This window comes from Thalassospira profundimaris, from assembly GCF_003326795.1.
Taxonomy (GTDB): Bacteria; Pseudomonadota; Alphaproteobacteria; order Rhodospirillales; family Thalassospiraceae; genus Thalassospira; species Thalassospira profundimaris_C.
The window spans coordinates 1-57,671 of record NZ_JPWI01000004.1 but is presented as its reverse complement, the minus strand read 5'-3'; the positions used below and the strand labels follow the sequence as shown (position 1 = coordinate 57,671).

Annotated in this window: 54 protein-coding genes and 4 tRNA genes (1 of these 58 running past the window's edge); 22 read left to right on the top strand and 36 right to left on the bottom strand. The window is 53.8% G+C overall.

The genetic code is table 11. The features are described from left to right. The 4 genes from TH30_RS08120 to TH30_RS08105 all read left to right on the top strand — a co-directional run. On the top strand, positions 1-16 hold the final stretch of the coding sequence (locus TH30_RS08120) for a methyl-accepting chemotaxis protein (RefSeq protein ID WP_114097766.1). It extends 1,697 nt beyond the left edge of the window; only the last 16 of its 1,713 coding nucleotides appear in the window; its start codon lies off the left edge, out of view; the stop codon is at positions 14-16. A gap of 401 nt (positions 17-417) precedes the next feature. Then, positions 418-1,212, top strand: a complete 795-nt coding sequence (locus tag TH30_RS08115; RefSeq protein WP_114097588.1) for a motility protein A — start codon at positions 418-420, stop codon at positions 1,210-1,212. Between the two features lie 11 nt (positions 1,213-1,223). Then, positions 1,224-1,916, top strand: coding sequence for an OmpA/MotB family protein (locus TH30_RS08110; RefSeq protein ID WP_114097587.1), 693 nt, complete (start codon positions 1,224-1,226; stop codon positions 1,914-1,916). A 213-nt stretch (positions 1,917-2,129) separates the two neighbouring features. After that, entirely contained in the window at positions 2,130-3,665 is a 1,536-nt protein-coding gene (locus TH30_RS08105) for an arylsulfatase (protein ID WP_114097586.1), read from the top strand. Positions 3,666-3,739: 74 nt separating this feature from the next. Here TH30_RS08105 and TH30_RS08100 read toward each other — a convergent pair whose 3' ends face one another. The 3 genes from TH30_RS08100 to TH30_RS08090 form a co-directional block, all read right to left on the bottom strand. Next, on the bottom strand, positions 3,740-4,564 hold the full coding sequence (locus TH30_RS08100; RefSeq protein ID WP_114097585.1) for an MBL fold metallo-hydrolase: 825 nt from the start codon (positions 4,562-4,564) through the stop codon (positions 3,740-3,742). A 109-nt stretch (positions 4,565-4,673) separates the two neighbouring features. After that, the gene (locus TH30_RS08095; RefSeq protein ID WP_114097584.1) at positions 4,674-5,399 is read right to left on the bottom strand and encodes an SAM hydrolase/SAM-dependent halogenase family protein; all 726 of its coding nucleotides are present in this window, start codon (positions 5,397-5,399) and stop codon (positions 4,674-4,676) included. A gap of 112 nt (positions 5,400-5,511) precedes the next feature. Beyond that, a complete protein-coding gene (locus TH30_RS08090; RefSeq protein WP_114097583.1) occupies positions 5,512-6,912 on the bottom strand; it encodes an SPOR domain-containing protein in 1,401 nt (466 codons plus the stop codon). 343 nt (positions 6,913-7,255) lie between these two features. Between TH30_RS08090 and TH30_RS08085 the strand changes: the two genes are divergently transcribed. The 3 genes from TH30_RS08085 to TH30_RS08075 all read left to right on the top strand — a co-directional run bounded on the left by TH30_RS08085 (position 7,256) and on the right by TH30_RS08075 (position 10,624). After that, entirely contained in the window at positions 7,256-8,518 is a 1,263-nt protein-coding gene (locus TH30_RS08085) for an EAL domain-containing protein (RefSeq protein ID WP_114097582.1), read from the top strand. 162 nt (positions 8,519-8,680) lie between these two features. Then, on the top strand, positions 8,681-10,048 hold the full coding sequence (locus TH30_RS08080; protein WP_114097581.1) for a DNA polymerase IV: 1,368 nt from the start codon (positions 8,681-8,683) through the stop codon (positions 10,046-10,048). Positions 10,049-10,057: 9 nt separating this feature from the next. After that, entirely contained in the window at positions 10,058-10,624 is a 567-nt protein-coding gene (locus TH30_RS08075; RefSeq protein ID WP_114097580.1) for a hypothetical protein, read from the top strand. An 83-nt stretch (positions 10,625-10,707) separates the two neighbouring features. Here TH30_RS08075 and TH30_RS08070 read toward each other — a convergent pair. The 7 genes from TH30_RS08070 to TH30_RS08040 all read right to left on the bottom strand — a co-directional run bounded on the left by TH30_RS08070 (position 10,708) and on the right by TH30_RS08040 (position 15,130). After that, positions 10,708-10,783 (bottom strand) — tRNA-Glu (locus TH30_RS08070). Positions 10,784-10,822: 39 nt separating this feature from the next. Further along, positions 10,823-10,898: transfer RNA gene (locus TH30_RS08065), tRNA-Glu, on the bottom strand. Between the two features lie 32 nt (positions 10,899-10,930). Next, a tRNA-Glu gene (locus tag TH30_RS08060) sits at positions 10,931-11,006 on the bottom strand. Between the two features lie 32 nt (positions 11,007-11,038). Next, a tRNA-Glu gene (locus TH30_RS08055) sits at positions 11,039-11,114 on the bottom strand. Between the two features lie 236 nt (positions 11,115-11,350). Next, positions 11,351-12,601 carry an MFS transporter gene (locus TH30_RS08050; RefSeq protein ID WP_114097765.1) on the bottom strand — a complete coding sequence of 417 codons (1,251 nt, stop codon included), beginning with the start codon at positions 12,599-12,601 and terminating at the stop codon, positions 11,351-11,353. A gap of 119 nt (positions 12,602-12,720) precedes the next feature. Then, positions 12,721-14,481, bottom strand: a complete 1,761-nt coding sequence (recJ, locus tag TH30_RS08045; RefSeq protein WP_114097764.1) for a single-stranded-DNA-specific exonuclease RecJ — start codon at positions 14,479-14,481, stop codon at positions 12,721-12,723. Between the two features lie 112 nt (positions 14,482-14,593). Further along, positions 14,594-15,130: a peroxiredoxin gene (locus TH30_RS08040; RefSeq protein ID WP_114097579.1), complete on the bottom strand. Its 537-nt coding sequence runs from the start codon at positions 15,128-15,130 to the stop codon at positions 14,594-14,596. Positions 15,131-15,333: 203 nt separating this feature from the next. Here TH30_RS08040 and TH30_RS08035 point away from each other — a divergent pair, with 203 nt between their 5' ends. Together TH30_RS08035 and TH30_RS08030 are read left to right on the top strand one after the other, a co-directional pair. Continuing rightward, positions 15,334-15,651, top strand: coding sequence for a hypothetical protein (locus TH30_RS08035; protein ID WP_258548652.1), 318 nt, complete (start codon positions 15,334-15,336; stop codon positions 15,649-15,651). Between the two features lie 120 nt (positions 15,652-15,771). Continuing rightward, entirely contained in the window at positions 15,772-16,998 is a 1,227-nt protein-coding gene (locus TH30_RS08030) for a hypothetical protein (RefSeq protein WP_114097578.1), read from the top strand. A gap of 187 nt (positions 16,999-17,185) precedes the next feature. Here TH30_RS08030 and TH30_RS08020 read toward each other — a convergent pair whose 3' ends face one another. From TH30_RS08020 to TH30_RS08000, 5 genes are all read right to left on the bottom strand, one after another. Next, positions 17,186-18,478, bottom strand: a complete 1,293-nt coding sequence (locus TH30_RS08020; protein ID WP_114097762.1) for an Hsp70 family protein — start codon at positions 18,476-18,478, stop codon at positions 17,186-17,188. Positions 18,479-18,623: 145 nt separating this feature from the next. Beyond that, a complete protein-coding gene (gene glpX, locus TH30_RS08015) occupies positions 18,624-19,583 on the bottom strand; it encodes a class II fructose-bisphosphatase (RefSeq protein WP_114097576.1) in 960 nt (319 codons plus the stop codon). A gap of 145 nt (positions 19,584-19,728) precedes the next feature. Beyond that, positions 19,729-21,033 carry a homoserine dehydrogenase gene (locus tag TH30_RS08010; protein ID WP_114097575.1) on the bottom strand — a complete coding sequence of 435 codons (1,305 nt, stop codon included), beginning with the start codon at positions 21,031-21,033 and terminating at the stop codon, positions 19,729-19,731. Positions 21,034-21,156: 123 nt separating this feature from the next. Beyond that, positions 21,157-22,398 (bottom strand): LL-diaminopimelate aminotransferase, encoded by a 1,242-nt coding sequence (locus tag TH30_RS08005; protein WP_114097574.1) that lies wholly within the window; start codon positions 22,396-22,398, stop codon positions 21,157-21,159. 376 nt (positions 22,399-22,774) lie between these two features. Continuing rightward, positions 22,775-24,073, bottom strand: coding sequence for an OmpA family protein (locus TH30_RS08000; RefSeq protein ID WP_258548651.1), 1,299 nt, complete (start codon positions 24,071-24,073; stop codon positions 22,775-22,777). A 327-nt stretch (positions 24,074-24,400) separates the two neighbouring features. Here TH30_RS08000 and TH30_RS07995 point away from each other — a divergent pair, with 327 nt between their 5' ends. Further along, positions 24,401-26,203 carry a PHA/PHB synthase family protein gene (locus tag TH30_RS07995; protein ID WP_114097572.1) on the top strand — a complete coding sequence of 601 codons (1,803 nt, stop codon included), beginning with the start codon at positions 24,401-24,403 and terminating at the stop codon, positions 26,201-26,203. Positions 26,204-26,243: 40 nt separating this feature from the next. Here TH30_RS07995 and TH30_RS07990 read toward each other — a convergent pair whose 3' ends face one another. Next, the gene (locus tag TH30_RS07990) at positions 26,244-26,903 is read right to left on the bottom strand and encodes a hypothetical protein (protein ID WP_114097571.1); all 660 of its coding nucleotides are present in this window, start codon (positions 26,901-26,903) and stop codon (positions 26,244-26,246) included. Positions 26,904-27,156: 253 nt separating this feature from the next. Between TH30_RS07990 and TH30_RS07985 the strand changes: the two genes are divergently transcribed. Further along, positions 27,157-28,029, top strand: a complete 873-nt coding sequence (locus TH30_RS07985) for an NAD(P)-dependent oxidoreductase (protein ID WP_114097570.1) — start codon at positions 27,157-27,159, stop codon at positions 28,027-28,029. On the opposite strand, the gene TH30_RS07980 is transcribed toward TH30_RS07985, so the two are convergent. The 4 genes from TH30_RS07980 to TH30_RS07965 all read right to left on the bottom strand — a co-directional run bounded on the left by TH30_RS07980 (position 28,026) and on the right by TH30_RS07965 (position 32,039). After that, positions 28,026-29,285: a cytochrome-c peroxidase gene (locus TH30_RS07980; RefSeq protein WP_258548650.1), complete on the bottom strand. Its 1,260-nt coding sequence runs from the start codon at positions 29,283-29,285 to the stop codon at positions 28,026-28,028. The two genes, TH30_RS07985 and TH30_RS07980, sit on opposite strands and share 4 nt — an antisense overlap. 174 nt (positions 29,286-29,459) lie before the next feature. Next, positions 29,460-30,359 (bottom strand): DMT family transporter, encoded by a 900-nt coding sequence (locus TH30_RS07975; protein WP_114097569.1) that lies wholly within the window; start codon positions 30,357-30,359, stop codon positions 29,460-29,462. 152 nt (positions 30,360-30,511) lie between these two features. After that, positions 30,512-31,300 carry a substrate-binding periplasmic protein gene (locus TH30_RS07970; RefSeq protein WP_181850183.1) on the bottom strand — a complete coding sequence of 263 codons (789 nt, stop codon included), beginning with the start codon at positions 31,298-31,300 and terminating at the stop codon, positions 30,512-30,514. A gap of 211 nt (positions 31,301-31,511) precedes the next feature. Further along, on the bottom strand, positions 31,512-32,039 hold the full coding sequence (locus TH30_RS07965) for a gamma carbonic anhydrase family protein (RefSeq protein ID WP_114097567.1): 528 nt from the start codon (positions 32,037-32,039) through the stop codon (positions 31,512-31,514). A 151-nt stretch (positions 32,040-32,190) separates the two neighbouring features. Between TH30_RS07965 and TH30_RS07960 the strand changes: the two genes are divergently transcribed. Then, positions 32,191-33,066, top strand: coding sequence for a substrate-binding periplasmic protein (locus TH30_RS07960; protein WP_181850182.1), 876 nt, complete (start codon positions 32,191-32,193; stop codon positions 33,064-33,066). 12 nt (positions 33,067-33,078) lie between these two features. Here the strand turns inward: TH30_RS07960 and TH30_RS07955 are convergent, their stop codons facing one another. After that, positions 33,079-33,951, bottom strand: coding sequence for a DMT family transporter (locus TH30_RS07955; RefSeq protein WP_114097565.1), 873 nt, complete (start codon positions 33,949-33,951; stop codon positions 33,079-33,081). Between the two features lie 109 nt (positions 33,952-34,060). On the opposite strand from TH30_RS07955, the gene TH30_RS07950 reads away from it, so the two are divergent. Continuing rightward, positions 34,061-35,476, top strand: a complete 1,416-nt coding sequence (locus TH30_RS07950; protein ID WP_472973930.1) for an aminotransferase-like domain-containing protein — start codon at positions 34,061-34,063, stop codon at positions 35,474-35,476. A gap of 69 nt (positions 35,477-35,545) precedes the next feature. On the opposite strand, the gene argC is transcribed toward TH30_RS07950, so the two are convergent. The 9 genes from argC to TH30_RS07905 all read right to left on the bottom strand — a co-directional run bounded on the left by argC (position 35,546) and on the right by TH30_RS07905 (position 43,367). Further along, entirely contained in the window at positions 35,546-36,592 is a 1,047-nt protein-coding gene (gene argC / locus TH30_RS07945; RefSeq protein ID WP_114097564.1) for an N-acetyl-gamma-glutamyl-phosphate reductase, read from the bottom strand. 185 nt (positions 36,593-36,777) lie between these two features. Then, on the bottom strand, positions 36,778-38,100 hold the full coding sequence (locus tag TH30_RS07940; protein WP_114097563.1) for a hypothetical protein: 1,323 nt from the start codon (positions 38,098-38,100) through the stop codon (positions 36,778-36,780). Between the two features lie 157 nt (positions 38,101-38,257). After that, complete coding sequence (locus tag TH30_RS07935; protein ID WP_114097562.1) at positions 38,258-39,034, bottom strand: hypothetical protein; 777 nt, start codon at positions 39,032-39,034, stop codon at positions 38,258-38,260. Positions 39,035-39,289: 255 nt separating this feature from the next. Continuing rightward, the gene (locus TH30_RS07930; protein WP_114097561.1) at positions 39,290-40,189 is read right to left on the bottom strand and encodes a GNAT family N-acetyltransferase; all 900 of its coding nucleotides are present in this window, start codon (positions 40,187-40,189) and stop codon (positions 39,290-39,292) included. Positions 40,190-40,320: 131 nt separating this feature from the next. After that, positions 40,321-40,806 (bottom strand): 30S ribosomal protein S9, encoded by a 486-nt coding sequence (gene rpsI / locus TH30_RS07925; RefSeq protein WP_114097560.1) that lies wholly within the window; start codon positions 40,804-40,806, stop codon positions 40,321-40,323. Continuing rightward, positions 40,806-41,273 (bottom strand): 50S ribosomal protein L13, encoded by a 468-nt coding sequence (gene rplM, locus TH30_RS07920; RefSeq protein WP_114097559.1) that lies wholly within the window; start codon positions 41,271-41,273, stop codon positions 40,806-40,808. The genes rpsI and rplM overlap by 1 nt, the downstream gene beginning before the upstream one ends. A gap of 155 nt (positions 41,274-41,428) precedes the next feature. Further along, on the bottom strand, positions 41,429-41,869 hold the full coding sequence (locus TH30_RS07915; RefSeq protein WP_114097558.1) for a PaaI family thioesterase: 441 nt from the start codon (positions 41,867-41,869) through the stop codon (positions 41,429-41,431). Between the two features lie 180 nt (positions 41,870-42,049). Beyond that, entirely contained in the window at positions 42,050-42,337 is a 288-nt protein-coding gene (locus TH30_RS07910; RefSeq protein WP_114097557.1) for a hypothetical protein, read from the bottom strand. 253 nt (positions 42,338-42,590) lie between these two features. Continuing rightward, on the bottom strand, positions 42,591-43,367 hold the full coding sequence (locus TH30_RS07905; protein WP_114097556.1) for a hypothetical protein: 777 nt from the start codon (positions 43,365-43,367) through the stop codon (positions 42,591-42,593). 301 nt (positions 43,368-43,668) lie between these two features. On the opposite strand from TH30_RS07905, the gene TH30_RS07900 reads away from it, so the two are divergent. Then, on the top strand, positions 43,669-44,463 hold the full coding sequence (locus TH30_RS07900; protein ID WP_114097555.1) for an enoyl-CoA hydratase: 795 nt from the start codon (positions 43,669-43,671) through the stop codon (positions 44,461-44,463). Between the two features lie 96 nt (positions 44,464-44,559). Next, on the top strand, positions 44,560-45,195 hold the full coding sequence (locus tag TH30_RS07895; protein WP_114097554.1) for a LysE family translocator: 636 nt from the start codon (positions 44,560-44,562) through the stop codon (positions 45,193-45,195). Here TH30_RS07895 and TH30_RS07890 read toward each other — a convergent pair. Continuing rightward, a complete protein-coding gene (locus tag TH30_RS07890; protein ID WP_114097553.1) occupies positions 45,167-46,048 on the bottom strand; it encodes a protein-methionine-sulfoxide reductase heme-binding subunit MsrQ in 882 nt (293 codons plus the stop codon). The two genes, TH30_RS07895 and TH30_RS07890, sit on opposite strands and share 29 nt — an antisense overlap. Positions 46,049-46,244: 196 nt before the next feature. Between TH30_RS07890 and TH30_RS07885 the strand changes: the two genes are divergently transcribed. Then, positions 46,245-46,667, top strand: coding sequence for a CoA-binding protein (locus TH30_RS07885; protein ID WP_114097759.1), 423 nt, complete (start codon positions 46,245-46,247; stop codon positions 46,665-46,667). 95 nt (positions 46,668-46,762) lie between these two features. Here the strand turns inward: TH30_RS07885 and TH30_RS07880 are convergent, their stop codons facing one another. Continuing rightward, entirely contained in the window at positions 46,763-47,407 is a 645-nt protein-coding gene (locus TH30_RS07880; protein WP_114097552.1) for a hypothetical protein, read from the bottom strand. Between the two features lie 173 nt (positions 47,408-47,580). Continuing rightward, complete coding sequence (locus TH30_RS07875) at positions 47,581-48,480, bottom strand: OmpA family protein (RefSeq protein ID WP_114097551.1); 900 nt, start codon at positions 48,478-48,480, stop codon at positions 47,581-47,583. 226 nt (positions 48,481-48,706) lie between these two features. Here TH30_RS07875 and TH30_RS07870 point away from each other — a divergent pair, with 226 nt between their 5' ends. The 3 genes from TH30_RS07870 to TH30_RS07860 all read left to right on the top strand — a co-directional run bounded on the left by TH30_RS07870 (position 48,707) and on the right by TH30_RS07860 (position 50,927). Further along, positions 48,707-49,675, top strand: coding sequence for a mechanosensitive ion channel family protein (locus TH30_RS07870; protein WP_114097550.1), 969 nt, complete (start codon positions 48,707-48,709; stop codon positions 49,673-49,675). A gap of 195 nt (positions 49,676-49,870) precedes the next feature. Further along, on the top strand, positions 49,871-50,452 hold the full coding sequence (locus TH30_RS07865; protein WP_114097549.1) for a DJ-1/PfpI family protein: 582 nt from the start codon (positions 49,871-49,873) through the stop codon (positions 50,450-50,452). 160 nt (positions 50,453-50,612) lie between these two features. After that, positions 50,613-50,927 carry a ribbon-helix-helix domain-containing protein gene (locus TH30_RS07860; RefSeq protein WP_114097548.1) on the top strand — a complete coding sequence of 105 codons (315 nt, stop codon included), beginning with the start codon at positions 50,613-50,615 and terminating at the stop codon, positions 50,925-50,927. Between the two features lie 37 nt (positions 50,928-50,964). On the opposite strand, the gene TH30_RS07855 is transcribed toward TH30_RS07860, so the two are convergent. The 3 genes from TH30_RS07855 to pyk all read right to left on the bottom strand — a co-directional run bounded on the left by TH30_RS07855 (position 50,965) and on the right by pyk (position 55,286). Then, positions 50,965-51,927, bottom strand: a complete 963-nt coding sequence (locus TH30_RS07855) for a hypothetical protein (RefSeq protein WP_114097547.1) — start codon at positions 51,925-51,927, stop codon at positions 50,965-50,967. A gap of 5 nt (positions 51,928-51,932) precedes the next feature. Continuing rightward, positions 51,933-53,447 carry a DUF2336 domain-containing protein gene (locus tag TH30_RS07850; protein ID WP_114097546.1) on the bottom strand — a complete coding sequence of 505 codons (1,515 nt, stop codon included), beginning with the start codon at positions 53,445-53,447 and terminating at the stop codon, positions 51,933-51,935. 420 nt (positions 53,448-53,867) lie between these two features. Then, a complete protein-coding gene (gene pyk, locus TH30_RS07845; RefSeq protein ID WP_114097545.1) occupies positions 53,868-55,286 on the bottom strand; it encodes a pyruvate kinase in 1,419 nt (472 codons plus the stop codon). Between the two features lie 276 nt (positions 55,287-55,562). On the opposite strand from pyk, the gene TH30_RS07840 reads away from it, so the two are divergent. From TH30_RS07840 to TH30_RS07830, 3 genes are all read left to right on the top strand, one after another. Then, the gene (locus TH30_RS07840) at positions 55,563-56,036 is read left to right on the top strand and encodes a deoxycytidylate deaminase (protein ID WP_114097758.1); all 474 of its coding nucleotides are present in this window, start codon (positions 55,563-55,565) and stop codon (positions 56,034-56,036) included. Positions 56,037-56,316: 280 nt separating this feature from the next. Next, positions 56,317-56,811, top strand: coding sequence for a response regulator (locus TH30_RS07835; protein WP_068519226.1), 495 nt, complete (start codon positions 56,317-56,319; stop codon positions 56,809-56,811). Then, complete coding sequence (locus TH30_RS07830) at positions 56,808-57,362, top strand: transcriptional regulator (RefSeq protein ID WP_114097544.1); 555 nt, start codon at positions 56,808-56,810, stop codon at positions 57,360-57,362. Before TH30_RS07835 ends, TH30_RS07830 begins: the two co-directional genes overlap by 4 nt. Positions 57,363-57,671 lie beyond the last annotated feature (309 nt).

Below are 57,671 nucleotides of genomic sequence, written 5' to 3'. Positions count from 1 at the left end.
TATCCGAACGACGTGATTTGCAGTTTCCATTTGAAACAGCTACCCAAAAAAGCCTGCTACTGCTTGTAGCAGGCTTTTTTCATTTGAATGCCCGCCTTGCTTGTTTCGGGACAGACAAATTGCCAACTTCATTTTATGGGTAATACCCCTCAGGGAGACTATTTACCCGAACGAGCCAGGTAGTAGACAAGCGTTATCGACAAGATCAGCGTTCCCTGCATTCAGATGAAATCCGGACATCAGCCTGCATCAACCACCGGTATAACCCCTGCTTTTTTGCTTTACCGGGCGTAGCATTAACCAGACTTCAAGCTTTTGGGGTCCTATTCTTACGTAAAAACTAATAGATTAATTATAAAGCTGGGTGATTTCATGTAAAAAGCCCGACCATGACGACACCGGGGGATTGTGGGAACAATGTCGTTTACGACGATATTAGGCATTATGGTTGGTTTGGGATTGTTTGTCGGGTCGATCTTTATTTCGACCGATAACTATCTTGTATTCTTGAGCCTTTCGAGCGCACTGATGGTGGTTGGCGGCACGCTTGCCGCGACCTTTATTGCCTATGAGGCGCGCTATGTACTGCTTGCATTAAAACTGATTTTCAAGATTTTCCGTGCCCCGCAAATGGGCCGTGGACAATTGACTGGCGAAGTCGGCCGCGTCGTCAAATGGGGCTATCTGCTGCAGAAAAAGGGCATCAATGCCCTGGAACAGGAAGCAGAGCGTGTGGGCAAGGACGAGCCGTTTCTTGGCTGGGCGATGGAAGTGATCATTACCGGTTATAATGGTGATGAAGTGGCCGAAATGCTTCACAACGCCATCGATAATGCCTTTAACCGCAACCTTGTGCCGGTTTCGATCCTCAAAAGCATGGCGGCTGCGGCCCCGGCATTCGGGATGATCGGAACGCTGGTTGGTCTGGTGATCATGCTCGACAAAATGGCAGATGATCCGACGTCGCTCGGGGCCGGTCTTGCGATTGCACTGATCACGACCCTTTATGGTATTGTTGCGGCCCGGTTCTTTTTCATGCCTGCTGCAAGCAAGATCCAGCAACGTGAAGAAATCATGCGGTTTCGCAATTACCTGATAGCCGAAGGCCTGATCATGCTGGCCGATCGCAAGGGACCCCGCGCCATTCAGGACCGGATGAATTCATTCCTCGATCCTGCGATCCACTTCAATATCGACAAATCTGCGAAGTAGGGAACACCATCATGGCACGGCGCGGACGGGAAATCCCCAAGGTCGAAGAAGAAGAAGTCAACGAAGACTGGCTTGCCACATACGCCGATGCCATCACGCTTCTGATGGCCTTCTTTGTCATGCTGGTCAGCTTTTCCAAGGTTGAGTTGCCGGTCTTTGAAAAGGTGCAAGCCGGTATTGCTGAGCAAATCGGCAAACGCGATATTGTCCGCCCGACACAGGTTCTGGAAACCGATCTCAAAGACGTCGTCTTCAACATGGCGATGGACAGTGCGGTCAATGTTTCGACGGATGATGAAGGCATTCTGATGGAAATGGGCAGCGGCTCGTTCTTCCAGCCGGGTTCAGCCAACCTGACCAAGGATGCTGTCCTGTTTCTCAAGGATGTTGCCGACCTGCTTAAGGAACCGCGCTATCTGGGTTTCCAGATTGAAGTGACCGGGCATACCGATGATACCCCGATCAGTTCCCCGCGTTTTCCGTCAAACTGGGAATTGGCGGCGGGACGTTCAATTGCAGTGGTTCGGTTCTTTTCTGCCCTTGGCGTTGATCCCGATCAGAAACGGATGCGCGCCATTTCCTATGGCGACACCAAACCCAAACTTCCAAACCGCGATGATTCCGGCAACCCTATCGCAGAAAATCGTGAGGCAAACCGCCGCATCGAGATCCGTGTTTTCCCGAAATACTCACGCGTCTTCTGATACCAAACTTCGGGTTTATAATAATTAAACTTGCCCATCCGGTGGTCGAACAATACACTTTTGAGGTGTATCAGTTTCATCGCGGGATCCGTGCTCGGGCAAAATCACTCCCTACCTAATAAGCTCGTCACATCGCCACAGCATACGTTCTAGGCTGTAACCAGGCAGTTGTGAGGCCGCGAATGCGCAACCAACGAATGGACAGGTGATCTCATGAGCAAACGCCTAGTACTCTGGACAGCCCTAGCGCTGATCGCACCGTTATGCGCTCAGGCCCAGGATGCGCCAAAATCAGAAAAGCCGAACATTCTGGTCATCTGGGGCGATGATGTCGGCATGTGGAATATCAGCGCCTATCACCGTGGCATGATGGGTGGCAGCACCCCCAATATCGACCGGATAGCCAATGATGGCATGTTGTTCATGGATCACTATGCCCAGGCTTCCTGTACCGCGGGACGTGCAGCCTTTCTTACAGGTCAGTACCCGATGCGCGTTGGCCTAAGTACCGTTGGCATCCCCGGCTCTGACATCGGTTTGCAATCCGAAGACCCGACCCTTGCCGAAATGTTGCGTGCGCAGGGCTATCGAAACGGGCAGTTTGGGAAAAACCATCTTGGCGACCGTGACGAACATCTGCCAACCAACCACGGCTTCGACGAGTTCTATGGCATTCTTTATCATCTGAATGCTGGTGAATATGTCGAACAATATGATTACCCGACAGGCACCAAAGTTGCCGAACAGATTGCCCAGCGCGGTATCATCCATTCTCTTCATCAGGAAGACGGATCCCAGACCATTGAAGATTTGGGAAATTTCGGAAGCGAACGGCAACGTACGCTTGATCAGGAAGTTCTTGAAGAATCCAAGCGGTTCATTCGCGACGCAGTTGCCGAAGACAAGCCGTTTTTCGTTTGGCACAACACCACCCGGATGCATTACCGCACCAATCTAAGCAAGGATTATGATGGCGTCACCGGATATGGCCTTTATGCAGATGGCATGAAGGAATTGGATGACGATGTCGGAGAACTCCTTGATCTTCTTGATGAACTTGGCATTGCGGACAACACGATGGTGATGTTCTCGACCGATAATGGTGCGGCATCAAACAGCTGGCCGGATGGCGGCAACCAGCCATTCCGCGGTGAAAAAGGTGTTGGCGGTTACGAAGGTGGCTTCCGCGTGCCGATGGCGGTCAAATGGCCAGGTACAATTCCGGCCGGTACCACCACTGGCGAATTCATGACAATGGAAGACTGGGTGCCGACGATCATGTCGCAACTTGGCGACAAGGATCTGAAGGAAAAGCTTCTCGACGGATACAAGATTGGCGATCAGAAATACCGTGTTCATCTTGACGGTTACGACCAGACTGACCTGATCACCCAAGCCGGCCCAACCAAGCGCAAGGAATTTTTCTATTTCACCGAAACCAAATTCCACGGTCTGCGCTATGGCGACTGGAAGTTCCTGTTTACAGATCAGGACAAATGGTTCAACGGCGTTGCCAACAATCTGACAAGCCCGCTGATCACCAACCTGAAACTTGATCCGTTCGAGAGATTCCACGAAGCACGCGGCTTTGATGAATGGCAGGAAAACCGGTCATGGACCCTTGCCCCGGCAATCGGAGTGGTCAACCAGTTCTTTGCATCATTCAAAGATTACCCGCCACGACAGGCAAGCTTCTCGGTCGATGTTGACCAGATTGTCAACGACATGCAGCAAGGCAGTAAACGTTAAGCCGTCGACACAAAAACACCGCGCTTTATGCGCGGTGTTTTTTTTCATCCTGTTCATTCCCGTCACAATGTCGCCTATTCGATCCGCAACACCATCTCGTCACGGGCGGCGAATGCGCCTGACCACATTGCTTTTGCCTGCTGCTCAATGACAGTCATATCGGCATCATTGTGGTCCGGGTCATGGTGGAATAGCGCCAGACGCTTGGCATTTGCCGCTCGACACAACCGTATTCCTTCCTGCCAGGTCGAATGCCCCCACCCGACCTTTTGCGGGAATTCCTCGTCGGTATAGGTACTGTCATAAATCACAAGATCGGCATCCCGAATGAAATCCAGAATGATCTCGTCGGGTTTTCCCGGTTCATGTTCGGTATCGGTTACGAAGCACACAGCCTGCCCGCCATATTCGACACGAAAGGCTGTCGCCCCGTTGGGATGACGCAGCGGGGCGGTTTTAATCACGATCCCCTCGCCCGGATGCAAGTCATCACCAACGGCGAAATCCTCGAATGTCAATTTAGACTGCATGGCAGAAAGCGGCACCGGGAAAGTCGGATTTGCCATCTGGGCCGAGAAAACGCGTTCAACGCCGCCCTGATCGGTCAGATGCCCGGCCATCACCCTGAAGGACGCCTTCGGGTTATAGGCCGGCACAAAAAACGGGAACCCGTTAATGTGGTCCCAATGGGTATGGGTCAGATAGATCGTGGCTTCGGTCACCTTGCGGCGGATCAGATCCTTGCCAAGGTTGCGAATGCCGGTTCCGGCATCGAAGATCAGAACCTTTCCCGCGATCCGCATTTCAAGGCAGCTCGTATTGCCGCCATACACCACATGATCGGGTGACGGACAGGCAATGCTTCCACGAACTCCCCAGAACTTAACCTCAATCGACATTCAATAGACCCCGTCCATCCGTTGACAGTTCGATACGGATCACTTCTGTAACATCCTTGAAAGATAGCATTTTATTCCCACAAACCAATCAAGGATTGTGGAAACATGACTATTGCACGCTGACCGGCATCCCGATCTGTGCTTCAAAAACCTGATCGGCCCGTCCGCAATTGACTGCGATTTCACAAAGACCGATCGAATTACAGTAATGAAATGGTTCCCCCAAGGGCACATCGGAAAATGTACGCGCGGCCGTAACCATGCGATCACCAATGCGCAGTTTAATCTCACTATTTTGCGCCGGAAGACCGGTCATCAGATTGCCGTATGTGTCGATATAAATGACCTCGGCCAGCGCATCGGGCCAGTCTTGTGCGTCGTCATATCGCTGATCTGATGGCAAGACATGGCTGGCAAAATCCTGCCCGGTTGCAACCATTGCCGCCACCGGGCCAAAAATATCCCTGCCATGAAAACTTGCTGAAAGTGTTTCCGGTTCCCAGTCGATGCATCGCACTGTGACGTCTTCCGCCCGGCGAATGATCATTTCAAACAAACCGTTATCCGGTCCGACATAGGTCACCCCGTCTGCCGTGACCACAAGCCCCTTGCGCGTACTGCCAACCCCAGGATCAACAACCGCCAGAACCACATCACCGGGTTTGAATTCTCGACCAAGTGCGGCAAGAAGATAACTTGATGCCCTGGGATTTCGATCCGGCGCATCAAGCATCAGATCACATATGGCAATATCAGGTGCGTTGCGCATTACAACCGAGCGCATGGTTCCGCTATAGGGACCGATCACACCAAAATCACTAAAGACAAAGATCATCTTTCTGGAAATTTCCCTGTCAGAATGACACCGAAAACGATAACGCCGGTGGTCATTCTTCATCCCCACCGGCGTTATTCTGATCTTTATATAGGGCTTAAAACCCTGACTGCTACTTGACCTCGCAGAACTGGCCGCGACGCTTCAAATCCGCACAAAGCGATTTTGCCGCACTGTCGCTTAGCCCCGTTGCCATCAGTCGATAATAGGTACCCTTGCCCGGAATGTTGGCCCTGGTCACACCATGCTGCAGGGGGGCGAGCTGTCCATAGCGGCTCGCAAGTATCTGCCAGCCGCGCTCTGCCTGCCCTTCATTCCGGTAGGATGCCAGATGAACCGATTTACTGCCGCTTGCCATCGCCGGTTGTGCAGCATCCGACACCATTTCTTCACCTGCCTGCACCGGACGGCTTTCGCCGGTTGCGACCTTGCGGACCGGTTCCCCGGCATTGAGCGTCATTGCCGTTCCCTTGGCCGGTTCGACAATCGCGGCTTCAATCGCATCGCGTTCACGCTTGAATTCATCTGGCGTCACCAGCTTCATGCCTTGCAAATCTTCAAGACGCGCAATCTGACGGGCAGCATCCATAAGGCCCTGTGGCGCCGGTGGTGGCACCGCGCGCTGGCGCGGCTGTGCGGGCAGCAATGCATCAAGAATTGCAGTCCGTTCGGCCACATGTTCCTGCACCGTGATCGCCCCGATCTGCAAGGCACGGTTCAACTGATTAAGGCGTTGCTCGACCTGTGAACCATCTGGCGGCGGGTTATTCAGGAACGCCGAGGGTGCAGGCTGGCTCATTGGCAGAAGCGCGCCAAGGTTGGCGGAGCGGCGTGCCGAATATTCTTCCGGCGTGATCAACCCGGTAGATTGCAGGTCTCGCAGGATTGAAAAGCGTTTCGCAACTGCCTCGTCCCCGCCAGACAAAGCCGCCCCTGCGGGAATATCCATGGCCTTGGTTGGTGCACCGGTCATTGCAGACTGGGTATTGGTCATCATGGGGGTAGCGATTGCAGAACCACTTCCGGTTCCGAGCCCTGATGGACCGGTTGCAATCTGATCATTAATGCTAAGTGATCCCGGAAGACCGCGTTGCAAACGGTTCAGGTTGAATTCAGCAGCATCACGTAGCGGACGGGGCTGGGTTCCAGATGCCGTCGACATCAGAACCGTGCCCGGCGGGTTCATGGCAATCAGCGTATCATATCCATCGCGGGCACGATCAGGCCGATTGGTATTTTGATACAGGACCGAGCGCCAAAGCATCGCATGGCCATCTTGCGGATTTTTACGCAATGCTTCGTTAAAAAGCTTCTCGGCTGAGGCATAGTCCCCTGTTGCAAGCTGCTGCAAGCCAAGTGCTGTGTAATTGTCATCGGCAAATGACGTTGCCTCGTCCCAGAAGTCCTGATCCAGCAGCGGCGCACAGGCCGACACCCATGAAACCATACCGATCACAGCAATCCCCTTGCTGATTTTCAGCCAGTTTCCGGTCCGCTTTGCGGATACCTGCATGGCGCCAATCCCCTATTATCTAAAACCTGTTCCCGGAAATCATGCTGCATGGCTTTGCATTCAACCAGTAAATAGCAGCACCCCTTTCCCTATATCGCATTGATTTTGCATCCTGCTTGCCAAGAATTCGTTAAAGCCGCAATCAGGCATAAATTACAGGAATTAAATCATGCAGGGCGGGCAAGGTCCCCTTGTCCCTTCCATATGTATAGTTCATATAAAGGGTATTGGTTTAGAACCATTAACCAGTGCTTCAGAACATTATGATTTGATCAGACTTCGGTCTTCGGTGTATGGAACGAGGCCGTAACGATAAAAACAGATTCTCTTTCAGGGGTCCCGCGTGATTGAACCGCAGCAATATGGCCAACAGGCCCTACAGGAATACCTGTTGCTGGATTATGTCCAACGGCTTGAAACCCGCAAATACGGGCACCGTGCTGTGCATATTCATCTATCGCGCATGAAACCGTTCCATCGCCGCGACTATCACATTCGTGTGGCGACCAATACCTTTGAAAGCTATGTGAAGCTGTATGTCGGGCGTATCTTTGTTCTGACCAACAATGATCTGATCTTTGTCTGGAAAGACAAATCGATCGCCGATGTCGAACCGGCTGTTGATACCCTGCGCTATCTGTTCCGCGATGATCCCCTGTCACAGGATGACAGCGAGGAAACCGGTTTTTGCACATGGTACAACCTCAATACCGAGTTTCAGGAATTCCTTCTTCTGTGCCAGCACCTTGACGAGCGTGCCAAGAAGCTGCAGCAAAGCAGCAACATGCGCACCGCCCTTCAACGTGAAAAGGATCAGGCGCTTAGCCCGATCAACGCTGAAAATCTGGCCCAGCTTGAAGAAACCATCCATACAGCCGATTTGTCCGAGCATATCCGCCAGCAACCGGTTTGCGTCTTTGCCCATGGCGGATCCAAGGAACTGCATCCGGTCTTTGACGAATTCTTTGTATCGATTACCGATTTGCGCAATGCGCTGATGCCCAATATCGATCTGGCGTCGAACCGCTGGCTGTTCCAGCACATGACCGAAGTTCTGGACAAACGCATGCTCAATTACCTGTGCAAGCGGACGTTCAAGACCCATGCCAGCTCGTTCTCGATCAACCTTAATCTTGGAACCCTGACCTCCAAGGATTTTGACAAGTTCGATGAAACCGTGCGCAGCAAATGGCCGGGCAATGTGATTATCGAGCTTAATCAGGTTGATCTTTTTTCGAACCTTGAAACCTATCTCAGTGTGCGCGATGACTTCCACAAGCGCGGCTATCGCATTCTGATCGATAACCTGACGGTGGAATCGCTTTCATTTGTTGATCGCAACAGGCTGAAGGCCGACTTCATCAAAGTCGCTTGGCGCGAAGAAATGACCGATAATGTCATTCGCAAGAAATATTCCGAGATGGACAACCTTGTGAAAAATTCCGGTCGTGAACGCGTTATTCTGTGCCGGTGCGATACGCCGACCGCGATCAAATTCGGCCAATCGCTTGGCATTACCCTGTTCCAGGGACGCTATATCGACAACATGATTGCCCGTCAGCGCCGCGCAAAGCGTGCCCAGAAGGCTGCGCAAAAGCAAAAGTGATCTGACGCCACGCGTGATCAACTCCTAACAGGCCGGGGATTTCCCCGGCTTTTTCTGTTCAGAACCACCTCCTGACAAAGACTGACAGGAACCTTTGATCATCAAGTGGATTTGCACATTTCACCCCTTGGCACCAAAGGAACAAAAGAAGTACAAATAGATATGTTGTACGCGCTTTGCCCAGACTGCCATCACAAATGGCGACTGCATCTTGACAAGACACTGCCCAAAAGCGGTGCGGGTTCCTATGTGCCCTGCCCGGCCTGTGGCGGCAAACGCGCGATTGCCCATGCCGAACTGCCCGAACTTTGCATCGGACATCTTGATTGCGACGCGTTTTATGCATCCATTGAAAAGCGCGACCGGCCGGAATTGATTGATGCCCCTGTCATCATCGGCGGCGGCCATCGCGGGGTTGTCTCGACCTGCTGCTATGTCGCGCGCAAATATGGCGTCCGTTCAGCCATGCCTGCCTTCAAGGCGCGGGAATTGTGCCCGGACGGTGTTTTTCTGAAACCTGACATGGCCAAGTATCAGCGCGAAGGATATCGCATTCGCGACATGATGCGGGTACTTACCCCGGATATCGAACCACTATCGATTGACGAGGCCTTTATGGACCTTTCCGGTGCACAGGAAACCCATGGCAAATCAGCCGCCGAATGTCTGGTAGAGCTGCAATCAACCATCCGCAAGGAAGTCGGTATCACCGTTTCCATCGGTCTTTCCTATAACAAGTTTTTGGCCAAGATCGCCTCAGACCTGAACAAGCCGTTCGGATTTTCCATGATCGGCGCGGCCGAGGCCGTTGATTTTCTCGCCGACAAGCCTGTGCGCATGATGTGGGGCGTTGGCCCGGCCATGGAGCGCAAACTGCATGACGATGGCATCACCACCATCGGACAGCTTCAGGAGCTTGATATCCATGCCCTGCAGGGGCGCTATGGCAGCATCGGCAAGCGGTTCTACTATTTCTCACGCGGGCAGGATAATCGCCGGGTTGAACAAAGCAGCGAACGCAAAAGCCTGTCATCGGAAACCACATTCAATGACGATATCGCGGGTCTCGATGAACTAACCGCCATCGCCACCCGTCTGACCGCACGTGTTGCCAGCGACCTGGCGCGCAAGGAAATCGCCGGACATACCGTGGTCCTGAAATTGAAATCATCGGATTTCAAACTCCGCACCCGCAATATGCGCCTGACCTATCCGTCGCTGCGTGAAGACGTAATCCTCGAAGCCGCACTGACATTGCTGAAAAAGGAAATCGACGGCACAAAATACCGGCTTCTCGGCGTCGGGGTCACCGACCTGTTTGCCGCTGATCAGGCCGACCCGGTCGATCTGTTTGCCGATACAGCATCCGAAAACGATTTGACCGATGATGACGCCAATCCGGGCACACCTGCCCCGCGCGCACCCATCGAACTGCCGCGCCCGACGGCAGAACAGCTGCGTGAAAGCCTCACACGGCGGTATCGTCAGCACAAAAAGAAAATCGTGCGACAGCAGCGCTTCAGATTTTAGGATAGCTACATGGACATATTGCATATCGCTCGCCAACAACTGCTGACAGCAATTCAATTGTTTTTCGACAATAGCGATCCGGTCTCGGTACACACCCTTGCAGGAGCAGCAAGTGAGATACTTTCCGATCTATGCGAACAAGCTGGAGAGCAGCCTTTTCACAGTGCCGTTATTGCTTCGAACCCACGCATTGATCAGAATCGGTACTTTAAAGCACGAAATCTATACAGAAATGCCTTTAAACATGTTGGTCGCACCAAGGATGAAAAAACTCGGAATGATGTAGCAAGGAATCAGTTTTCAGATATGCAGAACGATTTGTTACTTTTCACGTGCGTTGAGGATTATTTGCGGCTCGTCAAAAGGTCACCAGCGGAATTCCAAGCAATGCATCTGTGGTTCATAGCAGCGTACCCTGACCGCCTGAAGACACCAAAGCTAGAAGCGTCTTCCCTTAACCTATTAAATAACCTGCATGAAATCGAAAGAGAGAAACAAAAAGAGATTGGGCACATTTTGATCAAAGAGTTCAAGAACAACCCGAATCTAATGAATGATCCGCGAACCGAATACTGAAGGGTAATCTGGCAATAAAAAATGCCCGCCAACCTTAGTTGCGAGCATTTATCAGTAAGTATACCATCTTTCGCAAAGAAAGATGGCGTCCCCTAGGGGATTCGAACCCCTGTTGCCGCCGTGAAAGGGCAGTGTCCTAGGCCTCTAGACGAAGGGGACACAAGCACGATGTGCCAATGTCAAATGACTTTCGGTTGGTGGCGTCCCCTAGGGGATTCGAACCCCTGTTGCCGCCGTGAAAGGGCAGTGTCCTAGGCCTCTAGACGAAGGGGACATGGCACCAATCGAAGTCATCATGTTAACGAGTGGCGTCCCCTAGGGGATTCGAACCCCTGTTGCCGCCGTGAAAGGGCAGTGTCCTAGGCCTCTAGACGAAGGGGACATGGCACCAATCGAAGTCATCATGTTAACGAGTGGCGTCCCCTAGGGGATTCGAACCCCTGTTGCCGCCGTGAAAGGGCAGTGTCCTAGGCCTCTAGACGAAGGGGACGCAGCGCGTTAACGAGGCCGGTTTTTAGCGATTGGGTCGGGTCAGGTCAAGCGGCTTTTTCGCCCTTATGACGTTTTTTTTAATCCCCCACCGAAAATAGGGCGATATCCCGCCCAATCCCGAAAAAACCAGGCCTTGATGTTTAACCTGATGGTTCATTTTTTCCATCCACCTGCCAGATGAGAATGAATTCATCCCCCGTCAAGGTCGATATGGATGGAAAAAATATTTCCAGATCAGTCCTTTTTGCGTTTTGCACCGAACCAGAAGGTAATCCCCGCAACGCCAAGACCGATTCCCAAAAACACAAACATTGACTGATATGCTTCCGGTGCACCGGCCTCAAACTGTCCGATGATCAGACCGGCAACGCCCTGCAACACAAAAAGCCCGGCAAAGGTCGCCAGATTGACAGTGGTAAGCGCACGGCCAATCTGATGTTCCGGGACAGCCTGCCGGGAAGCAGCATAGCTCAGCGTTGCACTGGACCCGATAAAGCCGTGAATCAGCATCAGAACAGCCGCCACGCCAACGCCCCAGGGCCCGAGAAAGGCCTGAAGCAAACAGGCCCCTGCCCCGACCAGAACGGCAAAGACAATCAGTCCCTGGGTCTTGGCCGGAAATTTGCGTGAAAGCTGTCCATAGGCTGGCGGCCCAAGGATCATGCCGATTGTCATGATCAGCAACACATTGCCAACTTCGACCGGGCCAAGTGCGAAGACATCATGCAAATACGGCCCGCCCCACAATCCGCGTACTGTCAGGATCGCCGGATAGCTAAAGAATGCGACACCCGACAACAGCCAGACCTGACGATTCTTCCAGACAGACACCATGCCCTTAAGGGCATCAAGGACCGTTTCGCCCTTGCGATCAACAACCGCATGACCGGGAGGCGTATCGCGCACGAACAAAAGATCAAGCACCACCGAAACCAAACTGATCGCGGCCAGACCAAAATAAACTGTTCGCCAGCCATGAGTTTCGACAAGGGCTGCCAGTGGCGTTGCCGAGGCCAGAACACCCAGCAGACTAAAGGAGACAATAAGTCCCGATGCGGCTGCGAATTTTTCGGGTGCAGTCCAGCGCGCGGCAAGAACAAGCGCGGCCATGAAAGCAGCTGAACAGCCAAGCCCGATCACCGCCTGCCCGATCATCAGACCGATGACGCTATGAGCATTGGCAAAGATGATCACGCCCGCCACAGTACCAAGCATCAGGATGCCATTGGTAAGGCGCGGCCCATAGCGGTCAAGCATCACGCCAACCGGTATCTGCATCAGGGCAAAGGCAAAGTGGAAGCTGCCGGAAACCAGCCCAAGCTGTTCCGGGGTGACGGCAAGTTCAACACGCAAGGGTTCGGCCAAAAGAGCCTGGGCCGAACGGAAAAACTGGCTGAGCGAGAAAGCCAGAAGGATCGGCGCGAGCACCAGAATGAAATGACTGGTCCGCGCAATGGGGGGCGAGTGTTTTGTGTGTTCTGTCATGATGTTATCTGGGATAATCCCATCATCACGGAACGGCAAGCCTTTGCGTTACATGGCAGCTGCCAGAATTTTTGACACCGCTCTGGAACCGGTGCCCGCCATCCAAAACCGCTGATAGATCAAACAGGCAATGCAACGTCGTCAATAATCAGTTGCACACCCTCATTGCCCTGCCAGGTATCACGACGCAGATGTCCGAGAATATGCAACGGACGCCCGCCATGCTTGATCAGGGTCTGCCCCATATCGTTATCAAGGCATCTGAAAGCAATTGCCTTAAGCCGTCCCTTGCCATTGGCCCCGGTCAGGATACAACGTACATGGTCGGCGCCGACCACATCGGCCTTGATCGCACGACAATCAACAAACACGAACCGCGGCTCGGCATTGCCGGCCCCGAACGGGCCAAGCTTTTCAAGCGCATTGATCAGCTCAATCGTTGCCCCATGGGCGTGAAGCGCGCCATCCACCGCGATGGTCGGGCGAATATCATTTTCTTCGATGATTTTGGCAAACCGTTCTTCAAGAAAGGCCTCAAACGCATCGCGCTTTTCGGGATCAAGCGTAAAGCCCGCCGCCATGCCATGGCCACCGCCATTGATCAAAAGCCCGGCCTGACGCGCTGCAATGATCGCAGCACCAAGATCGATACCGCGCACAGAACGGCCCGACCCCTTATAAACGCCATCCACAAGCCCCATCACAAGCGACGGCACGTGATAGCGATCCTTAAGCCTGCTGGCGACGATGCCGATCACACCAGGATGCCAGTCATCCCCGCCGACCAGCACCATTGACGCGACCTTTGACTGTCCTTCGACCGCGCTGATCGCCTGATCAAGGACGATATCCTCGATTGCCTTGCGTTCGCGGTTATATTCATCAAGCTTGCGCGCGATATCTTGCGCCTGGGCGGGGTTATCCCCTGAAAGCAGGGTGGTCCCCAGAAAACTCTCACCAACGCGCCCACCGGCATTCACACGCGGCCCCAGCACATATCCAAGGTGATAGGCACTTGGCGTTTCATTCACCCCCGCCACATCGGCAAGGGATGTCATGCCGACATTTGAACGATGCTTCATGACCTTAAGCCCCTGCGTGACAAAGGCGCGGTTTAGTCCGCGCAACGGCACCACGTCACACACGGTCCCAAGCGCCACCAGATCAAGCCAGTTGCGCAAATCCGGGGCGCGAATACCGGCCTTTTCAAGCCAGCCGCGATTGCGCAATTCACGCAGCATCGCCACACACAGCAAAAACGCCACGCCAGCGGCACATAAATGCCCAAGGCCGCTTTCATCATCAAGTCGATTGGGGTTAACCACCGCAATGGCGGGCGGCAATTCAGGCTCGGCAGCATGGTGATCGACAACAATGATCTCGATCCCGGCATCTTTGGCCTCCTGCAACGGGGCATAGGCCGTCACCCCGCAATCCACGGTCAGGATCAGGTTGGCACCATTGCGTTGCAAGGCCAGAAGTGCGGGGGCATTCGGGCCGTACCCCTCGGTCATGCGATCAGGAATATGGACCGGAACATCCGCGCCCAGCGCAGCAAAGAAACGCTTTAACAGTGCCGTACTGGTTGCGCCATCAACATCATAGTCGCCGAAAACGGCGATTTTCTCGCCCTTTTCAATCGCATCGGCAATGCGCGATGCGGCCTTGTCCATATCCTGCAAGGATGACGGATCAGGCATCAGATCGCGCAAGGTCGGCGACAGGAAACTTTCGGCATCATCAAGACCTATGCCCCGATTTGCCATCACCCTGCCAACGATTTCCGGCACGCCAAAGCGTTGCGAAATCGTGGTTGCCAATCGTTCATCGCTTGCGCGTTCGCGCCACCATTTGCCGGTGACGGAACGTTCGATACCCATGAATGTCGTTTCTTGTGCGTGATCTTTCATGCCCTATGAAATAGCGCAATCTCGGGCACGCTTAAACCGGATAATTTGAAGTTCGGCAAACTTCGTCACCGGCCATGCGATTTCACCCGCGCGGGTTGTCTCCACACCATTTAAGGACATTCTCGGCATCGGCTGCCGGATCATCGACGGGATAGAAAACCTTGGTGATTTTGCCATCATCAATGACCATAGTCAGCCGCTTGAACAGGCGCATGCCATCGGCTTCGAAATCAGGCATTGCCATGGCTTCCTTGAAGCGGTGATCGGCATCGGACAACAGCGTAAATGGCAGATGAAGGCGTTCAGCGGCCTCTTTCTGATAGTCTGTGGTCTGGCTTGAAAGCCCGTAAAGGTTTTCCACCCCGACCGCCCGCAATTCGGCCGCATGATCGCGGAACGAACAGGATTGCGGCGTGCAGCCCTTGGCACCGGGGATTTCATCCCATCCTTCGGGCGACGGAACACCCGGTTCGGCTGTGCGCGGATAGGCATAAACGACGGAGCGCCCCGCAAGACTAGAGATATCAACCATCTGGTCATTGGTCGCGCCAAGCGGCAAGGCTGGCAGGTTTTGGCCGGTCAGCCGTTCGATCACATGTGCGTCACTTTCGCTATTCATTTGCGTTCCTCCCTGAACACCATTTCTCCGATCCTGTTTCAACAGGTCGGGCTTATTGAGATTCAAGATAGGTGTGATTTCTCAAACCGAAAAGAAGATGCGTTTGCGCATTGTGGAAAAGTTCACAATGTCACGATGACTTGCAGACAACTCAAAGCTGTGCAGACTGAGACAACAATCAACAAAACAAACGGATACGAGCAATGAACCAGAAAAAAGGCCTGCGGATCGGATTGACCGTCCTTTCCGTGCTTGGTGCTGTGATGTCGATGCCTTTGGTGATGTTCTCACCCATGATGTTCGACGCCCCGGGGTCAGAGGAAAACATCCTTACCCAGTTCCTGTTTTTCAGCGTCCTCGCCTTCCCGGTGCTTTGCCTTGCCGGTGGCATTCTGCCATGGGTGTTTCGCCGTCATCAGCTTGGCATCTGGCTTTATGCCCTGAGCGGCCTTGCCATCGGGCTACTGGTCAGCGCCTTTGTGTTGCTTGATGTCATGTGCAGCGGGGATTTTTCCTGCTGATCAGCGCCCCTATGCGATGAAAATCGCGAATCTTTAGCTACGACGCGCAACCAACTAAAAATTGATAATTAGAAGGCAAGAATATACATTTTAGATAAATCAGTCAGTAAGAGGTGCACCATGTTGTCGCTAAGAATTGTATTCTATAGTGTCGTATTTTTCCTCACCTCTGCCCCTCTCGCGTTTGCACAAGATAGTATTCAAACTAACAGTGCTGATACCACTGACTCTTCCCAATTAAGCCCTGATGGCTTCACGATATCGTCTGAGTTATTTAACCTTTCCGGGCTTGCTAACGAAATAGAGGATAGCGGTCCCGCGATCTTCTTTGCCCCAAAGAACACAATGTGGGAAAACATCCCAAACGAGGCATTTGCTGAATTAACCTCGCCAAATAACCAACCATATTTGAGAGAAATATTTTCCTGCCAAGTAGTACGCACAGAGGACCTATCAAACGCGTTTAATGTGTTGTCTTATCGAAAGGATGGAACCTTAGCACTCAAAACTCTGGGAGGCTGTTTGGTAATAGCAAACTGGAACAACGGCTCTTTGAACTTGACCAGTGAGGCTGGTGCAAACATAGGGATGATTTCTACTAGTGTAAGCATCCCTACAGGTTTTCTTTTTCGAACCACTCCTGCTAGCGAGTGGTCGTCCGTACTTGCATCAAGCTCATCTCCCGGCGTTCTGGTTACAGCCTCCTCACAACCGGTCTTGCCCCCCGGTCTCTCTCCCAATGAAACCTTCACAGCCTCCCGAATTTTTGCTGGCCCGACACAATATCCACCCACAGACTATGCTGCTTACGGAATCATTGCCTTTCCAATAAAAGCTTCATCGAGTAACGAGCGGCAACGACACGAAATTATCTGCAAAGCTTATGTCTCAAGCCTAACTGTCTCGTTCCAACTACCTATACCTAAAGAAAAACAGATGGTAACCGTTTGGCCAGTTAGTGAGGATGCAGTTGCATCGCAGCTAACAACGGGAACTGCGGACTCTGTCTGCCCGACTGCCGTTGAACGATACAATCTGCAAGCTGGTCAAAATGCCATAAAGGCAGCAAATCTGGAAGGTGCCGACCTTAGTAGTGTTGGGCCCTTTTTAATTGCTTGGGCTCCGACCCACGGGAAGCAATCGAAGATTATTGTCCTTGACTTGAAGAATGTCGTAAATGCCGCCCAAGCAGATCAAGTTATGCGAAAATGGGTCTCGGATGTAGAACAACCGCCGGAACTATGGCGCACAGGTTGGGATTTTGAAACAATCCGACTAGCTCTGCAACAATGGATAGACAAGACAGGTATTAAGGTAACATTACTTTTCAACGATGGAGAGCAGTAGTGTTAAAAGAAGTTTTCAAGATATCGAGTATTGGTGCAGTTTTGGGTATTCTATCTGGACTAATAGCTATCGCGATTATTGAACCAACCACCTCACAAGGAAATATCCTCATTATCGTAATATTCTTACTGACTGGGGCTATTATTGGAGCAGCAATACGCGCCCTCGCGAGCAAGAAATCTCAACACTAAACAATGCCCTCATCCGCGGCAATAAGCGCAAGACCATGGGCGACTGACAGGAACGGCTGGCCGATTTCGATGCGGTCTTTGCCAAAGCCGTCTTCAAAGATTTTCCGAACGGCCGGGACATAGGAAGTCCCGCCGGTCATGAAGACTTTTGACACATCGCGGGCATCAAGACCGGATTGCTCAAGGCAGTTTTTCGCCGCCTGTTCAATATCGGCAAGGTCGGGTGCAATCGCGGTTTCGAAATCGGCACGGGTCAGTTTTTCTTCGATCTCGACCCCGCCATGGGAGAATTGCAGGATCGTGCTATCGCGATCTGACAGTTCTGCCTTGGCCTTGGACACCGTCTGATAAAGGTGGAAGCCCATTTCATCCTCGATGATGGCTACCAGATCCTCGATATCATCGGGGCGGGTCGCCGAACGGATCAGGCTTTTGATTTCGTTGATGGTTTTGGGCTGATTCATCATGGCAAGTTCATGCCAGCGCGAAAAGGCCGTGTAATATTGACGCGGCACCGGCAACGTCGCGCCCATCGACTTATATTCCGAGCCAAAGCCAAGGCGCGGCCAGACGGCCTTTTGAATGATGCGATAGTCAAACCGGTCGCCTGCAATGCCAAGACCGGTATGGGCCAAGGGTTGCACGCCGCGAATGCCAAGACCGGGCGTAAAGCGGATCAGCGAAAAGTCACTGGTCCCCCCGCCAAAGTCGGCCACCAGAACGGTTTCAGGTTTATCAAGCTCGCGCCCGTAATAATAGGAAGCTGCGAGCGGTTCAAACACCATGGCTTCAACATCGAACCCGGCCTGTTCATAAGCCCCGCGCAGGCGCATTTCGGCAAAGTCATTATCGGGGTTGCTCCCCGCAAAGGCGACAGGACGCCCGGAAATCACCCGCTGCCCCAACCAGCCAAGGCTGTGCTGCGCGAAGTGATGGATTTGCGTCAGGAACGTGCCAATCAGGTCTTCGATCGAATAGGTCGTTCCGAAAATTTCGGTTCCCTCAAAATCCTTGGCCGCAAGGTAGGATTTCATCGACTGGATCAGACGGCAGTCGTGGCTTTCCTTAAGATATTCGGCAATCGCGAACGGGCCGGAACAGCTTCTGGAATGGGTCGGCGCGCCGGGCGCTGTCAGCTCCTGTTCCTCCCAGAAATAGAGGATCGTGCGATAGGTATCAAAGCTGTTAGCACCGACTTCAAACTTTGCCGACTGGACATTGCCTGCACTATCTGCGACCGCAAGAACAGAATTGGTCGTACCGAAATCAAGGGCAATAATTTCAGACATCAGGCAGGCTCCGATCATTGGCTATCTTGAAGGGGGCGCCGGGTGTACCCCAGTCCGCCCTGCCCTGCAAGTCATTAAACGAAAAAAGGGAGTGCCCGGACTTATATCGCGGCACTCCCTTTTTGAAGATCAGATATCCGGTTGCTTATTTGTACCAGATTTTCCGGCTGAAATCGTGAACGGCGCGGACATAGCGCACAGTACCGGACTGCGAACGCATCACGATGCTTTCAGTTTCAGCACCATTGGCGAAGCGGCGCACACCGCGCAGCATCGCACCATCAGTCACGCCGGTTGCGGCAAACATGACATTGCCCTTGGCAAGTTCACCCAGCTTGTATTTGCGGGTCAGGTCTTCAATGCCCCATTTCTTCGCACGCGCGATTTCATCGTCGTTGCGGAAAACAAGACGACCCTGGAACTGGCCACCAATGCAACGAAGGGCTGCTGCGGCAAGAACGCCTTCCGGTGCGCCGCCAGTCCCCATGTAAAGATCAATGCCCGAGGTTTTCTGCGAGGTCGCGATCACACCGGCAACGTCACCATCACCAATCAGCATGATGCGTGCACCAGCTTCGCGGGTTTTGGCGATGATTTCCTGATGGCGCGGGCGATCAAGAATGCACACAACCAGATCGGCAACATCGCAACCCTTCGCCAGTGCAAGGCTTTTGAGGTTTTCTTGCGGGGTCGCGTCAAGATCGACAACGTCCTCGGGAAGACCGCCACCAACGGCGATTTTGTCCATATAGGTATCAGGCGCATTCAGGAAGCCGCCCTTTTCTGCCATCGCGACAACGGCCAAAGAGTTCGGGCCACCGGTTGCGCAGATGGTCGTACCTTCAAGCGGATCAAGCGCAATGTCGATTTCCGGGCCATTGCCCGAACCGACTTCTTCGCCAATGAACAGCATCGGGGCTTCGTCGCGTTCGCCTTCGCCGATCACGACCGTGCCTTTGATATCCATGCTGTTAAGCGCGTTACGCATCGCGTCAACGGCGGCCTGGTCGGCTGCCTTTTCGTCGCCACGTCCCATCAGGCCCGAGCACGCAAGTGCTGCTGCCTCGGTCACGCGAACCGTTTCAAGCGCTAGATTTCGATCCATATTATCTTCCTCGTAGTGTGATGCAGGGTCTGGGGGCCCCGTCTCGTTGTTGTTTTCTATTTCTTGATTTTGTTATTTTTGCGTCGAAACTTTACAACAGCGCCCCGCATCTTGACAGGTACGAGGCGCTTTGAGCTTTAAAGTTTTAAGATGCGAAACTTTCGATCCGCATCAGAACCGGCGGCTGCGAATTGCTTTCGAAGGCTGCGATATCATGAACAGCGCCGGACATCGCCGCTTCGGTCGTTTCGTGGGCGACGATCACAACCGGCACAACACCGCCTTCGGTTTCGGCCCGGCCATGCTGGATCATCGATGCCATCGACACTCCATGCTTGGCAAGGGTCGCGGTGACTTCGGCCATGACACCCGGACGATCCCATACCATCAGGCGCAGGTAATAGGCGCCGGTATGCTTTTCGAGTGACGCACGCACATTCTTCTTAAGACGTTCGGCAGGAACACCGAATACAGGGGCATTGCGGCCCGCAGCAATATCAACGATATCGGCCACCACCGCCGATGCAGTCGGACGTTCCCCCGCCCCGCGGCCCTGAAGAACCACCGGACCAACATAGTCACCTTCAAGGGCAACGGCGTTAAACACGCCCTCGACCTTGGAAATCTGGGTTGAACGGCTGACCATGACCGGGGAAACGCGCTGTTCAATGCCTTCGGCAGTCTGTTTGGCAATACCAAGCAGCTTGATGCGATAGCCAAGTTCTTCGGCAAGCTGGATATCAAGGGCCGACACACTGCGAATGCCTTCGACAGCAACCGCGTCAAAATCAACTTCGACCCCGAATGCCAGGCTGGCGAGAATCGCAAGTTTGTGCGCGGCATCAATGCCATCAACGTCAAAGGTCGGATCGGCCTCGGCATAGCCAAGTTTCTGTGCCTCGGCCAGAACATCGGCAAAGTCGCGCCCCTGTTCACGCATGGTGGTCAGGATATAGTTGCACGTGCCGTTCAGAATCCCGGTAACGCGAGAAATCGCATTCCCTGCCAGACCTTCACGCAGCGCCTTGATCACCGGAATACCACCGGCAACTGCTGCTTCATAGGCGATGGTGACATTGTTGGCATCGGCAATCTGGGCCAGTTCAACGCCCTTGAGTGCGATCAACGCCTTGTTGGCGGTCACGACATGCTTGCCGTTTTCAAGGGCGGTCTTGCAGACATCATAGGCGATGCCTTCGGAGCCACCGATCAGTTCGACCAGAATGTCGATTTCCTTGTCCGCAGCAAGATCGCGGGCGTCGTCGTACCAGGTCAGGCCTTCTGTCGAAAAACCACGATCACGAGTTCGATCACGCGCCGATACCGCTGTAACGACGATCTGACGACCCGAACGGTCGGCCAGAATGTCGCGATGTTCACTCAGCAGCTTAACGGTTCCGGCACCGACCGTACCCAGGCCTGCCACACCGATTTTTACGACGTCTTTCACGATAACTCCTTAAGCACGTGGTTCGTTTCGCAAGCGCGCAGATAACCGAAACCGGTTATCGCGTCCTGATAAAATAACGCCCGGGACATGTCCCGGGCGAAACACAGAATGCTTTATCGGATATCAGAAAGATTTCTTCAACAGTTCACGTGCAGATTCTGCATCAGGACATTTGGCAAAGAACTGTTTGATGTTGCGGTTGGCCTGACGGATGCGGTGTTTGTTCTCGACCAGTGCAATGCGCACATGACGATCACCATATTCACCAAAGCCAAGACCCGGTGCCACAGCCACCCCTGCTTCCTGCAAAAGAAGCTTTGAGAAATCAAGCGATCCCAGCTCTACGAACGGTTCGGGGATCGGTGCCCATGCAAACATGGTTGCTGCCGGGCTCGGAATGTTCCAACCCGCACTTTGCGCACCTTCGATAAAGATATCACGACGTTCACGATACAGATTACGGAACCCTTCAACGCAATCCTGCGGGCCATTAAGTGCCGCCGTTGCCGCGACCTGAACCGGGGTAAAGGCACCGTAATCAAGATAGGATTTGATACGGGTCAGCGCATTGATCAGCTTTTTGTTGCCGGTGGCAAAACCGATACGCCAGCCTGCCATCGAGTAGGTTTTCGACAGCGAATAGAATTCAACAGCAATATCCTTTGCCCCCTTGCATTGCAGGATCGAGGGCGGCGGGTTGCCATCAAAATAAATCTCGGCATAGGCGATATCAGACAGGACATAGATTTCATGCTTGCGGCAGAAATCAACCACCTCCTGATAGAAGGCCAGATCAACCACCAGTGCAGTCGGGTTTGCCGGGAAGTTCAGAACGACCGCGCTTGGTTTCGGGACCGAATGTTTCACCGCGCGATGGAGCTGCTCCATAAAGCTTTCGGTGTTAAACGTTCCCTGATCATCATGCCCGATCGGAATATGGCGCAAAGCCGCACCGGCAATGATAAAACCGAAGGCATGGATCGGATAGGACGGGTTTGGCACCAAAAAGATATCACCCGGGCTGGTGATCGCCGCAGCAAGATTCGCAAGACCTTCCTTGGAACCAATGGTGACAACGGTTTCGGTTTCCGGATCGATATCAACACCAAAACGACGATCATAATAGGCCGCAAGCGCCTTGCGCAGGCCGGGGATCCCGCGCGACATCGAATAACCATGGGTGCGCGGGTTCTGAACAGTCTCGACCAGTTTGTCGACAATGTGTTGCGGCGTGGCCGGATCCGGATTGCCCATGCCGAAATCGATAATGTCCTCACCCGCTCGCCGCGCCGCCGCCTTCATCGCATTTACTTCTGCGAATACATAGGGCGGGAGACGTTTTATGCGGTGGAAGTCTTGGGACATTATCCTACATCCTCATCAAATTGCCGAATTTCGAATTTTATGCGAAAAGCACATCGTCGAATTCACGAAAATTGCGTTTGAGCCATCAAAACAGGCCCGAAGAAGCGTACAATTCGAAGGATGTACCTTTTATGGAAATCATACTCAACGAATTAATGCGCCCGATCCATGGTTAATTCGCGTTTGCGGCAAACCGACGGCGCAAATTCGGCAATATTTCCGAAATTCAGGATTAATCGCGCCCTTGCAGGCGTCATAGCCAAAACCGTCTTGAAACGACAACAGCGCGAAAGGATTTCTCCCTTCGCGCTGCCAAAAGCGTCACCCGGCAAGTCTGCCAGACACCATGTTCAATCGATCACCTTGCCAGTGGCGATCAGTAATCCAGATAGATTTCGACACGACGGTTCCCGGCTTCACCTGCCGGAACACCTTCGTAATAACGCGGATCAGCTGAGCCGTCGGCACCGACAAAGATCGCATTCGGGCTGACACCCATCGCCAACAGGCGTGAGACGACCGAGGATGCACGACCTTCGGACACACGACGGTTCACCGCCTGATGCTGTTCAAGCGACATATTGCCGGTGCGCATCGACGCGTGACCGATGATGCGCAGAACCCCGCCCGTCTGCTGCCAGGTGCTTGCAACCTGTTGCAGGACGGCATTGTCGGTTCCGCCAAGATTGGTCGAACCATGGGCGAACTGGATCTGGGCGATCTGCATGCCGTTAATGGCCGGCGGCAACTGGTCAACGGAACCGACACCAAGACGCGCGGCAAGCGCATCATTGGTCACGGTCATATCGACCATGCCGGATTCGCCATAGACCGGGGCACTGCCGCCAAGCTGGCTTTCATCGACAATGACCGACCCGTTATCGGAATAAAGCGAATAGTCAAATCCCTGACCGGAATCGACCGCAACACCGGGTTCATCGGCAAAGACGCCCTGACCTTCGGCAAGGCGACGCTGATACTGATCCATCACCGGATCACCTGACGACTTCTGGGCAGCCTCATAGGCAGCAAGCTGCTGGGCGCGCGCATCAGCAGCAGAACCGCCCGATGCCCCTGCAACTGCAGCACCACCGGCGGCGGCACCGGCAATCACTGCCGGGCGTTCAGGTGCCGGTTCCGGGGTTGGAACCGGACCGGATACAGGCGACTTGGCATTCCATTCATCGGCGATTGACGAGCCGGTCGGTGCCGAAGTAACGGCACTGGTTGTTGCAGCGGTCGTCGCAGCAGAAGCCGACGTCGTCGAAGCCATAGCACTGGTCGTAACCGGGGTGGTCGGCGCCGGAGCAATAACCGGCTGGGCAGCGGTTACTTGCGGCGCGGCTTCAAGAGCATTGACCGGCGGGCTGCTTTGACGGCGGCCAGACTGGGAATATTGTGCATTGGCGCGATCAGCAGCAAGACCAGCGATCAGCGCATCGCGTTCGGCATCACCAGTAACAATCGGCTTGTTCGGGGTATCGGAAAGATTCGGATATTCGCCATCTTCACCGGGAATCGCTTCCCCGGATTTGGCACCGGCGGTTTCGTCATCGCCGTCAAACATGTCCCCGACCGACTTCCCCCATTCGACCGGATTGATGGCATCAGGAACAGAGGAACATGCGCCCAAAGTCAGCACCACCGCCAGCGCAGAGCCGGTCTGCAGAACCATCCGCAGCTTCCCCCTTGCAGTTTCCTGCCACGACCACTGCCCTGTCGTCGATTTCAGAACGCCCATTTGTTTTCGCTGCTCCAAATTCAGTTGGATGACCCTTGCGTTAAAATATCCGCAGAAACGTCACCTTATAATTCTTGTACTACCCCTTGGCGACGCGCTAGGCTAAGACCATGATAAGCTTGGGATCAAGCAGAGTTTCAACCCGGAGCGCCTTTCAGATACCGAACACATAAAACGCTAAAAGTCTTGCGATATTGCAAAGAAGCCCAAAACGTTTTGAAGTCACCGAGTATCTGCGGCGGTATCATAAGGGAATGCCCCATGAGCGATCAACAGGCCATCGAAACCGAAATCACGCACCCGGATCCCGAAAAACTATCTGCAGCAATGGCAGAAATTGCCGAGAGAAGTCAACGACTTGTGTCTGAATTTCTTGCAAAACAGGCAGAAGACCCGGAAATCTCGGACCCGGATCCGCTCAATATCGGGTCGGCATTTGCCGAACTGACCACCCATATCATGCAAAATCCGGCCAAGCTGGTCGAAGCCCAGATGGAACTTTGGCAGCAATATTATACGCTGTGGCACAACACCACCTTGCGCATGCTGGGCGAAGAATCCGAACCGGTCGTCACACCCCAAAAGGGTGACCGTCGCTTCCGGGACGAGGCATGGGAAAACAACGAACTGTTTGATTACATCAAGCAGTCCTATTTGCTTTCGTCGCAATGGATGCAGAATCTGGTCCATGATGTTGACGGGCTGGACGACAAGACCGCCCAGAAAGTCGAATTCTATACCCGCCAGTTTGTCGATGCGATTTCGCCAACCAACTTCCTGATGACCAATCCGGAAGTTCTGCGCACCACCATCGAAACCGGTGGCGAAAACCTGCTCAAGGGCTTGCAGAATCTTTTAGGCGATCTTGAACGTGGCAAGGGCAAGCTGCAAATCCGCATGACGGATCTTGATGCCTTCAAGATCGGGGAAAATGTCGCCACCAGCAAGGGATCGGTGATCGGCAGAACGCCCTTGATGGAATTGCTGCAATACAGTCCCAGCACCGATCAGGTCGCCAAACGCCCGCTGATGATCGTTCCACCATGGATCAACAAATATTACATCCTTGATCTGCGCCCGGAAAATTCCTTCATCAAATGGGCGGTTGATCAGGGGCATACCGTATTTGTCCTGTCGTGGGTCAATCCTGACAGCAAACTTGCCGAAAAGTCGTTCGAAGATTACGCCAAGGAAGGCGTGCTTGCGGCGCTCGACATGATCGAACAGGCCACCGGTGAAACTGAGATCAACGCCATTGGCTATTGTCTGGGCGGCACACTTCTTAGCTCCACCCTTGCCTATATGGCCAAGACCGGTGACGAGCGGATCAAATCGGCGACGTTCTTTACAACACTCACCGATTTTGAAAAGCCGGGTGAACTTTCGGTCTTTGTAGATGACGAACAGATCGAAAGCCTTGAACGCAACATGTCCAAGGAGGGCTATCTCGATGGCCGGGATATGTCGATGTCGTTTAATATGCTGCGTGCCAATGACCTGATCTGGTCCTTTGTCGTATCAAATTACATGCTGGGCAAGGATCCCTTCCCGTTTGACCTGCTGTACTGGAATTCCGATTCCACCCGCATGCCCAAGGCCATGCACAGCTTCTATTTGCGCAACATGTATAACAAGAACCTGTTGCGCGAACCGGGCGGCATCTCGATTCTCGGTCAGCCGATTGACCTGCGCGATATCAAGATCCCGGTTTACTTCCTGTCGACCCGCGAAGACCATATCGCGCCCTGGCAGGCGACCTATGCCGGAACGCAATTGATGTCCGGACAGGTGAAATTTGTCCTGTCCGCGTCGGGCCATATTGCCGGCGTGGTCAATCCGCCTGCGGCCAAGAAATATTGCTACTGGACCTATAACCGTACGCCCGCCAACCCCGATGACTGGATGGCCAAGGCCACCCAGCACGAAGGGTCATGGTGGACGGACTGGCAGAACTGGATCAGCCGCCGCTCCGGCGGCAAGGTCCCGGCGCGCAAGGAAGGTGACGGCAAGCTCAAGGTGCTTGGCCCGGCACCGGGTGAATATGTAAAAGTCACCCTGTCATAATCCAAAACCAGCACACGCCCCGGCGACGGCTATTTGTCCCCTAAGGCATCAGATAGTCGTCGCAGTCGGGCAACCGCACATCCGGTTCATAACGCCCGTTTGCGACATCAAACCGAAAGATACGGTCAAAACTGCATCTTTCATCGACCCTTTCCACAAGGTCTTCATCTCGCAAGCCTGGCAACTGCGTTGAATCCTGATCAAGCGATGCGGTCGCGGGAAATGCCGTTGCCCTGCTTGCATATTCGATCTCTGGCAAACCAACCATCCCGTGGTGGCTCAAACGAATATCGGCCGCAAACCGATATTCGTCGCGGCAGACATCCCGGCGCTTCTGGATGTCGGCTTCGCTAAAACAGGCCCGGATCATTTTCACCGCACCAATTGGCACCGACAGGACAACCGGGTTTGTCGATAACGACGGACCGTCACCTGCATCCAGCCTGATCACGTCAAGAAAATGCGCCTCGGTACCGCCACCGGAATAGCCAACATTGACGGCACTGATCACCCCGACAAGAACATCGGCTGACCTGTCGGAAGCCGTGGTCAGAAACGGCCAAACTTCGCGATCTGTCGCGCCGAAGGAATCGGCATCAGTCAGGATATCATAAGCCAGTGTCCGTTCGCGGCCCGGTTTACCATCCCGTGTGACGGAAACCAAAACGCCTCCCGTGTCGGCATCCTGGGCAAGCTGCACGCACCATTTTTAATCCTGTGAACAATGCTTTTCTCCGTCCGGATCAGGCACAAGCGGGATCATGCGATAAGACGCAGTATCAGAACTGTTTGCCCTCCAGCCACATCCGTACATCAGAAGTGTACCCAGGACGGCGATTACATTTAAACAGGTGGTGTTTCTTTGCACTTCAGCTTCCCGCCGGGTAATCAATTGACTGCGCACGATCTTTGCGAAACCATCGGAAAACATTTACCAGTTAAAAGCAACGCACATGACACAGAAAATCGGTTTTCTCGGCGCAGGTCGCATGGCCGCCGCCATGATCAAACGCCTTCTTTCCAAAGGCTATCAGATACAGGTCTGGAACCGCAGCCCGGACAAGCTTGAACCGCTGGTCGCACTGGGTGCAGTTGCCTGCGCCACCCCTGCACTTGCCGCCACCGGCGTCGATACCATCATTTCATTCATGGCAGACGACAAAGCCGCAAAAGCCGTGTGGCTTGGTGATGACGGCGCGCTTGAGGCAATGAGCCCCGGGACAATCGCCATTGAATGCTCCACCCTTTCGCATGCCTTTGTGCTTGATCTTGCCAGGACGGTTTCAAATGCCGGACATACCTATATCGACGCACCTGTCACGGGTATTCCCGCCGACATCGAAGCTGGCAACACGATATTTTTGATCGGCACGGAACCGGCCGATCTTGACCGCATCCGGCCGATCCTTGAGGACACAGGCAAACGGATCGTGCATTTCGGCCCGGTAGGGTCAGGAACGGTTTACAAACTGATGCATAATTTGCTGGGCGCAGTTCATATTGCCGCTGCGGCTGAATTGGTGGCGGTTGCCCAGAAGGCCGGATTGGACGGTGCAACCGTGGCCGAAACATTTTCAATTGGCGCGAATGCCAGCGGGTCGGGACTTGTAACCGTACCGGGCATGATTAGCGGAAACCACCATGAGGGGATCCATTTCACCACGGCACTTCGGGCAAAGGATGCATCCTATGCGCTTGCCATGACCAAAGAATATGGCATTTCTGTCCCGGTCGGACAGGCAGCATACGATGTCTTCGAAACTGCCAGCCGGGCCGGTTTTGGCGACCTTGCGCAAAGTGCGGTGATCGAAACGCTCAAGCCCTAATTGGCGGCTGCTTTTTCGTGTTCGACCAAAAGCGGTTCATATCGTGCATCAGTCAAGGTCTTGAGGAAGGCAACAACAGCCTTGATGCGCTGGTCATCAAGAGCATCACCCTGCTCTAGCTCCTTTATCGAGATGGTATCGGAAACTTCGGGCGCGCCCCACGGCTTGCCGGTTTCCGGGTTGGTCTGGTTGGCTTTGGCCTTGCTGTTATATTTGTTATAGAACCGCACCACGGTTTCCAGATCCGCAAACACACCGTTATGCATATAAGGCCCCGTGATTGCGACATTACGCAGTGACGGGGTTTTGTATTTGCCGCGATAGGCCGGATCATCAATCGCCGGATTGTCCAGAAGCCCGTTATCGGTAAAGGCGGTATCCTTTCCAACGGCCTTGCGCGTGGCAATGTTGCGCGGCACGCCGATATTGTGGAACTGATAATTGGTGAATGTCTCCCCCTCGGCGGTCGGGCTGGTCTTGAGCATATGACAGGTATTGCAGTTGGTGAACTGCTGCGAGAAGAACAGAACCCGTCCAAGTTCTTCCTCCGGAGTCATTTTATATTCACCGCGCAGGAAACGGTCATATTTGCTGTCAAACGGCGCAAAGTCATCGCCTTGCTCAAAAGCCGCAATCGCCTGCGTCATGGCACCATAGGCCTTGTCACTATCTGACCAGATATCATCGCCAAACAACGCCTTGAAACCGGCGACATAGTCGTCATTTTCCAAAAGGCGCGCCACCACGCCTGCCTTGTCACTCATGCCCATTTCGATGGGGTTAAGCGGCGGGCCACCCGCCTGTTCGGCAAGATCACTTGCGCGCCCGTCCCAGAACTGGCCACCGACGGCAATGCCGTCGTCACCCACGTGGAATTTCGGTGAAAATTTCGCATAGGCTGCCATCGGTGCATTTCGATCACCAAGGCTTTTTCCATCGTCCCCCAGAGAAAAGGCGCCATTGGCCACATTCATGCGTGGATCCTTGAACGCCATCGAAGGTTCATGACAGGTCGCACAGGCCTGTGTACGGTTGGCCGACAGATTGGTATCGAAATAAAGCGCCTCGCCCAGTGCCGCTTTATCGGCAAAGGGCGCGTTCCCCGCACTCGCCACTTCCACCATATCCGGCGTTTGTCCGGCAAGACGATGCAGGAAGGTTTCCGGGCTTTCAGCCCGTGCTGACGCGACAAAGCCGACAGTCATCGCCGACGCGATCAGTGCGAAACGGAATGGGTGGGTGTTCTGATGACGCATAAAAGGTACTTCGATCTGATCACAGGATTTGATGGAGGCGCGGCAGGAAGCTCAATCGCGAACGCAACGCATTTACACCCACAGACTTGAACCCTGCTTTGATAAAAGTCAATGGCAGGTCAATTAAGTGACCTGCCATTTCATGTATCAATTCAATCGTTCGGATATTCCCAATCAGATCGCAATCGACGGTCGACGCCGCATCAATGGCAACAATTGAACAGCAATGATCGCAGCAAGGATCACACCGCAGCCTGCATATTCCTCTGGCGCCAGACGTTCGCCAAGGAACCATGCCCCGGCAATCGCAGCAAAGACCGCCTCGGCGCTCATGATAATGGCGGCATCGGATGCCTCGGTGTAATTCTGGGCAACAGCCTGAAGGGTAAAGGCCACCCCGGCTGACATGATCCCGGCATACAGGATTTCAAACCCGGCATTCTGAATGTCGGCGATGCTGAATGTTTCAGTCATTGCCCCCATCGCCATGCCAAGGAGACCGGTAATAAAGAACTGGGTCGCAGCAACAGTCGCGGGCGCATTGGTGCGCGTGACCATCACCCCGATCAAAACCACCTGGACTGCCCAGAACAGGGCACTGGCCAAGACCCACAAATCGCCGCTTCCAAGTCCGCTTAGATCGCCGCCGCTCAGCAAATAGGTACCATAAACGCACATTGCCCCGCCCGGCCAGACCGACCAGTGCGGACGACTGCGAAACACGACATAGGCCAGAACCGGCACGGTCGGCACATAAAATGCGGTCAGAAACGCCGCATTGGTCACTGTGGTGCTCATGATGCCGATCTGCTGGAAAATACTGGCAAGATACATCGAAATGCCCGTTGCGATCATGCCAAGGATATCTACGCGATCAAGCGAACGACCGGCCCGACCAAGTTTGCGCAACTCGCGAAGTGCAAATGGCAACACTGCAAGTGTTCCAAGCAGAAAACGCACCCCCGTAAAATATTGCGGGCCGATATTTTCCATACTTGTGTGCTGAACGACAAAAGTCGTGCCCCAAATCAGGGCCACAAAGACGATAACGGCATTTGCCTGCCAACGCGTCATATTCCCGGTCCATTTCCTGTGCCCGGGCGTGGTGGCGCACGGCACGTTAAGTGTCGAAGATCGAAACTTGCTAAACCAAGTCGGCTTACTTCGCAACCGGGATCAACCGGTGACCATCTGCTTTCACAAGACAGCATAGATCGATGTGTGAGCTAATTGGTGCTAACACTCTGATTTCCAAAAAGACTGTGATAGCTGTCGGTGAATGTTTCACGCGTAATGGCGTTTGATAATCTCCGGGCCAGCTGCGGCGAAATGGTTTTGGACGAGAACATCAACCGCACTGGCTCTTTGGCCAGAATGAACGGATGCTCTTCAACCCCGCCACTAAAACCAAGCGCCTCGGCCTGCGCAAGATATGCCGCCGGAAGCCCCAACAAGAGGTCAATACGCTTTGCCATCAAAAGCTGCGTGCCATGGGGTGCCATCGATACGTCTGCGATATAGGGGGCATTTTCCGGGTTTTCGCTGAATGTCTTGAATGCCTCGCCGCGATAGGCGCCGCGCACATATCCGATCACAAGTTGCTGGCGCACCACATCTTCAAGACTGCTCAGCTTGATGCGTCGCGCGTCCCCCTTGCGCACCACAAACCCGAAGATGTCATTGCGATAGGGAACCGAAAACAATCCATATCTGGCACGTTCCTCGGTAAAGGATGCCGATGGCAGAATATCGATATCGCCATGTTCGATCGCATAAAGGGCCCGTTTCCAGGGCATGAAAACAAACTGGAATTCGCACCCCGTGGCGCGCATAACCCGTGCGATGAACTGGTTGTCAATGCCCGCAGCCATACCGTTCGCATCTTTGATACTAAACGGGCTATAGGTCTCGGATGCACGGATCACCAACGGGCGCGTACAGTCACTGATCGGTTCAGCAAAGCTTGTTTGCATCCCCCCGAACAACAAGACAAACAGCATTGCGATGCCTGGCATAAAATGCCGAGCCGCCATATTTTCCCACGCCTTCTTTACGCCTTGGCATACCGTTTTGTTTTTATGATCGGTTATGCCTGATTATGTGAGAGCGAACGCATCCCCTTTTCGCAACCGGGCTGAATGATGCAGAAAATCCTTGCGCCGTCAAACCACTTTGCAACTTAACCGCGCAAGAAAATGCCTGGCACCGCCCCTTGTCCCGCAGTCTTTATTTCAGATCTTCCGGGATGGATTTTACATATTCCTGCGCCAAATCGGCATAGCGATCAGCAGATACCTTGAAGAACTCGATCTCTTCCTGTGTCAGATCGCGCACCTTGCGCGCCGGCACACCTGCCCACAATTCCCCGGCCGGAATACGCTTGCCCGGTGCAAGTAGTGCATTGGCACCAAGCATGCCGCCCTGCTCGATCACACAACCATCCATCACAGTGGCCCCCATCCCGACAAAGCTTCGGTCTTCAAGTGTGCAGGCATGAATAATCGCAGCATGGCCGATGGTCACATCATCACCGATATAGGTCCCGAACTTGCCTTTCGCGACATGTACCATCGTCAGGTCCTGAATATTGGTACGTGATCCGATGCGGATTTCATGCACGTCACCACGAATAACACAGCCAAACCAGATGCCGGTCTCTGCCCCGATTTCAACATCCCCGATAATTGTCGCATTCGGGGCAATAAACGCAGTTTCATCGATGGTGGGCATTACCCCGCGATAGGACAGACGCATGGTCAGATGACCTTTCGTAACTTGTGTTCAGACATCGCCACCTTGTGAAATCGTATATCTCGCGGTGCGGTCTCTCTTGATTTGGCAGTTTAAATTCTAACATGAAAAGATGGAAACCCTGTCGCAACAAATCTTGCTCATGATCATATCCATGCCATCCAGCCTTGTCCTTACAACTGCCACGCGTTTTTTGACCCGTGCTATCGGCGCAGCTGTGGCCGGAATTTTTGCAGGTTTGTTTTTCGCAGGCCCGACAGATGCGCACGAACCATCCTTTAACCGGACCGACAACGGATTGCTGATTGCAGCATTTTCCGTCTGGGAACCGTTTGTGATTGAGGATGAAGATGGCTCCCGGCACGGGATTGATGTTGCGCTACTCACCGAAATTGCCCGTCGCCTCGGACTGGAACTTGATTTGCACCCCTGCCCCTGGCGGCGTTGTCTGAAAACACTTGAAGACGGACAAATAGATGTCCTTACAAGCTTTGCCTTCACCAAAGAACGCGCGGAATTTGCCCATTACGTCACCCCGCCCTATAGCCAGGTGACACCGGTCTTTTACTATAATCGTGAAAACCCGGTTTCGATCACCGATTACGGCGATCTGCGCAATCTGACCATTGGGGCTGTGGTCGATTCACGTTATTTTGAACCGTTTGATAGCGACACGTCCCTTGATAAGTTCGAAGCTGGCAGCGAGATCATTTTACTTCGGATGCTCAATGCCAAACGGCTTGATGCCATCGTTGGATCGGATTCCAACGCCGATTTCGAAATTCGTCGCGATCATCTGGAAGACACAATCGTCAAGGCCCCGTTCCGGTCAGGGCATCACAACGACATCCATATGGCCGTTTCGCGCAAATCCCCCCTGATGGCGCGCACCGAACAGATATCTCAGATCATGCAAGACCTGCTTGATGAAGGCTTCATTGACCGCCTTCACGAGCAATATTGGCCCGACAAGGGGCCGAGCCAGCATTCCCGGGACGACAATCCCGACGCAACGCAGCCGATCCAGTGACGATATCGCCATTCAGGCAAATTTTTTGGCCCCTGCAACACACAACACAACCGCAAGCGTGACGACAATCATCGCCCAGCTGACCGGCTCGGCCAAAATCATTGAAGCCAGCATCAATCCCATGAAGGGTTGTAAAAGCTGCAACTGACCGACCGTGGCGATCCCGCCCAATGCCAGTCCGCGATACCAGAAGAAAAACCCGATCAGCATGCTAAACAGTGACACGTAACCAAGCCCAAGCCATGCCGATAGTCCAATCGCGTCGGTACTGTCCGGCAGTGTCAGCCCGCACAGGATTACCATCGGAACAAGCGATATCACCAGCGCCCAGCAGATCACCTGCCACCCGCCAAGATGCCGCGAAAGCTTCCCGCCTTCGGCATAGCCAAGACCACAGACAATGACAGCGCCCAGCATATAAAGGTCACCTGAAAGCGCACCGGGTTCACTGCCAATCGCTGCAAATCCGGCCACCAGCACACTCCCCAAGACCGAGAACAGCCAGAAAACCGGGCGTGGTCGTTCGCCTCCACGCAGCATCCCGAAAATCGCCGTGGCAAGCGGCAGCAATCCGATAAACACAATCGATCTTGCAGAACTGATATGTTCAAGCGCAAGAGCCGTCAGCAACGGAAAGCCGACAACCACGCCGCCCGCCACCACCAAAAGCGATGTCCATTGCGATTTCTGCGGTCGTACAGGCTTTGATACCAGAAGGATCGCAAGCGCCAGACACCCGGCAATCGCAGCACGGGCCACAGTCAGGAATACCGGATCGAAATCCATCACCGCCAGTCTGGTCGCAGGCAAGGAACCACTGAAAATCACAATTCCCATCATGCCGCTCAGCCAGCCAGCGCGTGTTTGATAAGCAACCCGTGCCATGAATACCTCCATCACAATGACAGAGATATCTTTGACTTGCCCAAGTGCACGTCACCAGACACAATACAATACAAATATAGCAAACTGTACTGAGACAAAGGGCAATACAGTGACCTTTCACCGGCCCGCGAACAACAGCACCACCGGCAAGGATGGCACCCTTGTTTCCCAAGTCATGGCAACCATCCGTGACCGGATCGCAACGCGCAACCTGCTATCGGGTGACAAACTACCGTCAATCCGCGCCTGCGCACGTCAGATGGCTGTGTCGAACTCTACTGTGGTCGAGGCCTATGACCGGCTGGTTGCCGACGGCACCATACAGTCACGGCGCGGATCGGGCTTTTATGTATCGGGTCACACTGCGCCGCTGTCGATTGCCCAGATCGGCCCGAAACTTGACCGGGCGATTGATCCGTTCTGGGTGTCGCGCCAGTCGCTTGATGCCAGACCCGATATGCTCAAACCCGGTTGCGGCTGGTTGCCAGCCGACTGGATGCCCGAAACATCGATCAGGCGCGCCTTGCGCAATCTTTCGCGCGCAACTGACACCGTTCTGACCGAATATGGTACGCCGCTTGGCCTTGCGCCCTTGCGACAATTGTTGTCACGACGCCTGGCGACTTTCGGGATCGAAGCCGGTCCCGACCAGATCCTTTTGACGGAATCGGGTACGCAGGCGATTGATATGCTCTGCCGGTTTCTGATCGAACCGGGTGACACCGTCCTGATTGACGATCCCTGCTATTTCAATTTCTGTGCGCTTTTGCGGGCGCACCGCGCCAATATCGTCAGTGTGCCCTTTGGCCCGAACGGCCCGGATATTGATGCCTTTGCAGACATCCTCGCCACCCACAAGCCCCGCCTTTACATCACCAATTCCGGCCTTCACAACCCGACCGGTGCGTCTTTGTCACCACAGGTCGCCCACAAGGTTCTGAAAATTGCGGATCAGCATGATCTGATCATCATAGAAGATGACATCTTTGCCGATTTTGAAAACCAACCGTCCCCGCGTCTGGCTGCCATGGGCGGGATGGAGCGGGTTATTCACATCGGAAGCTTTTCCAAAACGCTTTCCGCCTCAATACGTTGCGGCTATATCGCTACCCGGCCTGAATGGGTTGACGGCCTGATTGACCTTAAGGTCGCCACCGGCTTTTCAAGCAGTAATCTTGCCCCGGAACTGGTCCATGCCGTGCTTAAGGATGGCACCTATCGCAAACATATGGACGGGCTGCGAGACCGGCTTTCGCACACCATGACCCAGACGGCAAAACGTCTTGCATCACTTGGTATCTATCCCGTTGTTACGCCAAATGCCGGACTGTTTTTATGGTGTGCGTTACCCGACGGGATCGATGCCGCGCAAGTAGCCCGCAATGCCCTTGGCGATGGTGTGGTCCTTGCACCGGGCAATGTCTTTAGCATCTCGCAATCAGCAGGAAATCTGATGCGCTTTAACGTGGCGCAATGTCAGAACCCCAAAATATTCGACGTGCTTGAACGCGCCATGCGCCCATGACCGGCCCCAAAAGCAAAAGGCGCACCCGACTGGGTGCGCCTTTTGTCATTTTATCTGACTTCGGATCGCTTACGGGAACAGCGGCTCAATCTCGAGCCCCATGGTTTCCGGTAGGCCCAGCATCACATTCATGTTCTGAACCGCCTGGCCCGATGCGCCTTTGACCAGATTGTCCTCAACCGCAACAATGATCACACGGCCCGGTACGCGATCCTTGACCACGCCCATCAGGACGTAGTTCGAACCACGCACATGACGGGTCTGCGGGGTCACACCGAATGGCAGGACACGTACAAACGGCTCGCCCTCGAAACGCTTTTCGAGTGCTGCCTGAATGTCTTCGGCCGTGGTGCCATCGGTCATTTTGACATAGATGGATTCAAGGATACCGCGGCTCATCGGCATCAGATGCGGCGAAAAGTTCACAACCACGTCCTGACCGCTCGCCCATGCGAGGCCCTGCTCGATTTCAGGCGCATGACGATGCCCACCGGTGCCATAGGCATGAATGCCCTCGGTCACCTCGGCATAAAGCGTGCCTTCCTTCGGCGCACGGCCCGCACCGGTCACACCGGATTTGGCATCAATGATGATGTCATCAGCATGAACCAGTTTGCCTTCAAGAAGCGGGGTCAGTGCCAGCTGTACCGGGGTCGGATAGCAACCCGGATTGGCAACAACACGTGCATTCTTGATCTTTTCACGGTGCAGTTCGGTCAGGCCATAGACGACCTCTTTCTGCAAATCCTGTGCGGCATGTTCTGCGCCATACCATTCCTTGTAGGTCGCCGGATCAAACAGGCGGAAGTCCGCCGACAGATCGACGACCTTCACATGCGCGGGCAGACCGGCAATGACTTCCTGCGTGGTGCCATGGGGCAGTGCGCAGAAAATCACGTCAACCGTTGACCAGTCGGCCTCGGCAATCGAGATCATGGTTGGCAATTTGATATGGGCAAGATGCGGGAAAACTTCCCCGAACGGACGCCCGGCTCGTCGGTCGGCGGTCAGCAGGGTGATTTCCGCGGCAGCATGATGCGCAAGAATGCGAACCAGCTCTGCCCCGGTATAGCCACTGGCACCGAGAATTCCGACTTTGACCTTGACGTCACTCATTTAAATCTTGCTCCAAGTTAGGCACCCGTGATGAACGGGTATTGATAACGTGCGGATGTTGGCAAACAAGCCCACCAGATGCAAGCAATTAGGCCGCAAATATCCCTGATAAACCGCAATATCCCCATGCAAATTAAGCATGATGCTCAAATGCTTGTAGATGAGGTGCTTGTATATGAGGCCGGTTATTTCTTGCGTGCCCGGCGTACTGTTGACGGACAGGCACGTTTGTCCTGTGGCAGAACGGTATAGAATTTCTCGATCTGCTCATATCCGGTCGGTGCCGCGACCGGGTAGCTTGCGACATATCGTCGATCCGACAAGCCAAAATCACTGGCTTTAAGACCTGATCGCTGCAACCACATGCGACGGTGCGCGTCCGACACCACGACGTCGGGATCATCGACCAGAAAGATAGCATCGCGCGCCAGCCGGTCATTATATTTGTGATGGCTCGGAAGCCAGGCGGCAAGCTGTTTGCGCAGATTGCCCGGGCTTGGCAAATTGCGCGTGCGGGTGACAAATTTGGTCATCTGGCTGACCAGCTGGCTGATGTCGCTTGGCGGCACCGAACCATGTGTTGCGCGGTCGATGAAAAATGCCAGATCAATCTCGGTCGGATCACGCCTGATAAGCGGTTTTATTGACGCATACAATTTGAAGAATCGCGCAATCTTGCCGCCATCGGCATTGGCCGCATCATAAACCCGGCGATAGGATTCCTGCACCTCGGCACGCGCGCCATAGGCGGCAAAACGCCGGGTAAAATCAGCACGTTCGCGGTCATTCACCCAGATCGCACACAACAAATCAAAGGCCGCATCATTATTACCAAGAGCAAGTCTGTGCATATCTTCGGTAAAGGGACCAAAGATATCACGCAGCAATCCGGGATTGGCGCGCTCGGCCGCAAACAGAATTTGCTGGATTTCCGCCCCTGCCCCGGCAGTTGCCCCGCGCGGCCCCCATGTCAGATAGGCGCGCGGATCATTGGTAAAGCAATATGGATCGCCTTCAAGATACCGCTTGCCGCTGCGCGGATTGGCGGACTGGCAGAAATTGAACTGGATCACGTCGTAATCTGTTCCTTCCAGTGCGAAGGTCAGTTGATTGGCCCGCTCGATTGCATCGGGTGGCGGCAATTGCGGCGGCATCAAAAGTCGCCAAAGACCTGTCGTGATCGCCCCGTAACTTTCCGCACCGACCGCAGCACGTACTGCCGAATTCAGGCATGGCTGAAGATCAATGATCGCCTGACGGGTCTTGGCCCCCACCACGCCATCGGCCTTGCCATAGCTATTGGCAGGCTTACCGGCACAATTGGCGGCTTGCGCAAAAAGCCGCTGCTGGAATGTCGCAACCGCCCCGTAGCGTCCAAGTGTCAAAGCCCGGTTCTCAAAACGATACAGAACCTGCGCAAGATCCTGTGCCTGCGCACCGTTGCCCGATGAAAACAAACCAAAAGTTCCTGCCAGCACCAACACAACCGGCACAACCAAATTCTTCATCCGACGAAATGGCAGATTGCATTTCACAGCAGTTACTCATCCGGCTTACGGGCATCTGACGGACAGATCGATCAAACCTGAATGACAGCTATTAAAGGCCAAGAAACGACGTCAGGGCTTCCGAAAGCTGTCAAAGATTGTCACCGGGACCGCTCAGTTATGGCTCAAAACTGAAACCACCTTTGATGGCCTCTCTGACAACTTTGGCCTCATCAAAATTGATCTGATCAACAATATGCGAAACCTGTTTCATCACTTCTTCGCTTGGCTTTGCCTTATTGGCATTTTTTTGCGGCGGCATGATGCAGTCCCCGGCAATACCAAGGCCTTTCAGAAAGGACTTGGCCCCCTCTTCATGCACCGCTTGATCAAGAGACACTTCAATCATTTCGATCTTGTCGGCATATTTCTGCCGGTAATATTCCTGCCGCGCAGCCATCTCGTAACAATACCAAAGCGGCATCCCCAATGCGCCAAACTGCGAAAACGCCTGAGCATTGATTATTTTTCTTGAATAGGAAGGATGCAGATACCACTGCCAAGGGATCGTGATATTACCGAAATCATGGCGGACGAGATAACTAACACATTGTTTTACAATATTTCTCTTAAGAATAATCAGTGTTGTGAAATCAGCCCGGTCATTTGCGATGACATTCTCGACCAACCCGCATTTGCACAGGGTATGATTTGTCTCGGCATAAATGCCTTCATCCGGAATGGTTTTGAACTTTCGCTGCCAGAAATCCTTGATGAAGTCGTTATTCCCGAAGTTATTGAACGTTCTCATGGTCCGGATATCCGGCATCCGGGTGCCAAAATCATCAATCTCGAGCGGTTCGTGGATTGCTTCTATTTTCAGGTTCTCAGACAGAAAATCCGCCAGCCAGGCAGAGCCGGTACGTCCGGCTGTGATCACGAAGTAGTTCTTCATCAATCTTCCTCTCTGATATCCCTTAGGGCAGGCAAATATTCACATCATCTATGATTTTCAAGCCAGCCATTATGGCCGCACACCCTTTAAGCAAGTTTAACCGCCATGCGCCCAAATCGATATCTTCGATTGTCAAATTTCGGTGACACGGCCTGATCATAGAAAACACACGCCACCAGCATCAACGCTGGTGGCATGCATATAACAATCGTGAATAAATGGATTGGCACCTGCCTCTGACAGCATCAATCCGCATCAAGAAAGGGCACGCTCCGTCACACTTGGTGTGACCGGGCTTTTAAGCAGCGCCAAGCGATAGCGCCCGATCTTCTGGAAACCAAGCGCCTCATAGGCCCTGGCAGCAGCTTCGCTGTCGGTTGACAGGATCGCACGGGTAACCCCGCGCGCGCGTGCTGCCAGTAGTGTCTTGGCAACCAGAATGCGGGCATAACCGTTGGACCGGAATTCCGGCGGGGTCCAGACCGGTCCGACCTGTACCATATCGGGCATCTGGGCATTGAATCCGGAAAGACTGACCGCCTTGCCATCAACAATCAGCGCCCACATGTTGCGTGCATCAAGGGCATGAACAAGACGTGATGCGATCTTGCTATCCAGAACCGGGGTATCTTCGGCCCCCAGTGCCTCGATCTCATAAGCGCGCAACCAGCTCAGAAGCGTGCTGCGTTCAACCTTTTCCGCATCGACCATCTGAAAATCATCGGCCCGCGCATTGATCGGCACAATCAGCTTGGCAAGATCGAGGTCATAAAGAAAATCTGACGCATTGATCGCAAAATCCGCATCCGAAAGCCCAAGCTGATCGAGAAGATCAGCCGCCTGATCCGCATCTCCGAACACACCTGCAACCGGACCCGTCATTTCGGAGCGAAACACATCAACCAGCCCCGACGGCGCGCCTGCTTCATTGCCCGACTGGACAAAAACATTGCCACTGCCAAACTGCGCAATGACAGCACTGATCGCACCGCTTGCATCCACCGCACCAAAATACGTTCCAGAAAGCGGATGACGGCGTCGCTCGATACCGGCAGTTCGCAGGTTCCCGCGCAGAACCATGCTGGTCGCTGCATGATTGGCAAGGAATGCGTTTGCGGCATCGAGGTCGGCGTCGTGCAGCTTTCTGTACTGCATAATGGTGGTCCCTTTCAAATCAGGGGTTTAAAGGCTGCTTTTCCACAATTGCCGTGAAAAAAGCACAAAAAAAGAAGGCCCGCTGAACCAGCGGGCCTTCTTGAAATCGCGTATCGCGTAAGCGTGCCGGTTTAGCGCTTCGAGAACTGGAAGCTACGACGGGCTTTGGCGCGACCGTATTTTTTACGTTCAACTGCACGCGAGTCACGGGTAAGGAACCCGCCAGCCTTGAGCGAACCACGCAGTGCCGGCTCGAACAGGGTCAGCGCACGGGAGATACCGTGACGAACTGCGCCAGCCTGGCCCGAAAGACCACCACCGGAAACGGTGCAAACGACGTCGAACTGATCTTTACGATCGGTAACGCCGAACGGCTGGTTGATCACCATGCGCAGAACCGGACGTGCGAAGTAGTCTTCGAATTCACGGCCATTGACGGTGACTTTACCCGAGCCCGGCTTGATCCAGACACGTGCAATTGCGTTTTTACGACGGCCAGTTGCATAGGAACGGCCCTGTGCGTCGATCTTCGGCTCCGGCAGGGTGCCTTCGGCAGCTGCGGTTTCACCGCCCTGTGCCAGATCCTTGAGATCTTCAAGAGTTTTGGTGTCGGCCATTATTTAGCACTCCGCTTGTTCTTTTCGTTCATAGCCGCAACGTCGAGGACTTCCGGCTTCTGAGCTTCATGCGGATGCTCGGTACCAGCATAAACGTGCAGTTTGGAAAGAACCTGGCTGCGCAGCGGACCACGGGACATCATACGCTCAACAGCTTTGATGATCACACGTTCCGGATGCTCACCGTTCAGGAGCTTGTCCATGGTGCGTTCTTTAATGCCGCCCGGGTAACCGGTGTGCCAGTAGAACTTCTTGTTCTGAAGTTTACGGCCAGTCAGTTTGACTTTTTCGGCATTGACGATGACGATGTGATCGCCACAGTCCATGTGCGGGGTAAACATTGCTTTGTGTTTACCACGAAGACGGTTGGCAACAACAGCAGCAAGGCGGCCAAGGACGACGTCTTCAGCGTCGACCACGAACCATTTGCGCTCGATGTCGCTCGGTGTCGCAGTGAAGGTTTTCATTATATCTATACTCGAAAACTGGGTTCCACGGAGGGAAACGTCCCTCGTTGAAAGTCGGCGCATTATGCCAGCATTCAACAGGAAAACAACAGGAATATTTCATTTAAAATCAATAAGTTAAACAGATAGGTATTATTTTACCACACGATTTCGGGCTATTTTTGATCCGGTGGCATCGCATATGTCCCGATCACATGCGCACACAGACTGTTATCAACGTCTGATCGAATATGGCATTCGGCAATCAAAAGCCGCCTGCCCGCCTTAAGGATCTTGGCTTCGGCAATCAGGTCTCCGGGCTTTGCCCCCGACAGGAAATGCACCGTAGCCTCGGTCGTGACCGCCAGATCAGCCTGCGGCACCACAAGCCAGGCCACCGCATAAAGCGCAATATCGGCCAGCGCAAAGATCGCAGGCCCCGTTACCACATTGCCCGGACGCAGATAGCGTTCCGAAAAAGGCAATCTCAGAATGGCGGTATCATGTTCAAGGCTTTCGGTGCGGACCCCCATGTCACCGACAAACGGAACCTTTTCACGCATGATCGCGTCAAAATCCGCCGGTGTGATCCCGGTCCGGGTTCGGGAATTATTCATGAATGCGGGCCTCCCCAGATTGCCAGTTTTGTCTTGGCTTTATTGATAAAGACACCACAGCCTGACATAACGTTTACGTTAACGTCAATATTTTAGACAAAAAGCAACCCGCATCAAGCAGGCGACAGGCTCACCTTGCGCACCAGAAGTCACAAGATTGGCAATGGAATGTGAACCGGATTATCGCAGAACAATGCCCGCCACATCGGTATAGATCGCCACCACCACACAGCCAATCACAATGGCAACAATGGCGGTCGCCCCGATTTGCGGTAAATTCTCGCGCATCCATTCGCCGGGCGATAATGTCGGGGAAGAACCGGTCTTACGCTTGAAACGCGCTCTGACAGGACCGCGCGACAAATCGACAACAGGCTTAGTGACCTCATCATTGGACGCCCAATGATACCGGTTCTCGGGCAGATAAACAGGGCGGCGGCCTTCCTGACCAGTCTCGTCATTCATCATGGCGATATCACAGCGTCATTCGCTGGCTCCTGCAACAAGGGTAAACGCAAATTTCCGGTCATTTCCATGATGCAATTCTGTGCATCACGATCCTGACGGCCCCCTTATTGATGGTCTGTCACTCACGCCCCGCGTCTATATCAGCCTTGTGTTCTTTTCGATCTGCATATGAACTGCCCCAAAACAGTTCATTTGAAAGCTTGTTTCCATTTTCTATATATGGGGATTACGGCAACTATTCGACAATAGCGGTCTATTTCCCGATAATTGCCGAGAATTCATTAACCGTCAGCACCAGTACATAGCCGACCGCAACCGCCGCGATCATGTAAGCCGCCACACGCGGCAGGAACTTGTCCCATGTCATCGGCTTTCGGTTGGACCGACGCGACTTGCCGCGTGCCATTTCCTGCTTTGCAAGGATCTCCATCCGTTTGCGATCAAGTTCATCGCGCGCAGCCCAACTTGCTGTGTTGTCGGGCAGATCAATACGCGACTGACGGACTTCCTTTTCCTTGAGGTCATCCACCCGCCCCTGAATGTCTTCCGCCCCGACCAAGTCACCTGAATTGTCCTTTTCTCGGACCCGATCCAGCAAGGTCGCACCGCCATTCAGGCTTTCGACATAGTCGTCATAAGCCGTTTTTTCCTGTGCGATGGCTGCGGCCTGTTCGGCTTCACGGGCGGCATTGTTCGCCACCGGACCATTCATCCCTCCATGCAAGGCCGCCGCCCCGGAAAACTTGTTCTGGACATGCACATGCCGGTTCGGCTTGGGCCGGACCGGATTTCGGACCGGCTCGGGTCTGGTCTCGGCAATTTTCTTGTCGTTGACCATAGGGGCGGGTTTCGGGCCCATCATCACTGGTGGGCGATAGTCATGGAAATCAGTATCGGATGACTGGGGTGTTTCCCCCTCGTCTTCGTCAAGAACCTTGGGTTTGGGCATCAGGAAGGCCGGGATATCAAACCCTTTTTGAAGCAGGCGCGCGCGTGCCTCGGCGCGATATCGTTCAAGATCGCGCTCCATTACGTCCTTCCGATCAAACCGTTTAATCGGCGTTTCACGGACGGGTTTCTGCGTTCTTAGTGCCTCCTGCCTTTTCTGGCGGGACACAAAACGGCTCGGCGCCCGGCTGGGACGCCGCGTATCACTATCACTCATCCACAACCTTACGGTTTTTTTGACCGTTTGACTTATTATCCTGGCGACAATCAATGCGATGCGCCTAAAGGGTTTTATTGATGACCCATTGCGTGCAATTCTACTACGATCACCTGTAGAAGAAAAACTAAAAACGACACCACCAACAGGCATCACGGAGGAACCCATGACCACAGAAACAGCCCCGTCCCCACTCGTCATCCGGCATGATCATGATGGATATGTCACCCTTGTCATGTCCAACCCTGCCCGGCGCAATGCCCTGTCGGGGGCGATGATGACGGCCCTTCAGGATGCGTTTGACCAGATCGCAAATTCCCCTGACATCCGGTGTGTCATTCTTGCGGCCGAGGGACCGGTGTTCTGTGCCGGTCATGACCTTAAGGAAATGGGTGGCATATCGGAATGCGATCAGCATGCCAGTCTGTTTGCACAATGCAGCCGGTTGATGATGCGCATCGTGTCCCTGCCCCAGCCGGTTATTGCGCGGGTTCGCGGCATGGCAACAGCAGCAGGGTGTCAGCTGGTTGCGAGTTGCGATCTGGCGGTTGCGGCATCCACGGCGAAATTCGCAACGCCGGGCGTGAATATCGGGCTGTTCTGTTCGACCCCGATGGTCGCATTAAGCCGCAATATCGCTCGTAAACACGCCATGCGGATGTTGCTGACAGGTGATCCGGTTCCCGCCGAACTTGCCTTTAGCATGGGGCTTGTTTCCGATGTGGTTGACGAGGCCGACCTTGAAGCTGCCACTGCGGTCCTTGCCGCTGGAATTGCCGCACGTTCCGGCATGACGGTAAGACTTGGCAAACAGGCATTCTACAAACAGATCGAAATGCCGCTTTCCGATGCCTATGGCTATGCTTCCGACGTCATGACCGCCAATATGCAAAAGCATGATGCGCGCGAAGGGATCGATGCCTTTGTTGAAAAGCGCCATCCGCAATGGCGTCACGAATAGCCGGAAGCGAACCGCTATGCATGGTTGCAGGGGGCTTGACACAATCATGCCGACGGTTCTTTGTGAATGGATAATATATTTGTCGGAGTTACAACCATGCCGTTTGAAATTTGGCTCGCCTTTGTTGTTGCATGCACCGTCATCCTGATTATTCCCGGGCCGACCATCATGCTTGTCGTCAGCTACGCGCTGAGCAAAGGTCGTCAAACCGCATGGGCAACGGTTCCCGGTGTTGCCCTGGGTGATCTGACTGCAATGACTGTGTCGCTTGCCGGCGCCGGTGCACTGCTTGCAACCTCGGCAGATGCCTTTACCGTGCTAAAACTGTGCGGGGCGGGATATCTGATTTATCTTGGGATCAAGATGTGGCGCGAAAAACCCGATATTCTGCAAGACAATCCTGATGCCAAACGCAACCGTCCGTCGCGCATGTTCCTTCAGGCTTATGTGGTCACCGCCCTTAATCCCAAGGGCATTGTCTTTTTCATCGCCTTTGTGCCGCAATTTATCACAGCAGGCAGTCCGGTCCTGCCGCAATTTATTGTCATGACGGCAACCTTCGTGACGCTTGCCGCAGTCAATGTCGCCATCTGGGCCATCATGGCCGGTGCATTGCGTGAACGGTTCCGCAAACCCGAAGCCATGCGGCGTCTGACCCGTGTCGGGGGTGGTGTGATGATCGGGGCCGGCCTTCTGACCGCCCTTACCCGCCGCGCGAGTGCTGCGGCTTAAGACGCAAACTGCCTGCAAGATTTGACATGATTGCCCGCCCTGCACCGTCCCGGCCAAACGGGTAAATCACCACCATCACAAGCGATACCAGCAACACATTCCATGCCGGGCGTAGCGGCCACATCCATTCAAGATTGGCCGCTGCCACCCGATCTGCCGGGATACCGGTAGCCAGTGCGTACCAGGCATATTCAATCCCCGCCGTTGTCAGCCCGGAAACCAGCGCAATGACAATCAGTGTGCTGGCAGACCGCAAGGCCCAGCCGCGCCAGTGCGCAAACCGGTACAGCATCAGGGCAACAAACAATCCCGCCATCAGGGTCGCCTCACTGACATCGACCTTGGACTGCAAAAAGAAATGGACCACACCCAGAACGGCAATGGGATAGACCAGCTTGTGCAACCGGCCCCATTTCGCCCCAAGCTTGCGCATGGCGGCCTTGGTCGAGGTCGCAGCAAGAACCGCAAGACCAAGCACCGCAACAAAGCCAATGGTCAGATAGATCCGCAAGACGATCTCGCTTGCTATGCGGCCAAGATCAAGATTCTGGCTGATCGCATACAGGCAAAGATGCATAATCGCATAGCAAAATGCCCCGACCCCGATTTGACGGCGCACCTGCACAAGCTTTGAAAACCGGGTTATGCGGCGCAACGGCGTGATCAAAAGCGAAATCAGCAATATGCGGATCGTCCAGTCACCGCTTTGAAGGATCGCGTCCTTGACCGGAATCGTTGCCCCGCCCTGCGCGATCACCGGCCAGAGTAACAAGGCACCGGGCACAAGCAACGCAATAAAAACAGCCAGTTTGAAAACGGAAAAACGTCCGGACGGGTCAAGCCATGGATACATGCAGTCAAAGCCTGTTCTAGTGTGTCTGTCTGTTACTCAAAGCGCATTTGACCGGCCACGTCATTTAAACTCGTCATCAACTTTCCGCGAGAACGGGCTTCCCGTCTTTGCCTGCCCGCACTTGACCGCAAACAGTTGCACCGCAATCGCAAACATATAACTATCACATCATCACCCCTGATGATGGATGGATCAAATGCCCCAGTTTGAAAACCCGAGTGAGCAGAATATCAAAGCCTTGCTCGAAACCACAAAAACGATTGCGCTGGTTGGTGCCAGCCCCAAGGCCGAACGGCCATCCAATCGGGTGATGAAATTCCTGCTTGATCGCGGCTATCACGTCATCCCGGTCAATCCGGGTCAGGCTGGCGGACAAATCCACGGACAGACGGTTGTTGCCACTCTTGCCGACATTGCCGAACCGGTCGATATGGTCGATATTTTCCGCAATAGTGAAGATGCGCCCGGTGTGATTGACGAGGCCATTGCAATCGGCGCCAAAGCGGTGTGGATGCAGCTTGGAGTCCTGGCCCCGGATGCCGCAATCAAGGCGCAGAAACATGGTATGACGGCCGTGATGGATCGCTGCCCGGCTATTGAAATTCCCCGCTTGTTCTGAGCTGCCATTTCAGATCAATCCCCGATCAACCGGCAAAACAAAAGGCACCGGAAACCGGTGCCTTTATACATTCGATCATAGGGATGGTTATCAGCCTAACCGCGTCCGCATTTTGCCATCAACTCGGGCATCAAGCCCTGATTGCCGATAAAGACCGGCTGAACCGCACTGGTCACATTGTAGGTCGTGGTGTGCTCATCCATGATCTGGTCATAAAGACCCGATGTTTCGAGCACCAGCGACACTACCCCGTCAGGCTTGATGCGAAGAGCTGCAAACCCGTTAGCATATTCGGTGCGTGCGCATTCACGCCCCAGGATCGTATCGAAACGTTCGACCAGGGCATAACGCGGGTTTTCAGTAAGATGTTCGCGTTTGGATATCGAGCCGGGCTCGATACTGGTCTTGGGGATATATTTTCCAAACCGCGCCTGGGACTGAACGATATAGCCATCCGGGAAATAGACAGCGACATCTTCGGAAAGAAGAATACGGTCGCCAATCACCTGCCCGGAACGCAAAAGCGCCTTGATGCGTTTCCCCGGAATTTCACCGGAGAAGGCATTAAATCGCAGGTATTTTCCATCCCCGCGCTGATCAGCATAATATTTTTCGAAAGGAACGACTGGGGTGATATCGGCGGCGATTGCTGCCGGTGTGATTGCTGCTGACGCCATGGCCAGTGCAAGTATTACGCCCCCCGAGCGTCGCGAAAAGACCGCCTTGATGGCCTTTATCATATGTCCCCGCCTCTCACTCTTACGTATCGAAATCTTTCGCAGAGATTATGCAGATTAATCCGAATTTCAACTGTAATTCCCGCGAAAGTGTCCGGCACGGAAAAAAGCACATAAAAAAACAACGAGGTGGCATGATGCCACCTCGTTGCCAAAGATTTGGTAAATGACGGAAATCAGTCGACCGAAATCGTCACACGACGGTTGCGCGGTTCGCGAACACCATCCGGAGTCGGGATCAGAAGATCACCTTCACCAACGGCATCACTGTCGATCTGGTCGGCTTTAATGCCACGACCGGTCAACTGGTCAAGGGCGGCTTGCGCACGACGCTCGGACAGTTTCAGGTTGTAGGCAGCAGAACCTGACGCATCGGCGTGACCGACGATTGCAACATTGCCCATCGAGGATGCCCACTGTTCCGCAGCCGCATCAAGAACGCGCTCGGAAACCGGGGTGATCGCAACACTGTCAAAATCGAAGAAGATCGTGAACAGACGTGCTTCCTTGGCGGCAACCGGTGCAGCCATCGGTGCCGGTTCAACCGCACGAAGCTCGGCCATTGCTGCTTCGAAATCTTTCCAGCACTGGCTAATCAGGTCATCCTGCCAGCCTTCCTCGCTTTCCTCGATCCAGCAATCGAATCGTGCCTGCGCAACGGCAGCGGTATCAGGCTTTTCTTCGCGCTTGCCATCATCAAGAAGCGCAATCAGTTCATCGCGAACAGCGCGTTTCTGTGCAACTTCCTCTGCCGAGAAACGCCAGTTTGCCGGATCTTCCGGCAGAATGTTTTCATCTTCGACGACCTTGCCAGCTTTCTTGGCAAAGAAATCAGCATCAAAGAAGTCGTACCATTCATCCGCTTCACGCTGCGCATAGGCAATATATTCAGCCTTCAGCGCCTTGCCGAATGCGGTTGCGGGTTCGGTACCGGAAATCGCGGAAGATACGGAACTGCTGTATGTCAGTGGGTTACCGCCATACATAGCTGCAGTACCGGAATTATCTACGCTGCTACATGCACTCAGAAGCGCTACACCACCAAGTGCACAAAGAATAGTCGGACGAAGCTGCATGTCTTACCCCTGTCGTGAAGGTTGTTATTCAGCGGATACTTTATCACCAAAGATGGTAATATTATGTCTCAAAACGACCGAAAACGCGATTTGTTCCATACCCGTAGAAAGAAATGGGTGTCGGTACACACTTTTCAAGAACACATAAACCTGTAATGCTTATTCTCTCATACCGTCGTATGAGTATCAACCAATACAACCAAGACACAGAGCGGACGAGGGTCAAATGATCGAAACCGATGTATCCAAGATCACAGTAATGCTAAAGGAGTTTGCGCTCGGCTTTGGCATGGATCTTCTAGGCGCAATTGTCATACTTGCTGTCGGCTGGTGGTTCGCCGGTCGCGCCTCGGCACTTGTGCGCCATTCGCTGAAAAATGCGAAGTTTGTTGATGCAACACTCAAACCTTTGGCAGCAAGCATTGTCCGCTACGCCGTGCTGGTCTTTGTCATCATCGCTGTCCTGTCGAATTTCGGCGTTGAAACCACCAGCATCATCGCGGTTCTCGGCGCCGCCGGTCTGGCAATCGGTCTGGCCCTGCAGGGCACCTTGTCCAACATTGCCGCTGGCGTAATGATCCTGATCCTGCGCCCGCTCAAGATTGACGAGTTTATTGAAGCAGGTTCGGTCTCGGGCACCGTGGTTGAAATCTCGTTATTCACCACTCTGCTCAAGACGCCGGACGGTGTGTTCATTTCTGCGCCGAACTCGCAAATCTGGAACAGCGCGATCAAAAACTATTCGCGCAACCCGACCCGCCGCCTCGACATCAAGGTTGGCATTTCCTATGACGACGATGTTGATGCCGGACTTGAGTTCCTCAAAAACCTCGTTGCGTCCGATCCCCGCGTTCTCAAAGACCCCGAACCGATGAGCTTTGTCGCCACCCTTGGCGAAAGCTCGGTCGATCTGACCGCACGCGGCTGGGTAGCGACGGCTGACTTCTGGCCGGCCTTCTTTGATCTGACCCGCAAATCGAAAACCGAACTGGAAGCCGCCGGCTTCTCGATCCCGTTCCCGCAACGCGATCTGCACGTCATCGAATCACCGGAAACGGCGAGTGCGACCAAAACTGTTGCCAAACCGGTAGCAAAGGCACCAGCCAAGAAACCGGCGACCCGTTCGCGCGCGACAACGGCCAAAACCGCAACCAAAACCACAGCTGCGAAAAAGCCGACCGAAAGCAAAAGCTGATCCGCGCAAATCACAACCTTTAAAAGAGGCCCCAACGGGCCTCTTTTTTTTTGCGTCCGTGTCGTGCCAGTTCCTGACGAAAGCTACTTGCTGCCAGTGTAGTAGCCCGCTGTTACCCGCATGCCACCTTACAGGCGTATGATTTCTGACCGTGAAGGACAAAACAAACCACAACATCCCCCGGGAGGATATCAAATGTCTGCCAAAAAAATTCTGATGATCACAGGTGATTTCGCCGAGGATTACGAAACCATGGTCCCGTTTCAGACCCTGCTTGCGGTCGGCCACAAGGTCGATGCGGTCTGCCCGGACAAGAAAGCTGGTGATACGGTCGCAACCGCAATCCATGACTTCGAAGGCGATCAGACCTATAGCGAAAAACGCGGTCACAATTTTGCACTGAATGCGGATTTTGCTTCTGCGCGCGCGGAAAACTATGACGCGCTTCTGATCCCCGGCGGTCGCGCCCCGGAATATCTGCGCCTGAACGAGGACGTCATTCGTCTGGTGCGTGACTTCAATGACGCTGGCAAACCGATTGCTGCGGTCTGCCACGGGGCACAGCTTCTGGCAGCAGCCGACATCATCAAGGGACGCACGGTTTCGGCCTATCCGGCTTGCGCGCCCGAAGTCAAACTGGGCGGCGGCATTTATGCCGACATCGCCATTGATGATGCCTGCACCGATGGCAATCTTGTCACCGCTCCGGCATGGCCTGCGCATCCGAAATGGCTTGCCGCCTTCCTTGCTGTTCTTGGCACTGAAATCAACTTGTAACCGGATATCGCCCAATCGTGAGTTGCGTTTGGGCGATTTTTCCCTGACCATGGACCTCTGGTGTTAAACACTCTGCAGGGTCTGCCTTTGGACTGGTTACGGGCCCTGAAAAAAGCGGTCGGAATACAAAACCGACCGCATCACAGGAAAGGCCGTCCTCATGTGTCAAATCTATTCAGGTGCCGAACCCGAACTTTATCAATGTGTCAGCCGTTCTGTACGGATCAATGGCGTGGTAACCAGCCTGCGTCTTGAACTGCGATTCTGGCAAATCCTTGATGAAATCTCGTCGGGTGAAGGTTTCACCACCCCGCAATTTCTGGGCAAGATTTATGACGAAGTTGTCGCACAACGTGGCGACATTCCAAACTTCGCATCGCTGTTACGCGTGATTTGCACAATTTATCTGGAAAAACAGATCGGGCTTCATACCCCGCTTGGCAAAGCTGAAACCGCGTCCCGTCTGGTCAGCTGACCCTGCCCGATATTTGTCGGGCACTGTTGGACGAGCTCTAGTTCAGCCAGGAAGACAGTTCGCGCGTGCTGAACCCACCGCTTCGCATGATCGAAGGGTTGGCATTACGTGCAAGCTGCGGCTCGGCCGGTTTGATGATGGCATTGCGCCGATGCATCCCGGCTGCCGCCCCGAAGTCAATCTGTGAACGCGCCACCAGCTCGGCCGCCGTTGGTTGCTGCTTGCTGGCATTGATCGGGGTTTGCGGTGCCTGTTGCTGTTGCTTTTGCTTGGTCTCGTAGATCCAGCGCAATTCCTGCTTCAGGGTCTGATATTCCGGTGTATCGGGCGCAGAGTTAACCTCGTTAACAATCTGAAGCTTCACCATCTGCGGGAACCGGTCCAGCCGTTCGAGCAGCATGAATTTCACGCTTGGCCGCACCGCGTCTGATCGCATCAGCTTCATCACCAGACGGCGATAGATGTCAATTCGCAGATTTCCGTTTGATGCCAGCTCGATGAATTCTTCGACAAACTCGCGCGCCGCCATCTTGCCATCCAGAAGTGCGCGCAAATTATCGGCCATCGCCCGGCGATATGCCTCGCGGATTTCAACAACATGGTTGGATGCGCGCGTGCGCACCAGATGGAATGCTTCGGGGCTAAAGGCGTTCTTTGTCAGAAGCTTGGCGCAATCGGCAACCAGCTCATGCTTGGTCGCATCGGAAACGACTTCAAACACGCCGGTAATCAGTTCCTTGCATTTGGCATGCGGCCCCATGCGGATCGCAGCCGCCAGCGCCATCGGGCTTTCCGGGTCACGGGTCGCAATCACGGCAAGTGCCAAAGGATCATCATATTGCATCAATGCCAGATCATTGCTGAGCAAATGCTCCGGCATCAAAAGACGCTGCTGCTTTGCTGCGCCGGTTACGGTCAATGGTTCGCCGCTTTGATAACTTTCCTTGATATTGAGCGCATATTTCAACGCGTCATACGAGATGCCGTGATTGCTGCTCATGGCACTCAGTCTCCTTTTGGACCCTTGGTGAGTCGCTTGTCAGAGACCAAGCCTTCAAGGCCACCGCTGTTGCGTCCCGTTCGCGGCCGGATATTCGGGTTCAAACCGGGGTTCCGCTTGGCGTTTACAGCCGGTGCAACCGTTTCCTTTTCGACACGTGTACGCGCTGTGGCGGGCTTGGTGTCGTTGAAGAAATCGATATACCAATCCATATCGGTTGAGGCCATCGCATACCGTCCCCCCGCTGCCGGGCTTTCGATATTGGCTTCGGGAATGCCGTTGCTGATTTGCAGCACCACCGATGACGGTGCAGTCATGCCCGCACGCCATGCAAGGGCAGTAATCGCGCGCGCGCTTCCGGAATCAAGGATTTTCGAGACAGCACTGACCGGTATCTGTGCGTAATGCGCAAGGGACTGCACAACAAGTGCGTCCTCGTTGCGCGATACCGCATCAAGAATATACTGATCAATCGTCATTTTCTGGTTTGATGCGGCTTCCTGTTCGTGATCAAGCATCACGTCATCGGTCACATCCATCGCCATTGTGCTATCGGCTGCATAAAGCGGCATGCGGTTTTCAAACCGGGCCTTTTCAATACGCTGGCGCACGGACTGGCGAAGGGCACGTGCAACTTCGGTGCGCATGCGTCCCTGCTCGACCAGCGTATCAAACAGCGATGCCATGATGAAATGCGCGACACGACGCTGGGCCTGACGCGAAATGCGGCTTTGCCCACCCATAAGGTCGTTGCCCGATGTTGTCGGGGCATTTGTCTTGCGTTCTGCGAAATGCGGGGTCATGGACACTACATTGCGCGGCGCATCGTCAGATGACAGCAACCGGTTCAGAAGACTGCTTTTTTCTTTCTCGGCTTTCTGTTCGATCAGGCGTGCTCTTGCCGCGGCTTCCTGTTCTTCACGCGCACGTTCGGCAGCGGTCTGAACAAACTCGCCGCGTCCGCGCATGATATCAAGGAAATCGGAATCGCTCAGAAGTTCGATATATTCACCGATCGACACCCGACCAATAGCCTGAATGTCCTGGCGCAGGCGGCTTGCAGCCTGACGGGTCATATAAGGCGTATGGCCCAGTTCCTGCTCAATCAGATTGATCACCTGCGGGCGATAGCATTCACCCATATTGGCAATGGCCGCGACAAATTCCTCGACCATCTCAAGGCGCTCGGACGGACTGACATCATGCAGGTGACGGCGCAAACGGCGCGCAACATCCATACGGACATCGCTGTCAAAATCCGGAGCATCATCGTCATCATCAGCATGCGCCATTTCCGTTGAAAGGCGTGCCGCATGTTCAAGCGCGCTTTGTTCTGAAATCTCTTCGCTGGAGCTTTTGCGGGGGATCGACCGCCCACGCGCATTGCCGGCATCGGCAGAAAATGCATCAGGTGCGACTGTACGGACAGTTTCAGCAAGATCACGAAGCTTGGCAGTGGCTTTGTCATCAAGCCCCGCGTCACCCGTATTTTTCTGCCGATTGAACATCCAACTCAGCATTATCGCAGCTATTCCCCTGGTCCCTTGCCTGGCGGCATATCAGGCATCAAACAATGCAGATACCTGTGTTTTTTATGTTTTGTCAGAACAGTTTAACCAGAACCGACAGTGATACACAACCAGACTAGACGTATAAATTCATTACCCCAACATCAAAGGCTGAAACCATCTGGCACAGCCTTGATTACCAATAGACTATCGACGCAAAGACTCAAAAAAACATTAACAATACAGCGCACTATACAAACCGGTGATATTCACCGCGAAAGTTCGGCAAACCTGCTCGCTTTTCCCGCACCGAAATTTACCGATACCGGCCCTCTCCCCTGCCCGTATCCGGCCTTTGGGCACAAAAAAGCGGGCGACCGATCCGGCCGCCCGCTTGTTAAATCTGTTATCCGGATATCTTGATGATCCCGATCAGTTGCTCACCCATGCAATGCGCAGGATATTGGTCGCACCGGGCGTTCCGAACGGAACACCTGCGGTGATCACCAGTGAATCACCCGGACCGGCAAATTCTTCGCGCTGGGCAACTTCACAGGCAATGCCGACCATTTCGGCAAAGTTGGTCGCATCCCGGGTAAAGACCGGATGCACACCCCAGCATAGCGCCAGACGACGTGCAGTCTGAATGCGCGGGGTCAGGCCAAGAATCTGAACTTCCGGACGTTCACGCGCGGCACGGAATGCCGTGGAACCGGACGTGGTATAGTTGACCACGGCTTTGGAGCCGATCGTGGCAGCAACCTGACGGGCTGCGGCACTGATCGCGTCCGGTGCGTTATGTTCCGGATCCGGGCGGTTGGCATCACGCATGCGGTAGTAAAGCTCGTCCTGCTCAACACGGACCAGAATGCGGTCCATGATCGAAACGGTTTCAAGCGGATACTTGCCAACAGCACTTTCTGCCGACAGCATCACGGCATCGGCACCGTCATAAATCGCAGTTGCGACGTCAGATGCTTCTGCACGGGTCGGTGCCGGGTTCGATACCATGGAATCAAGCATCTGGGTTGCCACGATCACCGGCTTGCCAGCTTCACGGCAGGCTTTGATGATCCGTTTCTGAAGAATCGGAACATCTTCCGGCGGGCATTCCACACCAAGATCACCACGGGCAACCATCACCATGTCAGACAGCTCGACGATCTCGTCGAGATGCTCGATTGCCTGCGGCTTTTCCAGTTTGGAAACGATGGCTGCACGGCCCTGGATAAGCTTGCGGGCTTCGGCGACATCTTCGGGACGCTGAACAAACGACAGCGCGACGAAATCGACGCCCATTTCCAGACCGTAAACCAGATCGGCACGGTCTTTGTCCGTCAGCGGCGACAGCGGCAACATGACGTCAGGAAGGTTAACACCCTTGCGGTTTGACAGCGGACCACCGGTGATGACCGTACATTCAGCCGACTTGTCATCGCATTTCTCAACACGCATGCGCAGCTTGCCATCATCAAGCAAAAGGTTCGCACCCGGTTTCAGGGCTGCGTAGACTTCCGGATGCGGCAAGGAAACGCGCTTGTTGTCACCCGGCGTCTTGTCCATGTCGAATTTGAAGGTGTCACCAGCTTCGAGTTCTACCTTCTCGTCGGCAAAGGTGCCAACACGGATTTTCGGCCCCTGAAGGTCCATCAAAATTCCGATCGGACGACCAAGCTTTGCTTCGACAGCGCGGATAGCTTCAAAACGGGCCAGATGTTCTGAGTGTTCCCCATGCGAGAAATTCAGGCGAAATACATCGACGCCTGTTTTCACGATTTTCTCGAGGATTTCTGGCTTTGAACTCGCCGGCCCCAGGGTCGCGATGATTTTCGCCTTACGTTGACGGCGCATCAGCTACTACCTCTTGTTATTTGGTTTACACGTGAGCCCTACCGCTTCGGCCTGCATCTGCGGCGAGGCGTCAGGGCGTCCTGATATTTTTCTGGGGGTAACCCCTTAATAGTCAATCAGCCCCTATTTGAACAGGGACTTTTCTTTAAATGCCTTTACAAAAATGTGATTTTTCACTGGACAATTACAAGAAGCCCCCTCTTAAAAGAGGTGAAAAGCCGCATTCGCCGCACGCGAAATGCCCCGATCACATTGATGCAAACAGGGCTTCATTCAATGAATAAATGGCACCACCGCTTTCTTGGTCTTGCAGCCCATATCGCAGACTGGTCAAAGGATCGCAGCACGCAGGTCGGCGCGGTTGTCATCGGCCCGAAAAAGGAAATCCGTGCGGTTGGCTATAACGGCTTCCCGCGTGGTGTGGATGACGCTGTCGAAAGCCGCCACCAGCGCCCGGAAAAATACGCCTATACCGAACATGCCGAACGCAATGCCATCTACAATGCCAGCTATACCGGCACATCTCTTGATGGTTGCGCGCTTTATGTTACCCACTTCCCGTGCTGTGACTGCGCGCGCGCCATCATTCAGGCCGGAATCGCCGAGGTCTTCGTGGATAAAACCAAACTTACCGCGGATTTTCTTGAACGCTGGGAACAGGATATGAAGATTTCGACCGAAATGTTTGACGAATCCGGGGTCATTGTTCAGGTGATCGACAATGACGGCACCACAAAGCCGATGAAATAATCTATCACCCTCTTTACAAATGACCGCCACCTCCAATATGGGTGGGTTCGGACCGGATACGAGCATTCAAAAAACAAGACGTAAACGTCGCAAGTTCAGGCCTGCTGCTGATCTCAGGTCAGTATTTGTCAGATTCTCCAGCATCATCAGGGGCGGTTAGACCTTGCTGGAAACCAGACAAAGGTATAAGGGTTTATACAACAGCAACCGAGATGAATTGCTGCTGTTAGTCCCTGAACAGCGACGCATATTCGTGATGATGCTCAGGAAACGAGGCCGGATGAACGCGAAAATCGACTTTAGTAAAATCAGTTTTCTGATCGTTGACGGGGACAAGATTTCAGCTCAAGTAGTCTACGACACACTGGCCTATCTCGGTGCCAGTCACATTCAGCGCGTAAAAACGCCGAATGATGCCTTTGATGTCTTGCGCAGTGAAAAGATTGATATCGTTGTGTGTGAATGGCGACTCCGTGGCATGGATGGTCTTGAATTTCTTGACGTCATGCGCAATTCGACCAACTCGCCCAACCGGTTCATTCCTGTGATCATGCTGACTGCGCATTCGGAACACCGTTACGTAACAACCGCACGCGACCTTGGTATTACGGAATTTCTTGCCAAACCATTCAATGCCAAGGCACTTTATAGTCGATTGGTATCGGTCATTGCTCGACCACGACGTTTCATCAATACCGGAACGTATTTTGGTCCTGACCGACGCCGCAGGCAGGTCCAGTTTGATGGTCCTGACCGAAGGAGCCTTGACGAATGACCCATTATGACTGGGGAAGCGGAGCAATCGTGAAGCCGGACGCGCCAAAGAAAAAGAAGAATGTACAGATCATTCCCGCCCAAACCGATTTGAAGCGGCGAGCTGTCAACTTCATCAAGGGATTTGACATCAATCTGTCCCCCGAGCAGCTCGAAGAGCTTGAACAGGTTGTGCAACGCAGTTCCGAAACCTTTGTCCGCGACGTCGGCAAGGACCTGATGGATTGCCGCCGCCAGATCATCCAGGCACTGGGCGACAAGACAAAACGCAGCGATGCCGTGGCCAGCAGCTCAGACCTTGCCTATTCGGTCAAGGCACTTGGCGGTACGTTCCAGTACCCGTTGATGACCCAGATTGCAAAATCGCTGGAAACTTTCGTTGCGGACCGTACCACCGCCAATGAAAAACAGCTGCTTGTCATCCAGCTTCATATTGATTCGCTTTATGTCATTCTCGCAGGCCGCGTTACCGGCTTTGGCTCGACGGTCGAACAGGCCACCGTCGCAGCCCTGACCAAACTTGCCGAACGCCACGAGTTACCCCGCGAATAGCATTGAGAAACGCAACAGACTGATGTTGCGTTTCCTCTTGTCATCCCCCCATTTCCGAGACGATCTGTCTTCTGCATCCGGGTAGGCGCACCGCTTTCTTGACCAACCTGTTTCTGCGTCTTCCGTGTCTTCCGTGCTTTGCAATGAGATTGTCAAACATGCCCGGAGAGAACCTTGACGCTTCGGAATAACGGGTAGTTTCTACCCACAGAGGAAACCGGGAAGAAATTTCGAATTCAGATCAAAAACCGCTTGCGCCCCCAAAGACCGACTGTTAAAAACCGCGCCACACACCATGCGGGTGTAGCT

Excerpts from the sequence above, each read along its gene's own strand:
- TH30_RS07965 (WP_114097567.1), bottom strand. The coding sequence starts at position 32,039 with ATGCGTCTGTCCTATCGCGGGGTAATGCCCACCATCGATGAAACTGCG.
- glpX (WP_114097576.1), bottom strand. The coding sequence starts at position 19,583 with ATGGATCGAAATCTAGCGCTTGAAACGGTTCGCGTGACCGAGGCAGCA.
- TH30_RS07955 (WP_114097565.1), bottom strand. The coding sequence starts at position 33,951 with ATGGCACGGGTTGCTTATCAAACACGCGCTGGCTGGCTGAGCGGCATG.
- TH30_RS08035 (WP_258548652.1), top strand. The coding sequence starts at position 15,334 with ATGAACCAGAAAAAAGGCCTGCGGATCGGATTGACCGTCCTTTCCGTG.
- TH30_RS07835 (WP_068519226.1), top strand. The coding sequence starts at position 56,317 with ATGAACGCGAAAATCGACTTTAGTAAAATCAGTTTTCTGATCGTTGAC.
- TH30_RS08090 (WP_114097583.1), bottom strand. The coding sequence starts at position 6,912 with ATGCAGGTATCCGCAAAGCGGACCGGAAACTGGCTGAAAATCAGCAAG.
- TH30_RS08000 (WP_258548651.1), bottom strand. The coding sequence starts at position 24,073 with ATGGTTCTGCAGACCGGCTCTGCGCTGGCGGTGGTGCTGACTTTGGGC.
- TH30_RS07855 (WP_114097547.1), bottom strand. The coding sequence starts at position 51,927 with ATGAGCAGCAATCACGGCATCTCGTATGACGCGTTGAAATATGCGCTC.
- TH30_RS07930 (WP_114097561.1), bottom strand. The coding sequence starts at position 40,189 with ATGCAGTACAGAAAGCTGCACGACGCCGACCTCGATGCCGCAAACGCA.
- recJ (WP_114097764.1), bottom strand. The coding sequence starts at position 14,481 with ATGGGTATCGAACGTTCCGTCACCGGCAAATGGTGGCGCGAACGCGCA.
- TH30_RS07905 (WP_114097556.1), bottom strand. The coding sequence starts at position 43,367 with ATGGAGCGCGATCTTGAACGATATCGCGCCGAGGCACGCGCGCGCCTG.
- TH30_RS07900 (WP_114097555.1), top strand. The coding sequence starts at position 43,669 with ATGACCACAGAAACAGCCCCGTCCCCACTCGTCATCCGGCATGATCAT.
- TH30_RS07890 (WP_114097553.1), bottom strand. The coding sequence starts at position 46,048 with ATGTATCCATGGCTTGACCCGTCCGGACGTTTTTCCGTTTTCAAACTG.
- TH30_RS07895 (WP_114097554.1), top strand. The coding sequence starts at position 44,560 with ATGCCGTTTGAAATTTGGCTCGCCTTTGTTGTTGCATGCACCGTCATC.
- pyk (WP_114097545.1), bottom strand. The coding sequence starts at position 55,286 with ATGCGCCGTCAACGTAAGGCGAAAATCATCGCGACCCTGGGGCCGGCG.
- TH30_RS07935 (WP_114097562.1), bottom strand. The coding sequence starts at position 39,034 with ATGAAGAACTACTTCGTGATCACAGCCGGACGTACCGGCTCTGCCTGG.
- argC (WP_114097564.1), bottom strand. The coding sequence starts at position 36,592 with ATGAGTGACGTCAAGGTCAAAGTCGGAATTCTCGGTGCCAGTGGCTAT.
- TH30_RS08050 (WP_114097765.1), bottom strand. The coding sequence starts at position 12,601 with ATGACAGAACACACAAAACACTCGCCCCCCATTGCGCGGACCAGTCAT.
- TH30_RS08100 (WP_114097585.1), bottom strand. The coding sequence starts at position 4,564 with ATGTCGATTGAGGTTAAGTTCTGGGGAGTTCGTGGAAGCATTGCCTGT.
- TH30_RS07960 (WP_181850182.1), top strand. The coding sequence starts at position 32,191 with ATGCCATCCAGCCTTGTCCTTACAACTGCCACGCGTTTTTTGACCCGT.
- TH30_RS07940 (WP_114097563.1), bottom strand. The coding sequence starts at position 38,100 with ATGAAGAATTTGGTTGTGCCGGTTGTGTTGGTGCTGGCAGGAACTTTT.
- TH30_RS07870 (WP_114097550.1), top strand. The coding sequence starts at position 48,707 with ATGATCGAAACCGATGTATCCAAGATCACAGTAATGCTAAAGGAGTTT.
- TH30_RS07830 (WP_114097544.1), top strand. The coding sequence starts at position 56,808 with ATGACCCATTATGACTGGGGAAGCGGAGCAATCGTGAAGCCGGACGCG.
- TH30_RS08020 (WP_114097762.1), bottom strand. The coding sequence starts at position 18,478 with ATGTCTGAAATTATTGCCCTTGATTTCGGTACGACCAATTCTGTTCTT.
- TH30_RS07885 (WP_114097759.1), top strand. The coding sequence starts at position 46,245 with ATGCCCCAGTTTGAAAACCCGAGTGAGCAGAATATCAAAGCCTTGCTC.
- TH30_RS08095 (WP_114097584.1), bottom strand. The coding sequence starts at position 5,399 with ATGATCTTTGTCTTTAGTGATTTTGGTGTGATCGGTCCCTATAGCGGA.
- TH30_RS07850 (WP_114097546.1), bottom strand. The coding sequence starts at position 53,447 with ATGCTGAGTTGGATGTTCAATCGGCAGAAAAATACGGGTGACGCGGGG.
- TH30_RS08115 (WP_114097588.1), top strand. The coding sequence starts at position 418 with ATGTCGTTTACGACGATATTAGGCATTATGGTTGGTTTGGGATTGTTT.
- TH30_RS07840 (WP_114097758.1), top strand. The coding sequence starts at position 55,563 with ATGAATAAATGGCACCACCGCTTTCTTGGTCTTGCAGCCCATATCGCA.
- TH30_RS07980 (WP_258548650.1), bottom strand. The coding sequence starts at position 29,285 with ATGCGTCATCAGAACACCCACCCATTCCGTTTCGCACTGATCGCGTCG.
- rpsI (WP_114097560.1), bottom strand. The coding sequence starts at position 40,806 with ATGGCCGACACCAAAACTCTTGAAGATCTCAAGGATCTGGCACAGGGC.
- TH30_RS07970 (WP_181850183.1), bottom strand. The coding sequence starts at position 31,300 with ATGCCAGGCATCGCAATGCTGTTTGTCTTGTTGTTCGGGGGGATGCAA.
- TH30_RS07975 (WP_114097569.1), bottom strand. The coding sequence starts at position 30,359 with ATGACGCGTTGGCAGGCAAATGCCGTTATCGTCTTTGTGGCCCTGATT.
- TH30_RS07910 (WP_114097557.1), bottom strand. The coding sequence starts at position 42,337 with ATGATGAATGACGAGACTGGTCAGGAAGGCCGCCGCCCTGTTTATCTG.
- TH30_RS08075 (WP_114097580.1), top strand. The coding sequence starts at position 10,058 with ATGGACATATTGCATATCGCTCGCCAACAACTGCTGACAGCAATTCAA.
- TH30_RS07865 (WP_114097549.1), top strand. The coding sequence starts at position 49,871 with ATGTCTGCCAAAAAAATTCTGATGATCACAGGTGATTTCGCCGAGGAT.
- TH30_RS07860 (WP_114097548.1), top strand. The coding sequence starts at position 50,613 with ATGTGTCAAATCTATTCAGGTGCCGAACCCGAACTTTATCAATGTGTC.
- TH30_RS08030 (WP_114097578.1), top strand. The coding sequence starts at position 15,772 with ATGTTGTCGCTAAGAATTGTATTCTATAGTGTCGTATTTTTCCTCACC.
- TH30_RS07875 (WP_114097551.1), bottom strand. The coding sequence starts at position 48,480 with ATGCAGCTTCGTCCGACTATTCTTTGTGCACTTGGTGGTGTAGCGCTT.
- TH30_RS08080 (WP_114097581.1), top strand. The coding sequence starts at position 8,681 with ATGTTGTACGCGCTTTGCCCAGACTGCCATCACAAATGGCGACTGCAT.
- TH30_RS08040 (WP_114097579.1), bottom strand. The coding sequence starts at position 15,130 with ATGAATAGCGAAAGTGACGCACATGTGATCGAACGGCTGACCGGCCAA.
- TH30_RS07995 (WP_114097572.1), top strand. The coding sequence starts at position 24,401 with ATGAGCGATCAACAGGCCATCGAAACCGAAATCACGCACCCGGATCCC.
- TH30_RS07880 (WP_114097552.1), bottom strand. The coding sequence starts at position 47,407 with ATGATAAAGGCCATCAAGGCGGTCTTTTCGCGACGCTCGGGGGGCGTA.
- TH30_RS07985 (WP_114097570.1), top strand. The coding sequence starts at position 27,157 with ATGACACAGAAAATCGGTTTTCTCGGCGCAGGTCGCATGGCCGCCGCC.
- TH30_RS08110 (WP_114097587.1), top strand. The coding sequence starts at position 1,224 with ATGGCACGGCGCGGACGGGAAATCCCCAAGGTCGAAGAAGAAGAAGTC.
- TH30_RS07915 (WP_114097558.1), bottom strand. The coding sequence starts at position 41,869 with ATGAATAATTCCCGAACCCGGACCGGGATCACACCGGCGGATTTTGAC.
- TH30_RS08005 (WP_114097574.1), bottom strand. The coding sequence starts at position 22,398 with ATGTCCCAAGACTTCCACCGCATAAAACGTCTCCCGCCCTATGTATTC.
- TH30_RS08105 (WP_114097586.1), top strand. The coding sequence starts at position 2,130 with ATGAGCAAACGCCTAGTACTCTGGACAGCCCTAGCGCTGATCGCACCG.
- rplM (WP_114097559.1), bottom strand. The coding sequence starts at position 41,273 with ATGAAAACCTTCACTGCGACACCGAGCGACATCGAGCGCAAATGGTTC.